Raw genomic sequence first — 57,233 nt, 5'->3', positions numbered from 1 at the left:
TATTGTTAATGTATTGAAATGAGGAATGTCTCTAGCAGATATAAAGTAGTGAGTAACAGCTCACTAGTGACGGGGAGTTGGACGTTTAAATACATAGCATTGTATACCATAGAATAGGTAATTTATTGCTAATGTATAGAGATGGGGAATGTTTTTAGTAGATATAAAGTAGTGAGTAACAACTCACTTGTTATGGTAATTAAAAACATATTTGGTAATTTAGATATATCTGGTAAAAGAATCAAAAAATATAGTTAGCAAGGTTGTAGTGAATTTTATATGATTACTTATTATATAAATAGGATAATATAATGGAATTTTACTGATAAATAGAATGTATTTGATAAGTTAAAGTTAAGAATAATATTTATTATTGAAGGTGGTGAAATATTAAATATTAACAAATTTATCATGCTTCTATCCTGAAATTAAACTAGTGCTATTATTAATTAATGATTTAAGAATAATTAATTAAATTATTTTTCATCTATAATGTGTTTTTTATAATATTTTTAGGTTTAGATAAATATTTTTATAATTAAAATGCAAGATTAGAAAATTAAGTTATAAATAAAAATATGATAAAACATATTTATTTGAAATCTAATAAAGGAAATTCTTCCAATATTTTTTTAAACCACGGTGTGAAAGCTTCAGGATTAAGAAGGATCTCTTGTTTTAATTGAGTAATATTTACCCACCTTATAGATGAGACTTCTTCTCTATTTGGTTGGATATTCTTGTTATAATGTCCAATAAAGATATGGTCATACTCATGTTCAATTAATCCTCCCTGAACATCAGCTTTATAAATTAAGGAACCTATATGCGTTAATGGAGTGGCAAAGCCTAGCTCCTCTTGAAGTCTACGTTCAGCGGCTTTCTGAGTATCTTCATTAGGTTTAGGATGGCTACAGCAAGAATTTGCCCATTGCCCAGCTGAATGATATTTATGAAGAGCTCTCTGTTGAATCAGTAGCTCGTTTTGCTCATTAAAAATAAATACTGAAAATGCTCGGTGCAGATGACCGAGTTGATGCGCCAATAATTTAGGCATAACACCAATAGGTTCATCATGTTCATTTACTAAAATTAATTCATCTTCCATTTATATTATTTTCCTTCATAAAAATGATTTCAGTAGTTTAGTATAATTAAAAATATAAGTTTGCATATTAGAGCTATTTACTAATAAACATAATTATTTTTTACTCGCAGCTATCATAAGGTTATATAGCTGCGAGTATAAAATTATTTTTGTTGTAAAACCCAAACTGCAGCTTCGACCCTTGATTTTAAATTGAGTTTTTTAAGTAAATGTTTAACATGTACTTTTACTGTGCTTTCTGCGATATCTAGTTTACGAGCTATCATTTTATTTGATAAACCCTGAGAGATCAGTTCTAAAATATCGGCTTCTCTTGGTGTCAATGAAGCAATATTATTGTCATCCTGTGTGGTGTTATCTCTTAGTGATTCAGCAAGTACAGATGCTAATGTTGGGCTAACAACTAACTTACCGCTTGCTGCTTCTTTAAGGGCTACGATAAGCTCTTCAGGTTCCATATCTTTTAGTAAATAACCATCTGCACCTCTTTTTAGTGCATTGACTAAATCATCACTATAGTTAGAAACGGTAAAAAGAATAATTCTACCTGACAACTCTCGCTTCCTAAGTTCATCAAGAGTTTCAAAACCATTCATGCCTGGCATGTTGAGATCCAGTAAGATAAGGTCAGGATCTTGCTCTTCAGCGATTTGGATACCTGTTTTACCATCTCCCGCTTCACCGATAACTTGTAATGAAGGTTCCAAACTAATCAATTGTTTGACTCCATTTCTTAGCATCGGATGATCATCAATAAGTAGAATGGTTGATTTTTCGTTCACTATATTTGTATTTTCCATAGATGATTTTTCCGGTATGTTAAGCGTCAGATAAAGGGAAGGTAACTTTTACCTCTGTTCCACCTTGAGGCCTAGGTGTAATACAACAGTTGCCATTAAGGCTTAATGCTCTTTCTCTCATAATAATAAGCCCATAATGATTAAGTTTATCAGTATTTGACGTGATCCCTGTACCATCGTCAGTAATTATAATAGTCACAATACCATCATACTGGTTTAATGAAACCTCAGCCCATTTTGCATTAGCATGTTTTAAAATATTGGTTAATGCCTCTCGGACTATTTGTATAATATGAATAGATTGATGCGGTGAAATACTTTTTGCGGGTAGGTCGTAATTTAAGTCTATTTTATACCCCATACGTTCGCTAAATTCATTAATGGTACTTTCTAATGAGGGGAGCAGACCTGGCTCCGTTAATTTAAGCCTAAATGTGGTTAATAGCTCTCTCAATTGACTATATGCGGTATTAATCTCGCTGCGCATTTCCGTTAACAACTGTTGTGGCTTTTCTGGTAATGGATCAGGTTGTAATTGCAGGTAACTAATTTGCATCTTCAAGCAAGATAGAGACTGGGCGATAGAGTCATGAAGTTCTCTGGCAATAGCAGAACGTTCATCCATGATAAGCAACTGTTGCTGTTGTTCTATTTGGTGTTCCATTGCTAACATGCCAGAAATTTGTTTTGCTAAAACAGAAACGAGATTGTTTTGTTCATCTGAAAGTATTTGATTATCTTCAATCTCACCAATAATAATGCCATAACGATGCATATTGTCTGATAAATCCCATTGCAAGCTAAGAGGTTTCTCGGTTGTGACTTGTTGTTTTAGTTGCTTTGTATTTGCTTCAGATAATCCGGTTGAATGGCAGCATATTTCATGAAAATATGCTTCATTGCTTTCTTCATACAACCGTAAACTCAGATTTTTGAGTATGGTAATGTTTTCTAGTTCAATAAGAACTTTTTGTAATCGCAAGTAGAGGGGATCCGAGGAATGAAGGATTTGGTTTGATTGATATAAATAAGATAACACCTTATTTTTTGTGATTAAGTCTGCAGTTTTTTCTGCGACTCTTTCTTCAAGCTGATGATAACTTAGCGCTAATTCATCTGACATCTGGTTCAGAGTTTCTCCTAGCGCATTTAATTCATCTTGCCTATTATTTTTAGGGTAGCGTTGGCTAAAATCTTTTCGTCCAATTGCATTGACCATTGATAATAATTTAACCCATGGGTAATAAATTTTTCTTCTCAGGTGCCAGATAGTTCCCATCAGTAATAAGAATACTAAACTGATAAAAATCAGTTGTGTCATGGCAACATAAGCAATCTTTCTTTCCGTTTTCTCATCAATGTTATGAACTAATTCATCTAGTTTACTTACAAATGATATAACTTCGTATCTTGCATCGTTAGGTGCATTTGCTTCCATTAATGAGGGTTTTAAGATATGTAACCAATAATTGTAGAGTTCATCAAATTGAGGCGTTAAATTTTCGATCTTTACAACTTGAGTCAGCTCTGGGCTGATGAGGTCAGATTCTAATGCATCGAGATAACGCTGATTCTGGGTATTTAAAGGGACTAGAGAAAGCAATCTGTAGCTCTGCATTCGTAGTGAACCAGATTTATTTATTGCATGAGCGTTACCCTGTACACTTAAAATCATTCGATTGGAAATCGTCATCCCAATAATTCCTAAGATCGCAATAAGTAGCATAAGGCCGATCACTTGGTTAATAATTGAAAATCGACGATACAGTGTGGGCATGTGTCACTTCCTTAAAGAGTAGCGCTAGCGAACTTAAAATGCATATTTCTCGTATTGTTCATAAAGGGTCGAATATTAAATATACTACTTTGGTAGTAATTTTCTGGATCTATAACGATATAGATAATAAAAAATAAAATTTTTCTTTAAGTTTTATGCTTTTATTTATTGATATATAAGATTAAATTTGGTTTGACTGGAAATAGGTTTACGTATTATAGCGTAAATTAAAGATGAGTTTCTTTTGATTTAGATCAGTTTAAATATCGAAGTAAATCAATATGTAAAATAATATACATCGAAAGTGTCTTTGATAATCATATCAATGATAGAAAGAAAGGCAGCCCTAATCGATAGAGCTACCTTTTTGTTTTAAGCTTTTTTAAATTTTTTGAATAGTGAGATTATCGCAACAAGGATTAGGCCTGTTACTAGCCCAAAAAATAAATTAATTATAGTTGGTAAGATAAACTGCATAGTACTGCCAATGATAGGCGTTAAGGTTGCTGTAAAGGATATTTCGGTGATCCATTCTGAAATATAGCTGATACCGTGGGTTAGAATACCACCACCGACCATAAACATCGCGGCAGTCCCTACAACAGATAATGTTTTCATCAGATAAGGAGTGGCATAAATTAATGAATTACCACATTTTTTTAATAAAGAAGAGGTTTTCTTCTGTAAATAAAAGCCTAAGTCATCTAATTTGACAATCCCTGCAACTAAGCCATATACACCGATAGTCATTACGATAGCAATGATAGAGAGTACGGCCACTTGGTTGATAAAAGTGGTAGTGGAAACAATACCTAGTGTGATGGCAATAATTTCGGCTGATAAAACAAAATCAGTACGAATAGCCCCTTTAATTTTTTTACTTTCAAATTCCTTAAGTTGTTCTTCTGATAACTGTAATTGATTTTGGGAAACAGTATCTTTTACGTTAGAATGCAAGAGCTTATGAGTGATTTTTTCTGCGCCTTCAAAACAAAGGTAGGCTCCACCAATCATAAGTAGTGGTGTGATAGCCCAAGGAAGAAAGGCACTGATTAATAATGCTAAAGGAACAAGTATTAATTTATTAATAAATGACCCTTTAGCAACGGACCAAACAACAGGAATCTCTCTATCTGCACGAACACCTGTGACTTGCTGGGCGTTTAGCGCGAGGTCATCACCTAAAACCCCAGAGGTTTTTTTGGCAGCCATTTTCGTCATGACGGAAACATCGTCTAGTACAGCGGCAATATCATCAAGTAATGTGAGTAAGCTACTTCCAGCCACAGGGTTATCCTCAATATTTTTTAAGGTGTCATTAATGTTTATTAGGTCAGTTAATGGATAATTAGTTCACTACAACATAAACCATATGTACAAATAAGATAATTCCACTGCAACTGATAAGTCTGAATTTTGAATTATTAAATTTTTATGACAGTGGAACCAATATGGTTTTTTCTTTTCTAACTTATTAATTTTAGTAAAGTAACATATTGCTATCTGCTATTTTACTTTATATTCGGTTTAATTATTTAGTTTATAAATAAATTTTAATAGATAGGTATAGGGTTAATACATGTCTTCTCAGCCAGTTTTGAGTATTGTCGTTGCTGTATATAATGGTGAAAAATTTTTACCTCAGTTTTTTGATAGCTTAATTGCGCAAAAGTTAGAAAATTGGGAGCTGATCGTTGTAAATGACGGCTCTAAAGATAAAAGTGAAGATATCATTAAGTCTTATGCAGATAAATTTGTACATTTGAAAGTGCTTTATCAAGAAAACCAAGGTGTCTCAGTTGCTCGTAATACGGGGATGGCTGAGGCTACGGGAAAATACATTACATTTCCTGATATTGATGATGAAATTAGCCCACAAATGTATGGGCGTTTATTAGAAATCGCATTATCAAATGACCTCGATGTTGCAACTTGTAATGGGACTTATGTTTATACTAATGGCGATGCTCCAAAGGCAATTTTCCCACCGAATAAAGTCCCGTCAACTGGGGTGATTTCAGGCCCTGAGTGGCTTGAAATTGGCTTAAGTTCACGCAAGTTTTTGCATGTAACTTGGCTGAATTTATATCGTTTAGACATGTTGCGCCAACACAAATTTTTCTTTGAGCCCAAATTACATCACCAAGACATTCCTTGGACAACAGAAGTGTTGCTCGTAGCAAAGCGCGTGCAATTTATTAATGAACAATACTATCGATATTTAATCCATAACCAATCTGTTTCACACTCATTGAGTGGTGATGAGCGCTCAGTCCGTAAGATAAAAACCTATTTGAAGATTATTGATATGCTGTTAAATATTTACCAGCGTTATCCTGAACAAGTTAAACAAGCCCCTGCTTGTTTATGGCAGGTAGGAAAGGAAGGCTTAGGGGTGATTCAAGCGCTATTAGCCATCAAATCACCAGATGTACAGAAGGAAATGGTACAACTATTTTTTGATAAAGGTTATTGGCAAATTGTGTGGGCGCATGCAACTACAGTAAAATTAAAATGGCGATTAATTAGACGTTACACAAAACTAAAAGAAATTATCAAATCATAATTTACTGAAAAGGTAGCTATTTTTATAGGCTACCTTTTTTGTTTCTATTTTGCTAATTGCTTTAGAGAAGCAATAAACATATCCCATAACTTTGGGTTATCTAACTTTGTAGCGACTTGCGTGTGGCAATCTGCTTTAGCGGGGTGGCGAAAGTCAGTCACCGTCATACCCGTTGTTAAAGCACCTTGCAGTTCGATATCAATCGGAGCTTTAATCGTTTCCATTATGGATGGGTCGATAACATAAGCAACAGCACATAGGTCGTGGACAGGGGCATGGTTAGTATAGCCATTACGTCTGCGGTAACCTGCAGTGTAGTAATTTAGGGATTCAACAACAAAATCACTTACAGGTGTATTTAACGCTGCAATTGTTTCCATTATTTGGTCGTCTGGCCTTGCTTGATGTGTAAGATCTAACCCAATCATAGTGATAGGCCAAGTTTCATTAAACACGATATGAGCAGCCTCAGGGTCTATAAGGATATTGAATTCAGCGACTGCAGTTCGATTGCCTGTATGGTAGCCTCCTCCCATTAAAACAACTTCTTTTACTAATTCTACAATTTCAGGTGCTTTTCTCACTGCCAAAGCAATATTTGTTAGCCCACCAATAGGAACGAGAGTAATTGTTTTAGGCGGATGTGATTTGAGTGTATCAATAATTAGGTCAACAGCATGGCGCTGATCAATAGGGAGCTTGGGATCGAGGAGATGAGTACCGTCAAGGCCTGTTGTACCATGAACTTCTGGCGCAGTCTGTATTGTTCTCACTAGTGGCCTAGAGCAACCTGCGGCGATAGGGATATCATTTGCACTAACGAATTCCATAATTGCGCGTGCGTTATGAGTAACTTTATCTAATGTTTGGTTTCCGACGACTGTAGTTACCGCAAGTAACTCTATATTTGAATTGCCTAATGCTAAGAAAATTGCCATTGCATCATCGTGGCCGGGGTCACAATCGATAATAATTTTATTGTTAGACATTATTTCTCCATTTATTAGGTTATTTACGTTTAATTGACATAATATATGGATATATTTATTTTTATGTGATGTAAGTTCTATTTTTATGAATACTAATGTAATGAAATTATTCATTAGGGTTACTAATGGAGAGTGATGTGATTAACATATTAATAACAATCGTGTTGAGTTTATAAAGATAATGTGTTCTTTATGTAGTTTTAAGCAATATAAATGAAACCGCCCAGATGGTTTTATTAACGACTTAATGATTGAGGAGGCAGAATGGAGAACTATCTAGAAAGATTACCTGATGTTATTGATTCTGTTGCAACTAATCAGTTTTATCCTAATTTATTATCATGGTTGTCTTCACTTATTGCATTCGATAATGCGATTGTTTACTCCTTTGAAAAAGGAGCTCCACCTCGATTTCTTTCCAAAGTAGAGCGCCGTAATAGCGATAGTATTAACAGAATCTATCAACGAGGTGCTTATTTAATGGACCCATTCTACCAAGAAATCCAAAAAGGCGGGGCTTCTAAAGTATTAACACTAAAAGAACTCGCACCTAAAGGATTTTATCATACGGACTATTATCTCAATTTTTATCGTAAAACAGGGTGGTGCGATGAGGCAGGGTTGCTGTTAGATATTTCAACTAATAGGCAGTTAGGTATTTTTTTTGGTAATGAAGATAGGCCTTTTTTCTCGGAAAAATATACGCAAGCGCCACTTAAAGACGCCTTCGATATCATTCGTAGCATGGTCAAACTTCATAAAGATGTTTCTCCTTCTTCGGTGTCGAATCACTACCAAAATACAGACATGCAAACACGATTTGGGTTAACACCGAGAGAGTGTGAAGTTGTCGAATTAATCTTAGCGGGTAAAGGTTCACCACAAATTGCACAGGCACTTTTCATCAGTTTAGGGACAGTGAAAAATCACCGTAAGAATATCTATCAAAAATTAAGTATTAATTCACAGGTTGAATTGTTTAACTTATTAATTAATAGGTTAAGCTAAGTATAATATGCTTTTATATTTATTTTAACCTAATGATTTAAAAGTGTTTTATGGCTGTTATCTTTTTTATTGCTGCGTTATTTTTTTGTTTTTGTCTAGATGACCTTAATAAACTTAAATTCAATTAATAATCATCATTATTAATATGGTAATATTTGTATAACTAATTGTTTATAATCTTATATTTTTTGATTTTGTAAATTTTATTATTATTTAAATATTCTACTTGCATCACAATTGTTAACTTTATGTTTCGAATGTCCCTAAAGGGATATGTAATTGTTAATGTAAGGTTAAGATAATCAGGTTATCGAAAGATACTAAACAGGGTATCCATAATGAATAACCAAGTAGAATCATTGACTTACTATGCTGCGACTAAGAAATATGACTTACGTTTTCCTACATTAAAGGAAGATCTTGATGTTGACGTCGTGATTATTGGTGGCGGCTTTTCTGGGATCCATACCGCACTTGAGTTGTGTGAGAAAGGGATTACCAATATCGCTATTTTGGAAGGACGGCATCTTGGCTACGGTGGCTCAGGGCGTAATGGCGGCCAAGTGATGGCGGGTATTGGTCATGACATCGATGCAATTAAAAAATATGTCGGGCCAGAGGGTTTAGAAACAATTTTTAAACTCAGTAATATGGGTGCAGGGATCATGCGTGATCGCATCGCTAAATATGATATTGATGCAGACTTTTGCCGTGGTTATGCATACTTAGGAAGCAATAAGCGCCAAGAAAAGACTTTGCGTAGTTGGCTAAAAGATTTCAAGTCTGTCGATCCTGAGGAAGAAATTGAGTTTTACAGTGGCTCAGAACTAAAACAGATTATTGGTTCTGATGCTTATACCTGTGGTATCAAACACATGGGCGGTGGGCATGTACATTCATTGAACTTATTGTTAGGTGAAGCGAAAGCGGTTAGTGAAATATATGGCGCTAAAATATTTGAGAATAGCCAAGTATTAAATGTTGAGTATGGTAATACCATCAAGGTTAGAACTGCGATGGGAACGGTCAAAGCACAAAAAATGCTGTGGGCTTGTGATTCATTTTTAAATGGCCTTGAGCCGACGATCTACCCTAAGACCATTAATACTTACGCATATCAATTAATGACGGAAGAGTTGCCTGATGAATTGATCGAGCAAATTAGCCCAATCCGTGGTGCTTATAGTGATATTCGTCCAGTTATTGATTACTACCGAGTGACGAATGAAAATCGCCTCTTATTCGGCAGTTCAACGCATTTTCTTGAATACATTCCATCTGACCTTAAAGCATGGAATCGTAACCTAATGCTAAAAGTCTTTCCCTATCTCAAAGATGTCAAAATTGAATTAGCTTGGGGTGGACCAATGGCATGTAGTGCAAATTTATTTCCACAAATTGGTTCATTACCACAACATAAAAATGTGTTTTATGCGCAGGGCTATTCAGGTTTTGGTGTTACGCCTAGCCAGATTGTGTGCAAAGTCCTGGCTGAAGGGATGGTAGAAGGTTCTCATCGTTATGACTTAATGAGTTCTATCCCGCACGCCAATATTATTGGTAAAGATAGCATGCGTAATGTGACTGTTTCACTGGCAAAAATAATGCATCAAACATCCGGTTATTGGCAAGGTCGCCGTTAATTCGTTATCCGCCTAACTAGTTTATTTAAATCGATTAAAGGTAAAAAAATTATGATTAGTCCATTACTGTTAAACAAACCACTGCCAGAACTATTAAATATTGGTAGCGTGACAAATTTAGGTTCTGTGGTTGTTGAAGGCGACCCTCAAGCGAGTGTTGCGATGATCCACGGTGAACCAACGGATAATCTAACCTGTGGTATTTTTGCTTGCACTAAAGGTAAGTTCAAAATGGTGTATCCATTTGATGAAATGGCGACAGTCCATGAAGGTTCGGTGAAGTTAACGGATGTGAAAACCGGTGTGACGGTTGAATACCATAAAGGCGATACATGGTTTGCTGCGAAAGGTACCGAAGTTTTATGGGAAATTGATGCACCACGCTTCGTAAAACATTACCTAGCTTGTGTAAATGCCTAATTAGTTTCTATTGAGTGGAGTGATAACAATGAGTGAGTTAACCCTATTACCAGAAGTCAGCGAGTTCTTGAAGCGTCAACACGGCCATTTTATCAACGGGTTACCGGTTTCTGGCAAGGGCGATACTTTTTTTGATGTTGTTAACCCTGCCACTGAACAGGTTATTGCTAAAGTAAAAGAAGGGACTTTAGCCGAAGTTGATGCCGCAATGGATGCGGCTCATACTGCATTTAAAGGGGTTTGGGCAAATACCACACCAATGGAAAGAGGGAATTGCTTAAACCGCCTTGCTGACCTACTTGAAAAACACCTTGAAGAATTAGCCCAGCTAGAGACGTTATGTTCAGGTAAAACCATTCAATTATCTCGTTTTCTTGAAGTGGGCTCATCTGCCCAGTTCTTGCGTTATTTTGCCGGTTGGGCGACAAAAATCAGTGGAGAGACATTGAATGTCTCATTGCCTTCTTTTAATGGTGAGAAATATTCTGCATTTACTCAGCGTGAACCCGTTGGCGTTGTCGCCGGTATCATTCCTTGGAATTTTTCGATCATGATTTCCATTTGGAAATTAGCTGCCGCTTTAACATGCGGTTGCACGATTGTGTTGAAACCAAGTGAATTTACCCCGCTAACTATGCTAAGGGTGGTGGAATTAGCAAAAGAGGCAGGGGTACCTGACGGTGTAATTAATATCGTGAATGGTGGTGGTCGTGAAGTTGGGCCTGCACTGATTCATCATCCACTTTGTTCTAAAGTGACATTTACGGGTTCAGTACCAACAGGTCTGGCGGTAGGGCGCTCAGCGATGGAAGGTAAATTAACCCGAGTCACACTTGAACTTGGTGGGAAAAACGGCGCTGCATTCTTAGCTGACCTACCGGTTGAAAAAATTGTTAATGGGATTATTGAAGCGGGATATCTAAATCAAGGACAAATTTGTGCGGCTGCTGAGCGGTTCTATATTCCCTCTAAATTGATGGATGAAGTATTAGCGGAACTAAAAACACGTTTGTCTGCGATGAAAGTGGGTTCTCCATTAGATGAAACAACCGAAATGGGGCCGCTGGCAAATAAAGCGCACTATGAAAAAATCTTAGGTCTGTTTGAAAAAGCTCGCCAAGATGGCAGTGAAATTATTTATGGTGGTCAGCCCATTGCAGGTGCTGGGTATTTTGTGCCTCCAACCATTATTCGTGCTAATAGCCCAAATGATGTATTGATGAAAGAGGAAACATTTGGGCCAATAGGGACTTTCTTAAGCTACGATGATGAAGAAGAACTTATTGAGATGATGAATAGCACTCCATTTGGTTTAGCTGCGAGTTTATGGACAAATGATCTCAGTAAAGCGATGCGTATGATTTCACGCATTGAAGCGGGAACCGTATGGGTGAATATGCATACCTTCCTTGACCCAGCAGTCCCATTTGGTGGTGTTAAGTCATCGGGTATTGGCCGTGAATTTGGTAGTACCTTTATTGAGTATTACACAGAGTTAAAATCTGTCATGGTGCGTTATTAGTGTTCGATTTATATTTAATTAATCAACATTTCCCGGCCATCGTGCCGGTTTTTTTTGTATTTCAATACAGGAAAAGTAAAAGCGTGAGTTATGAAGAAGGTTGATAATGATTAATTGTCGAAAAAGCGATGAAAATAGATGCCGTAGGTGGTCGTTAAACAAATTAGAGCTTTTCTTGGCGAATGATAAACCCTGATGATACAAGCTCGGTTCGGTTCGTCACATTCGCTTTAGTGAAGATATTGCGTAAGTGAGTCTTCACTGTTGATAGTGAAACTCCCAATAATAATGCAATTCGCTTATTACTTGCGCCTTCCCGTACTAAATGGATGATTTCTTGTTCTTTAGGGGTATAAGACACTAGCGAGTCGGGTAACACATCGAATGTCATTAGTTCAGCGACAGGCAAGATAGCATTTAATCGCATGATTTCTTGCTGGCTAAATGGGCTGTCTCGCAGCACCGAAATCCCCGCAATAATTTTATTTTTACGGCGAATAAATATTTCTGCCATATCAGCCATGTTATTTGGCTGCATAAAATCATGGAAAAAAGCCTGATTTTGCTGGCGTATTTCAGAATCCATTCTCACTAAGCGTAAGTCATCACTGCGAAAATGGTCAGGGTGCAAAGGGTCTAATTGGTGAAAATAAGTGAGATATTCTTCGTGCATTTTTGCTGAGATCCCATGAAGAACGTAGTTATCTGGCTGGCAATGATCATTCACGAGGTAATACACCAATGCGGAAACCGGAATAATATGAGCAATGGTATTTAGGCAGCAATCAATTAATGTTTGTTGATGAGGCTCGAATAATGGTGAAGTCATCATATTCCCTTGCGTATTAATCGAATTATTATCATGCCTCTTAATGCGGTTAACATAAAATAAACATATTAATAACGTGAAGTTGATAACAGTATTTAAAACTGATGAAAACCCCATAAATATTGATTTGGTGCTTTTTGGTATCTTTAGGGAGTTGTTTATTAATATATTAATGAGTAATTTATTTGCTACATATTGATATTACTTTGATTATTTTTTTTGCCCTTTAGAATATGGGTACTTTTCGCGAGTTGCATTTTATTTCCCCTCTCTCTAGGTATCGTTCTTTAGGACGATAGCAGCCTGTTTAGGCTTATTTCTATAGTGGATATGTAGTTACTTTGTTTTTACAAAAAATTCACATTCATGACTGGGTAGAGAGTGAGAGGGATGTAAAATGAATTTATCCTCAAAATTGTCGACACATTTAGAAAAAGGGAAAGTTGGCTTTCCGACCACATTGGCGAGTTCTGCCGGCTTGATTATGGCTAGCCCCGTTATTTTAACCGTTACGAGTGGATTCGGTATTGGTGGTGATACATTCGCCCTAGCGGTGTTATTCAGCTTCATTATGATGCAAGCTCAGCTAACCACATTTTCGGAGGCTGCGGCTATTCTACCAACTTCAGGGTCGGTATATGACTATATATCGTGTGGAATGGGGCGTTTTTGGGCGATAACTGGCGCACTTTCGGCTTATTTGATTGTGCATGTGTTTGCAGGAACTGCCGAAACGATCCTTTCAGGAATTATGGCGCTCGTTAACTTTGAGCATCTCAATACTGTCCTAGAGACCAGAAATTCATCTTGGATGGTTGGCGTGGGATTAGTTGTCACGTTTGGGATTTTAAATGCATTTGGTATTGAAGCCTTTGGTAAGGTCGAGGTTGTACTAACATTCGCCATGTGGTCTACGTTAGTGATTTTTAGTGTGAGCGGTTTGATGTTGCCGTTTCATGTCGATATGGACGGCTGGTTTGGTCAGCCACTCAATACGGATCCAACGCTCATCCTTAGTTTTGTGGGGATGGCAATGTTCATGTTTGTTGGTTGTGAACTCGTTACTCCAATGGCGCCTGAAATTAAAAATTCTGCCAAAGTGATCCCTCGCGCGATGACCACGGGTTTATTCTGCGTCGCACTCTGTATGGTGTTATTCGGTGCAGCTCTAGCGAACCAAGTGGAAAATGTGGTCGTTGACCCGCAAACAGGCACACGCTTACTTGAAACACCGATGGCAATCCCTGCATTCGCTGAAATTGTCATGGGCGAGTTTGGGAAGTATTGGATAGGTGTCGCATTATTATTGGCTGGTGGAGCAACCATTAATACGTTAATGGCAGCGGTTCCGCGTATTCTTTATGGAATGGCGCTTGATGGGGCATTACCACGCATTTTTGCTTATTTACACCCGCGTTTCAAAACCCCGGTATTCGGTATTTTAGTCGCCGTGATGATCCCATGTTTGCATGCTTTTGCTATTCAAGGTGACCTTGACCGTATTATTCCATTGGTACTGGCGGCGGTGTGTTCTTGGGGGACGGCTTACTTGTTAGTAACGATTTCAGTGGTGTTATTGCGCATTCGTCGACCTGACTTACATCGTGCCTATCGTTCGCCTTTTTTCCCTATACCGCAAATTATTTCGAGTGTCGGAATTATTTTAGCTATTGTGTATATCACTCCTCCTGGCATGAATAAGTCGGATGTCTATATTCCCTTTGCCATTATGTTAGGTTTAACAGCAGGATATGCATTAATTTGGACTGTTTTCGTACAGAAAGTTAACCCATTTAAACCTGTAGATGTTGAATCCGTTTTATCGAATTCCTTTGCTGATGAAGAAATGGAAGGAGGCCAACTTGAGCCATTACGTAACCTCGCCTAAACCATCTTTGTGGGAAAGAATCGGTAAGCTCACTCAGCAACGTTTGCCTGCCGGATATCAAACAGGATTGACACTTAACCGTGTTGAAAAGGACATGGCACCTTATCCATGTGAATGGGGAGCACCCGGAGTGCTCCTTGTACAGCCTGAGCCTGAGTTAACCATTGAAGTGACTGAGCGACCAAGAAAATTGTTTCTCGCTTTTATCGTATATAGCCGCTTTGCGGTATCTGGCAAGTGCGCTGATAATATCAATGCAACAATTGAAGTAAAAACCCGTGGGAGTATAAAGAAAAAACATATCCATTTTGTATCGAAACAAATGGATGGTCATAAAGTTATCGAGTGGTTGAATGAATACCCCGTTATTCGGCAAACATTAGAAGAGCTGGAATTTAATCATTGCAAGATAGAGTTTAGCGGTGGCCGTTGGCGTTGTGAAATTGAGCCTTATACGGCATCAGAAATGGTGAGCCGCATCCCAGCGACTCGTCGTTATTTGAGATTAATACAAAAACAACGTTATTATTTATTGAGTGCGCTGCAGTTAATTAACCAACTGGTGGAAAAACGTGCTGTGAGCCATTGAGTTTAAAAGAGTTTTTTGATAGTAATAATTATTATCAATTGACTCGCTGGAATTTGATGTGAAATCTTTGCCTCTTTTAGGTTGTATGTTGTTGTCATCTGCTGCAATGGCAACGCATTCTGACTGCATACGTTTATCTGAGCTTTCCTTTGCTGAAGGGGTGCATGATAGCGAAGGTCATAGTTGCTTATCTTTTGAAGTATCACAGCAAGATTTTATAAAACAACGTGGTGAAGGTCTTTCCAAGGTCCTGTTATTGGATTCCAATAAGCAGCCAGTGCGTGCATTGCAAGAGTATGGTTCAGTACAAGAGCCCCATAGCGCGGATTATGTAGTATCAGAAAATGGGGTTTATTATTTAGCGTTGAATGGTGAGCCGGGTAAACCTTGGCAATTAAAGTTTGATATCAGCCAGTACCAGCCTTTAGCCATTAAAAAAGATGATGAACCTATTAGCCCGATGCTACAAAGTTTGCTTGATGAACATTACCAAAATGGTGATACAAGCGCATTTTGGCAAGCTGTCACCGCCCAAGGAACACCACTGGTTGAGGCGTTTTCAAATCGACAAAAACGCGTGACATTTCTTTGGCGTGGCGCGAAAGCAAATGCCTATATTCTAGGGGCGCCGTCAGGTAATCACGAAAGAATGGCCCACTTGGCGGGAACGGATATTTGGTATCGTTCTTTTATCATTCCTAATGATACGTTATCACAATATAAAATTGCACCGGATATACCTTCTGTGCCTGAGGGCGGCTTTGCTCAACGTAAAGCGATTTTAGTCACAGCGCAGTCTGATCCTTATAATTCTCATGTTATTCCTTCGCAACGCGTAGATAAATATAACCGTTTTTCGTTGTTATCATTGGTACCGAACATACGCCAATGTCACTTCCCTGATGTAGAAAACAGGCAGATTAAAGGCCGTTTAGAGACATTTACGTTGACGAGCCAGGTATTAAAAAACGAAAGAAAAATAACGGTTTATCAGCCTAATATACCAATGGAAGCTCCGGCGCTATTGGTGTTATTAGATGGGCAAATTTACCTGAAAGACTATCAGATGGAGAAATTTTTTGATAAGTGGATAAATCAGGGGAATTTTCCTGCTATGAATATTGTATTTGTGGATAGCATCAATTCAGCGCGTCGTGGTGATGAGCTTCCTCCTAATGATGCCTTTCCTAAGTTGCTGGCGGATGAACTTATGCCCCAACTCGCGGAAATGGGAATTCAAGCACCTGCAAGCCATACGATTATTGCGGGTTCCAGTTATGGAGGGCTTGGGGCGGCATGGAATGCGTTACAGCATCCTGAAGTTTTCGGTAATGTCATTAGCATGTCAGGATCTTATTGGTGGGCTCCGAAGGATAAAGACCCTGAATGGTTGATTCGTGAAATCGAAATGATGCCAACACAACCGATCCGTTTTTTCCTTGAGGCTGGCCTTTTTGAACAACGTGGTAGTTGGGGGGGAATTATTCAAAACCACTATCGGTTATTCGATGTTCTAAAACATAAAGGTTATCAAGTTGATGCCATTGAACTCCCTAGCGGGCACGACTACGTTTCTTGGTGTGAAACGCTTTATGAGGGAACAAACCAACTTGCGTCACAATGGTAAATAGCCCTAATGCTCATTTACAAAAAGCAGCTTATATTTAGCTGCTTTTTTACATTTATGACTAACGTCTTCATTTCGCCATAAAAGCGTCATTCAACTGTCATCTGGCTCCTTTAGCATGCCTTTCATTATTTGAAATATACATCTTCTCTTTTCATTATTGATTGGCAAGGAAACAGTTATGACTGGTAATTTTATGAAATCCCTTTTAGCTGTCACGGTAAGTGCTTTAATTTTAGGGAGTACAGTCCCTGCCTACGCGGCTGATAAAAATGATGCGGTGTCAGAAAACCGTGCGGCTCAAGGTGATATTACCAAATTTGGTGGTGCGCGTCGTTTAGCGACAGAGCAAACTGATATCATGAAAGCCGCACTTCACAATGGCCAAGCCAAAAATGTGATTTTATTTATTGGTGATGGTATGGGTGACTCTGAGATTACTGTTGCTCGTAACTATGCAGAAGGCGCTTCAGGGTTCTTTAAAGGTATTGATGCCCTGCCAATCACTGGCCAATATACCCATTATGCGTTAGATAAAAAAACACAAAAACCCGACTATGTAACTGACTCTGCGGCGTCTGCCACCGCGTGGTCTTCCGGTGTGAAAACCTACAATGGTGCATTAGGGATTGATGTATTTGGTAATGACCATGAAACATTAATTGAGATAGCTAAACGTAATGGTAAAGCGACGGGTAACGTCACAACTTCCGAGATTCAAGATGCAACGCCTGCTGCGCAATTTTCGCATGTGAGTGCGCGTAAATGTTATGGCCCTGAGGAAACAACAGAAAAATGTGCGGCTAACGCGCTAGAAAATGGCGGTCGTGGTTCAATTTCAGAACAACTGTTGGTAACTCGTCCTGATGTCACGCTTGGTGGTGGCGCTAAGAGCTTCAAACAAGAAGCAAAGGCGGGTGACTACAAAGGTAAAACGTTGGAGCAACAGGCGATTGAGCGTGGGTATAATATTGTGCGTGATGCTAAGTCATTAGACAGCATCAAAGTTGCAAATCAAGATAAACCCGTTCTGGGCTTATTCCATGATGGTAACATGACCGTTGCATGGGAAGGCCCGAAAGCGGTTCACTACGGTAATATCAACAATGCGCCATTGGAATGTAAACCGAATGCGAAGTTAGACCCTAATGCACCAACATTGGCTCAAATGACGAAAAAAGCGATTGAGCTGTTAGAAGTCAATCCAAATGGTTTCTTTTTGCAGGTTGAAAGTGCCTCTATCGATAAGCAAGACCATAAAGCAAACCCATGTGGCCAAATTGGTGAAACTGTTGCTCTCGACCAAGCTGTACAAGTCGGCTTAGATTTCGCTAAAAAACATGGTGATACATTAGTTATCGTGACTGCTGACCATTCACATTCAAGCCAAATTATTCCAGAAGGAACAAAATCAACGGGCTTAACGCAAGCGTTGATTACTAAAGACGGCTCTGTGATGGTGGTAAATTACGGTAACTCTGAAGAAGATGATTCTCAAGAGCACACCGGTGCTCAGTTACGTGTGGCGGCTTATGGCCCACATGCGGCAAATGTAATGGGTCTAACTGACCAAACTGATTTGTTCTTTACCATGCGCGATGCAATGGGATTGAAGCAATAAACCAACCCTGTAGTGAAAATTCTCCGCAATAGGATGTTGCGGGGGATTTTTTTATTTTCTAGTATATTTTCTTCTTATTTTTCAACCGTTCCTCAATAAACTTACTAAATATTTGCACTTCTTTTTTTATCCGTTATCTTGAGAAATTGAATCATCTGATAACAATAAATGTGCTTCTTCATAGGCACAAATAATGAGAATGGCATAATGAGAGAAGTTCGCGAACTACAACGAGATGAAATCCCATCTGTTTGGTCTATCGACCGCACTGAATTAATTGAAAACCTTTATCTGTATCAAAATGGCGAATTGGTGCTATCCAAACAACGGTTTGATATGAAAGGTTGGCCAGAAGGTGAACCTGAAGCCTATACCCCTCATTTGTTGGAAAGTTATGACCAAGGGGCGATATTTCTTGGGGTTTTTGAGCAGGGCAAGCTAATTGCTGCCGCAAGTTTAGATAATGTGTGGCGCGGTGAGCAAAAAAATTTACTGCAATTATCTTTCCTGCATGTGAGCCACTCGTACCGTGGCCAAGGTTTAGCAGGGATGTTATTCCAACAATGCGCTGAAATGGCGATGCAAAAAGGGGCAAAGGGCTTATATATTTCTGCGACGCCTTCAGAAAATACAGTGCATTTTTATCAACACCTAGGCTGCACCTTAATTGCACAACCTGATCCTGAATTATTTGCATTAGAGCCCGAAGATATTCATTTTATTTATCTATTTTCGTAAGTTTTTATTTTGTAAAATAAGTGTTAATTTATAGGGAGTGGAATAAAAAAAGCATTGAAATTTACTAAAAACTAGATATGATTGATAATCATTATCATTTAAAAGTGTTGAGGTCACTATGCCAACTAGCATATCAAAAACCACAGGTTTAAAGCGTATAGGCGCTGGCCTTTGGGGAGTCTTTGCTGTGATATTGTTGAGCATTGCTTATGTACTCAATAATATGGGCTTAGATAATCTAAAAATCATTATGATTATCATGATGGTAGCAACTGCAGGGATGTTATTTAATCGCGGTTCTCGTCGTTTATTGATTATCCCAGCTGTGATTTCACTTGCATGCTTTATGATGGCCTTTGTACTACAAAGGTAGCTCTATAATCTAATTAATAATTAAATAGAACAGAAGAAAGTGGTATCGAAAGATATTGATAATTGAATGGTATTCAATATAACGGTTTATTCAAATGATTTACTATTGTCTTATAGTAAATAGTCAGATAAGGCAGCGTTAGCATTACAGAGAAGGTCAAAAGGGCAAGACGTTATAAAAAAATGACTGACCAGTGGTGCGAAAGGGGGGACTTGAACCCCCACGTCCGAAGGACACTAACACCTGAAGCTAGCGCGTCTACCAATTCCGCCACCCTCGCAATACTGTCACATCAATACTACATTATTGTGATTTATCCAAAGTTAGTGGTGCGAAAGGGGGGACTTGAACCCCCACGTCCATAGGACACTAACACCTGAAGCTAGCGCGTCTACCAATTCCGCCACCCTCGCAATACCTAACTAAACTTTGATTCATCAATGCTTTTAACCAGCAATAATGTGGTGCGGATTTTAGGCTAATTTCGACGAACGTCAATAATTTTTTTATGTAGTATTTTTGATTGATGAAAAAATGGCCGGTGAGGGTTCACCCGCCATTAAGTCGTATGAAAAATTGTGCTTTAGTTTAATTCATTCGCGAATAAATTAACGCTTAACAGCTTGGTAAACTTTGAATTTTCCCGTTTTGGCAAGTACTTCATGGCTACCAAATGCTTTATCGAGTAAATCAGGGTACGGTAAGAAAGCATTCGCGACGATTCGCAAACGGCCACCTTTTTTCAGGTATTTAGGGGCTTGGTAAATCATATTTTCAACCGCACGATAACTGGTGTTTAGGCCATCATGGAATGGAGGGTTAGAAATAATCCAATCAAATTTATCGTTAATATCTGAGTAAGCATCACTCGCGATGACTTCGCCAGCCAGTTTGTTTGCCTCAAGAGTGGATGCAGCGGAATCTAGCGCAGACGCACTCACATCACTTAAGGTGAGTTTTAGCTCTGGGTTTTGCGAGCCGAGAACGGCGGCGATCACCCCATTACCACAAGCTAGATCAAGCAGATCGCCGCTCATTGGATCAGTTAGCGTTGATAACAGTAGATCACTACCGATATCAAGCTCATTATGGCTAAATACCCCTGGCAGTGCGTTAATTCTAACATTATCAATCTGATAATGACGCCACCAGCGAGCAATATCAAAGGTTGTCGGTTGTTCTAATTCACCATAGTACAAGCCACAGCGGCGTGCTGAGTCAATTTTTTGTAAGCTAGCGATCCCTTCCATAATGGATTCGGCGCTTTTAACACCACTACGGTTTTCGCCAACGATAAAAATTTGGCTACCCGCAGCGAGGTGAGTACAGAGGTCATCGAGTTGGAAACAGGCTTCTTGCTTGTTTTTTTGCCAAAAATAAATGAGAGTATCGCAAGGCTGGATAAATTCCGCGGGTGTTGTGACAGCGAATAACGCCATATCGCCCATTAACGGTTGTAAGCGTTGCCAGTGATGATACTGGTTGGTGATGACACGAACACTAGCTGCTTCTAAGGTTGCAGCGAGTTCATCCTGAATGTCACCAGCCAAAATGACATGACGATCTGTAAAATGTTCGAGATGGCGTTGAATAACTTCGCTGGCAGGTGTCAGTAATGACATATTCTGTCAATCTCCTAAAATAATAAAAAAACCGATGACCATCTTACCAAAGATAAGAGAAATAGCATTGCTCTGTTGGCGCTATTAATCCCCTTTGATAAGATGTGGTTGTAAAATTGCGACTGGAAAATCAAATGACACGACGTGACAGGCTTTTAGAACAAATGGGGATCACTCAATGGATGGTGAGAAATCCTGCCGTGTTACGTGGTGAACGTGGTGTAAGGATCCCAGCGTCGACTAAGCTTATTATTATTACTGATGAGAACCTTGATTTAAATAGCCAATTGCTAAAAGATATTTTTCTTTCCATGAATATTGCACAGGACGATGTGGTTTGTGTCAATTCAGAGCAATTAGGTTTAATCCCAACACCAATAATAACACCATGTTGGGTATTAGGTGATGAAATCCAGCCTGAAGGTTCAAAAGTCATGTTTACTTCACCTGTTTTGTCTGAGCTAAGTACAAGCTATAGCGCTAAACGGGCACTATGGAAACAAATTTATCAATATGATGAAAATTTCAACACTAAAGCAATCTGATCTCGCAACTGCTTACTTAATTGAAAAGTTAAGCCATGATTTTCCATGGACTGAGCGAGTTTTTTATGGTAACCAAGGGGAAAAATACCATAACATAAAAATATCCGTTAATAATCAGATTGTTGGTTATGCAATAACACAGTGTGTTCTTGATGAAGCGACCTTGTTTAATATTGCCATACATCCTGATTACCAAGGGAAAGGGTATGGCCGCTTGTTGTTAGAACAGCTTATCGAAGAACTTGTAAAGAAAGGCATTCTTACGTTATGGCTAGAAGTGAGGGAATCAAATGCATCTGCTTTGCATCTATACGATAAGCTAGGTTTTCACCAAGTTACGGTACGTAAAGATTACTACCCTGCTAAAAAAGGTCGAGAAGATGCTTTAGTACTTGCTTTGACTCTATTTTCTGATGAATAAATTTAAGTAACGAATAATTTATTATTAATATAATTAAAACCCCAATATGTGTCATAACATATCGGGGTTTTGTGCTGTTATAGACGACTATTTTTCAATTTCAGGAAGAATAGGTTTATTAATTAGTTGGATATTATCTTTTAACTCTTTTTTTGCCGCAGCTTGTGCGTTAACTTCTTCATTGAGGCCTTTGTATGTGGAATAACACATAATTAGCATCATGATGGATAACGGTACAGCCATGGCGACCAGTGCAGATTGCAAACCGGATAATCCGCCGGTCATAATTAGTACTATCGCGATTGCTGCAATAATGACCCCCCAAATGGTTTTAGTGACATGAGACGGATTTGGGTTGCCATTTTCACTGACCATTCCCAGTACAAATACCGCCGAGTTAGCTGATGTGATAAAGAAAATCAGTACCAAGGCAATAGCTAAGACACTAATAAATGTCGATGCAGGGAAATAATCTAAGAACTTAAACAGTGCAGATGTGACATCGGTTTTTACAGCATCTGCTAGTGCGGTTTGCCCTAAGTTTTGAATTAAATGGATGGCAGAACCGCCCATAACTGCAAACCATGCAAAAGCACTTAATACAGGAATAAATACTGCGCCAATCATAAATTCTTTGATTGTTCTTCCTTTCGAAATACGAGCCACAAAGCTGCCCACTAACGGTGCCCATGCTATCCACCAACCAAAGTAAAACAGTGTCCAGTTAGCAATCCAAGTACCGTCATTATAGGGTTCAGTACGAAATGACATACTGACAAAATTTTGGACGTAATCACCAATACCTTGGAATAAAACTTTTAAGATAGTTTGGGTTGGGCCAGATAGAAAGATAAATGCCATTAATCCGAGAGCAAGTATGATATTTAAGTTTGATAGATGTTTTATTGCCCCTTGTAATCCGGAAATCGTCGAAGCAATATAAACAACAGTAATAATAGCAATCAAACCAATTTGTACATAAATACTAATGGGCAATCCCCATAAGTAATTCATACCACTGTTAACTTGTAGTGTACCAAAGCCTAATGATGTGGCGATACCAATGACGACGGATAACATCACCAATATATTGATCCATTTCCCGACAGAGCCGTAGATCCGATCCCCAATCAATGGATAGAAAACAGAGCTGAGTGAAGATGGTAGTTTTTTTCTAAATTGGAAATAGCCTAAAGCTACACCGACAAGCGCATAACAGGCCCATGCAGAAACACCCCAATGCAGATAGACATATTGCATGGCTGCTTTAGCAGACTGTTCTGTTGAACCTTGGCCAATCGGCGGGCTGATATAATAGGAAACAGGCTCTGCTACCCCCCAGAACATCAAACTTATACCAATTGAGGCACTGAATAACATCGCAATCCAAGTGACTGTACGGTATTCCGGTTTGTCATTATCATCGCCAAGGCGTATGTGACCAAATTTGGAAAAACCAAGAAACATACAGAAGCTGAAAAAGATAAAAACGGAACCTAGAATAAACCAACCTAGATTGTTATAGATAAAACTTAAGGCGGAATTTGAAAAAGCTTCCAGCTTATCAGGAATAAATGCACCAAAACTGATTAACGCTAGGCTAAAAGCTAGCGACACGTAAAATACGGATTTTTTATGATTCATCATACCTCTTCTCCAGTTGCTCACTTATTTTTCTTTTATGAGAGTTGGCTTGCAGGGAATACTCGTTGTGTTTTAAGGATACTTTTTTATTAGATGCTACTTTTGGTTTACAAAGAATAGCCATGCAAAGATTGTGCAGTCAACAAGAAATTAACCAATTATTAACAGGTGAGTTAAGGGTGATTGATTTAACTGATTGTTATTATTAATTTAATCGTTTTTGGTTAAAAAATTATCAATATTTCATTTGATCATTAATGCGATCTGCATTAACATTCCTAAAAAAGATGTTAACTATAAGTTTACATAAGTGAGGGCAATTATGAGCAATGCAGCTAAAGTCATTTCGATTAATGATCACCTTGATATTGATAACGCATGGACAATCCCTGCGCGTTATTACACGTCTAATGATGTTTTTGAGTATGAAAAAGAAAAAATATTTGCTAATTCATGGGTTTGTGTCGCTCATGTTAGTGAAGTAAAAGAAAAAAATTCCTATATCACTCGTGAGCTCATTGGCGAAAGCCTTGTGATTGTTCGTGGTCGTGATGATGTATTACGTGGTTTTTATAATGTATGTCCACACCGTGGACACCAGTTGATCAGCGGTGAAAGTGGCAAAGTCAAAAATGTGATTACTTGCCCTTACCACGCGTGGGCATTCAAGCTAGATGGCCAATTAGCACATGCGACTAATTGTGAAAATGTGAATAATTTTGAAGCCGATGCAATGTCATTAAGTAGCTTCCATGTTATTGAACATGCAGGGTTTATCTATGTAAATATGACTGTAGGTGATCCTCAGCCTATTGAAGAGCAACTTCCTGGCTTAGCCGAAAAAATGCAAGAAGCTTGTGGAGTCATTAGCGATTTAAAATTGGCAGCGCGTTTTGTTAGCCACACTCCTGCTAATTGGAAAACTATCGTTGATAACTATATTGAATGTTATCACTGCCCAACCAATCATGTGAGTTTCGCCAGTTCCGTGGATGTCAACGTATACGAACACCAATTATTGGATAATTGGACTGTTCAAATTGGCAAGGCAAAACCCTCTGAATCCTCCTATCAGTTTGATGAATCTGTTTTAGACCCACGTTTCTTTGGTTTTTGGATTTGGCCAAGTACCATGTTCAATATGCCTCCAGGCGGGGATTTCATGACGGTAATTTATGAGTTTCCAGTGAACGCAGGGGAAACCTTGCAGCACTATGATATTTATTTCCTCAATGAAGAACTGACCGAATATCAGAAAAACTTAGTGGAATGGTATCGCACCGTATTCCGCCCAGAAGATCTGCGCTTGGTAGAAAGTGTACAAAAAGGATTACGCTCACGGGGTTATCGTGGCCAAGGCCGCATTATGGCAGATAGGCAACGTAGCGGGATCAGCGAGCACGGCGTTGCCCATTTCCATAAAATCGTCGCTGGTGCGCACACTGAGTAATCACGTTATTTATTATAAAAATAAAAGGAGAAGTCACAAATGCATCATTTAACTCACCCTGCACTATTTCGTCAGTCATGTTACATCAATGGGCAATGGGTTGATTCAGATAAAAAAATCCCTGTGACTAATCCTTTTGACCAATCTGTGCTGGGAACGATCCCCAGCCTGTCTGCAACACAAGTGGATGAGGCGATTGAATATGCTTATTCTGCAATGGAAGGTTGGAGTAAGCTGACTGCTAAAGCGCGTTCTATCATTCTACGCCGCTGGTTTGAGCTGATTGAAGCCCATGTTGATGATCTTGGGCGTTTAATGACGCTCGAGCAAGGTAAGCCACTGAATGAGGCAAAAGGTGAAATTCGCTATGCCGCTTCCTTTATTGAATGGTTTGCGGAAGAGGGGAAACGTGTTTATGGGGAAACCATCCCGCAAACAGTGGGAAGTAACCGCATTTCAACGATTAAACAACCGATCGGTGTGTGTAGTGCGATTACTCCGTGGAATTTCCCCGCAGCGATGATCACCCGTAAAGCAGCTCCAGCACTGGCCGCAGGTTGTAGTATCATCATTAAGCCTGCAACAGAAACGCCTTTTACGGCGCTTGCCTTAGCACAGTTAGCAGATGAAGCGGGCATTCCTGCTGGAATATTTAACGTCATTACTGGGGACTCTCGTGTTCTAGGCGAACGTCTAACTAAACATGAGCTTATCAGTAAATTTTCGTTCACCGGTTCAACGCAAGTTGGCCGAGTTCTATCTGAGCAGTGCGCATCGACGATTAAGAAAACATCACTCGAACTGGGAGGAAATGCGCCTTTTATTGTTTTTGATGATGCTGATATCGATAAAGCGGTAAAAAGTGCGGTTCAAGCCAAATTTCGCAATGGTGGGCAAACCTGTGTTTGTGTGAACCGTTTTTATATTCAAGATACGATTTTCGATGAATTTCAGGTCAAGTTCGTTGCAGAAGTCGCCAAATTGCAAGTCGGTAATGGCCTTAAAGCGGGAATTGATATTGGGCCTATGATAACGACACGTGCTATTGATGGTATGAATGAGTTGTTGCAGGATGCATTAGCGAGAGGTGCACGCCAATTAACCTTAGGTAATGAAGTAGCGGAGTATGGCAATTTCTTTAATCCAAAAGTCCTTGTTGATGTTGATGACTCAATGAAGATTGTTCATGAGGAAATTTTTGGTCCCATTGCAACATTGATTCGTTTTAGCGATGAAAATGAAGTGATTACTCGCGCCAATAATACGATTTATGGCTTAGCGGCTTATTTCTTTTCTCGTGATGTGAGTCGTGTATATCGTGTAGCTGAAAAACTACAAAGTGGCATGGTCGGTATCAATACAGGCTTAATTTCTAATGAAGTTGCTCCCTTTGGTGGAGTGAAACAATCAGGTTTAGGAAAAGAAGGCTCTCGATATGGTATTGAGGATTATTTAAGTACTAAGTATCTGTGTTTAGATATTGAATGATGAGAGGGGCACTGTGATGAACCAACAAAAAATTGCAGTCAATGTCAGTCGAATTGAGCAAATTAGCCCAAATATTAAAATGTTCGAGTTTGTTGCACAAGAGGGCGCGCTAATGCCTTTTAGCGCAGGCAGTCACATTACCGTTCATATGGGCGAGCAGGCTGGTTTGCAACGTGCATATTCGTTAATCAGCGACCCGCAGCAGTGTGGCAGTTATTGTATTTCTGTCTTGCGTGATGAAAACTCGAAAGGCGGTTCTGCATTTATGCATGAGCAGCTATCGCCAGGGGATAGCTTGTATTTGTCCCCAGCACAGAATTTTTTCTCGTTAGCACCGGATAACCAATGTAAGCATATTTTGATCGCCGGTGGGATTGGGATCACGCCTTTTCTCTCTTATCTCTATGAATTAGAAGAAAATGGAATGGATTTTGAACTTCATTACTGTTTTCGTGATAGTACAACGGCGGCATTTCTTGAACATTTACAACAGCGTATTGGCTCGCGTTTATTTCTTTATGACGGTAGCCAAGGGCAGCGAATGTCTGTCGAACAGTTAGTTAAAGCACAAGGAAGTAATAGCCACCTGTATGTATGTGGCCCTCAATCATTAATTAATGAGGTGATTGAAAAGGGTCATCAGCACTTGGGTGAATCACAGGTTCATTTTGAAAATTTTGGCGAAGTTGCCAGCGAAGGGGACTCATTTGAAGTCTATTTCCAACGCTCAGGCTTTAGTTTGGAAGTCGGTAAAGATGAGTCTATTTTGCAGGTAATCGAAGCAGATAAGCGCATTAATGTGGAATGTTTATGCCGTAATGGGGTTTGTGGAACCTGCGAAACGGCAATACTTGAGGGAGAGGCTGATCATCGTGACCACTACCTCGATGATGATGAAAAAGCTGAGCAGAAAACGATGATGTTGTGCGTTTCTCGAGCTAAATCTAAACGATTAGTCCTTGATTTATAATCAAAGTTGCCCCGCTTAGGCCATAAGTGGGGCAAAATACCTGTTTTAAATATCTTTTAATTCAAACATTAAAAAAGACTGTTTTTCATCATTAAAGTGTTGATAAGCCGTAATTTGCTTGTCTTGAAATACGATTTGACCACGCCCTGTACGAAATACTTCATCTAACCATGGCTTATGGTTGATCACTAATTGATATAATAAACGTTGTAGTTCAAGGTAATCTATTTCAGTCGATTGATTGTGTAAGTTGCTGGCTAATATTTCGCCTGCTTTATCTGTAAATACGACTAAATGATTGAAATGAGATAATAATACATCAAAATAGCATTTGATTTTACGTAGGCGTAGTTCGGTATTTTTACGTTCGGTGTTGTCTAAACTGATCCCAACCAGCTTTGTCACTTTGCCATTAGGGCCTCTGACTCCTGTTGCTCGGGATGTGATCCAACGGTAATCGCCTTCCCAGTTAATTTTAAAATCCATTTCATGGGCACCGCCTTCACGAATAATTTTGGAATAGCCATTAACCAATTTTTCTTTGGAGTCATGGCTCATTAAAGCCCAGAAATCTTCATTACTGGTGATTTTGATACCATAAACGGCTTCAACGTTGTCCGAGTAGTTCAATTCCCCAGTTAATAAGTCCCACTCCCAGGTCACGATATCTGCGGATTCTTGAAGATGGACTTCGTTGATGTTGCGCATGACGCCTGAATTGCTAACAGTGACTTGGTTATTGGTATACTCACCGTATTTCAACCATATCTTGTCGACATCCAATAACGTGGCGAGCTTTTCAAGATTATCTTCATCAATCATGCCGCCTTTCGTCCATTTGTTAACCGCTGTTCGGGAAACACCAAGGGCTTCAGCGGCTTTTAATTGACTCATTTTTTTCTGTTTTAGCAATTTCAACAAACGTTCTTTGAATGTCTCTGTTTCTGTCATCAATTCATGTTTACCTTATAACTTATGGAGTTAACTAAAAACCATGTGATAAGTGAGTAGCAAGGTATTGCTCTAGATTTTCGATAAAGACTCTAAGATTAGCACTCGTTCGGAGACTTCTCGAATATACAGCATAAACATCTGCAGTTTGATGCCATTGCGGTAACACTCGTACTAATTGGCCTGACTGTAACTCAGGCTGCACACTCCATTGGGAGCGCAATAGGATCCCTTCACCACTTAAGCACCATTGCTTGGCGACTTCACCATTATTGACGGTTAATTTGCTATTGGGAGTGACCGTCATACTTTCTTGCTGGTATTCAAGCTTCCATACCGCGGGGGCTTGGTTACGTTCTTTAATCGCAATACAAAAGTGCTTTTGTTCCAGTTCTTGTGGGTATTTTGGGTAGCCGTGTGTTGCTAAGTAGGTTGGAGAAGCGCACAGAATACGCTGGTTCCGAGCAATTCGCCTAGCAATAAATTGCTCAGCTATCGTACCGCCAATACAGATATCAACGTCAATGTTTTCACTAATAATATCGACAGACTTATCGGTCAAAGTGAGATCAATGCCTAATAAAGGATGACTCCCCCGGAGTGTGAGTATAAACGGGTTAATATAAGTACTGCCAAACCCTGTGCTACAACTGATACGTAGATTGCCGCGGATCTCTTCGCGACAGGCGTTCAGTTGTTGTTGCATCTGTTCCAGTTCAGCTAGCATCACTTCACTGCTACGTAAAATAATTTGCCCTTCGTGAGTCAGCTTAATTGAGCGAGCCGTTCTAAAAAATAAAGTTTGTCCTAAATTTTCTTCTAGCAACTTAATGCGTTTAGAAACATAAGCTGGGGATACCAACAGCTGTGATGCGGCTTGAGAGAAACTCATCAAACGGGCAACTGTGACAAAAACGCGGATATCCTCTAATGAAGGAAGCTTGTTCATAGTTTGTAAACCTAAGGATTACACTTCATATCTATACTTTATCACAGCAACCCCTAAACTGGAGAACAAACAGACATAATTCATTTATCAGAGGTTTTCACAATGTCACAATTTAACATAGCGGTTATTCCTGGTGATGGTATTGGTACCGAAGTGATCCCTGAAGGATTAAAAGTATTAGCAGCGGCAGCCAATAAACACAATGTAAAACTTAACTTTACCCATTTTGATTGGTCGTGTGAAACCTATCACCGTACAGGGCGTATGATGCCTGAAGATGGTTTAGAACAATTAAAGAAATTTGATGCGATTTTTCTCGGTGCGGTAGGGTTCCCTGGTGTTCCTGATCATATTTCGTTATGGGGGCTGTTATTACCTATCCGTCGTGCTTTCAACCAATATGTTAATTTGCGTCCTGTTCGTTTATTTGATGGCATTAAATGCCCATTAGCAGATAAAAAACCGGGAGATATTGATTTTTATGTCGTGCGTGAAAATGTTGAGGGGGAATACTCTGCGATTGGCGGTATTCAGTACGAAGGTACGGATGAAGAAATGGTACTGCAACAAAGCGTTTTTACCCGTAAAGGTACCGACCGTATCTTAAAATATGCTTTTGATTTGGCGCAGTCACGTGAGAAAAAACATTTAAGTTCAGCGACGAAATCCAATGGGCTATTTCATTCAATGCCTTATTGGGATAGCCGTGTAGCCGAAATGGCGAAGCAATACCCAGATATCAAAGTTGACCAATTTCATATTGATATCTTTGCTGCAAACTTAGTGAGAATGCCAGAGTTCTACGATGTGATTGTAGGGTCAAATCTATTTGGCGATATTTTGTCTGATTTAGGGCCTGCTTGTACGGGAACTATTGCGATTGCACCCTCGGCCAATATTAACCCAGAAAAACAATTCCCATCGATGTTTGAGCCGGTTCATGGGTCAGCACCTGATATCGCAGGGCAAAATATTGCCAACCCGATTGGTACAATTTGGGCAGCCGCCATGATGATGCAGCATTTGGGATGTCCTGAAATGCATGATTCGATTATGTCCGCAGTAGAAACAGCGATTAAACAGCGCCAACATTTGACTCGTGATATGGGCGGCGATGCCAGTACGCAGGCGTTAGGGGATGAAATAGCCCGTTTGGTTAGTGCTTAGTTGATGTATAAAGACGGTGTTTATTGAGTCAATTTAGTGAGCCATCGAGGGACTGTTTTGCCTGTTCCTCGATGCTTTGATTGTTAATACCCCCAAGATCTGCGAAAATATCCGCCAATTTTGATTAACAAGACGGATTTGCGACGCCAAGAGCCACATTGAGCCTCTTCGAATGCTTATACAAATCTGTATATAAACGAAAAGAACGGTTAAATGACAGATCAGAACTTTCTCCATGAAGTTAGCACACGCAGAACGTTTGCTATCATATCTCACCCTGATGCCGCCCAGCCTTTCAACGCTTAAAACCAACTTTCATTGCACACCACAATCACATCTCTACGTACTGAATTTAAAGGCTTTTTGTCTTTTTCTCGTTTCTTTGCTTTTCAATGATGTTCAAGCGTAACCTCGGAAAGTGTGTACAAACTTGAGAACAAATTCCGTTTTAGAGGCCTTTGGCGAAAATTCCATGACACAAACCTGTCTGTAGGCCTTGTGGTTACTGGGTTTGACGTAAAAAGTACTACCGTTAAAAAGAATCTCTTTTTTGGTAAATGTTTTCTTCTGTACCAAATTACAAAATTTAATGAGGGAGTTTATTGTTGGTGTAATTTTTGCTTTAGTGTTTGTTTTTGAAGATGCTTGAAGCGAACCAATACGGTTATTTCTAATTGAGATATCAGACTTACCTTCAAATTTAGTTGCTGTTTACACCATCATTTTGCACTTGTTTTTCGACTTGTGTGTACAAAATTTCCTGTAACTGTGTACAAACTTCCTCTTTGTTGCACTTATCTTCTGGCGATTTGACGCGAGTTCTTCTGTAGCCCTTGCTGTATAAGGGCTGAGCGACAAAAGTACTTAGGGAGTTTGATGCGTCAGTTCGCGATTATCAGCGAGAGTATCGCTCTTTTGTCGATGACAAAAATCTCCTTCTACTTATATGTAATTATGTATCATGTCATGGCTTTTGATATGCAATGGCTAATCTAATTTGTGTAATGTGAGTTACTATGATATGTTTTTGTATATAATTATTCTTAAGTGATGCATTAAGGCGTATCGAAATGAGCTATGTAACAGAGCAGATACTAGAAAGTCTTCGAGAAGCTCGGGTACGAAAGGGGTTTAGCCAGAGAGAGTTAAGTGCTCGTTCGGGTGTGCCTCAAAGCCATATTTCGAAAATCGAGTCTGGCAGTGTTGATTTAAGAATATCCAGTTTGATTGCACTTGCCCGTGTACTAGACCTAGAGCTATTGGTTGCGCCTAAAAAGTCTGTACCTGCCATCAAGTCGATCATTCGAAGTGGCCAAGGTATTAACGGCATCAGCGATGAGGGTGAGCCAATGTCGCCCGCGTATCAGTTAGAGGAAGACGACGATGACTAACCATGTCTCTACGCTCAACGTGTTGCTCTATGGTGAACCGATCGCAACGATCACCAACGTGGGTAATGACAGAACACTTTTTGCCTTTATGGATTCGTACATTAATGACGAATCGCGGCCTGTGTTAGGGCTTGGCTTTAAAGATTCGCTCGGTGGCCTGCTGACTAGCTTCAAACCTACCCAAACTAAGTTAACCCCGTTTTTCTCCAACCTTTTACCAGAAGAAACCATGCGTAATTACCTGGCTGAGCGTGCTGGTGTGAACCCAGCACGGGAATTTTTTCTATTGTGGGTACTGGGGCAGGATCTGGCTGGAGCGATCACGGTTGAGCCTGCGGATGGTGAAGCCTTACCACCTAATGTGTATCAAGACATAGAAGATGAAACGAAGACAGATGGGCCAATGCGTTTTTCATTAGCGGGAGTGCAATTGAAGTTTTCAGCTGTGCAGCAGGCACATGGCGGTTTGACGATCCCAGCAACCGGTCAAGGTGGCTCTTGGATTGTAAAATTACCGTCGTCTCGATTTGAAGCTGTGCCAGAAAATGAATATTCAATGATGGAACTGGCTCGAATGTTGGGAATGGACGTGCCAGAAACGCAGCTACTCCCTATTAATCGGATTACTAATATCCCAAATGGCATTGGCAAATTTGGAGATAGCGCTTTTGTGATCAAGCGTTTTGACCGTGCAGATGGTCAAGCTGTTCACATTGAGGACTTTGCGCAAGTGTTTGGTGTTTATCCTCAAGATAAGTACAAAAAAGCCAGTATGCGAAATATTGCTCAGGTTATCGGTATTGAAGGGCAAGACGAAGACATTGCTGAATTTACTCGCCGATTGGTGTTCAACACGCTAATTGGCAATGCCGATATGCATTTGAAGAATTGGTCTGTGATTTACAAAGATAAGCGTACTGCGTCTATTGCACCTGCTTATGACTTTGTTTCAACCATTCCTTATATCCCCGATGATAGTGCATCGCTGAAGGTGAGCCGTAGCAAGAAATTCAGCGATTTCACGCTGGATGAGCTATCACACTTAGCGGCTAAAGCCATGTTGCCAGAAAAATTGGTGTTAGATACTGCAAAGCAAACCGTAGCAGGCTTCCATGAGGTATGGGCGAAAGAAAAAGCGCATTTACCCCTCACTAAGTCAGTGATTGAAGCCATCGAAATGCACTTACGAAGTATACCGCTACGCTAAATTCCTAGTAGCTAGAGCGTGCATATCGATAAAGATGGTTTAACTTAATGCGATTTTACGGCGCTTTTCGCCGTAAACTGGAAATTTGGTAAACTGCACAATGATACCGGTGTCATGATAAGGCTGATCTTCTGAACAAATCATGCATCTTTCTGACCATCAACAAGTGATGAATCAGGCGATGATAGCTTTACATTGATTTTCAGGAGAATGCAGATGACAGCAGTAGCGCACCAGGTAACCCCTTTTCTAACATCTTACGAAGTGATGGCTCGTTACCACATTAGCTATACGACGCTCTGGCGAAGAATAAAAGATGGCAGCTTGCCGCAACCTCGTATCAACCGAAATACACGAAACAAGCTGTGGCACATTCAAGATTTGGAGGAGTATGAGAAGAAAGAGGACTGAGCCTCTTTCTTTTATTTTATTGTCCGAAACGCCAGTTGAATGGAAAGCCTGTCGGCTCAATGATGGTTTCTAGTTGTTGATACCAAACGTCGTAAGCATGACGCATTTCATCCAGGTACTGATATTGGTTGTAGATAGCATCCAACCCTTTTTTGCTGTGGCCAATCATCAACTCGGCAACTTCTTGCGTGGTGATGGCTGACATTCGCGTTCGCATCGTTCTGCGAAGATCATGCATAGACCAGTGTTCCATCTCAATACCAAGCGATCTGCGAGCCCAGATTTTCACATTGTTAGGAATAGTGGTATCAAAGCCATTTGTGGCAAGCCCTTCTTGTCCGTTCGCGGGAAACAAGTAAGTTGATTTGCTCATCTCCATCGCCAGTTCAATCAGCTCGATAGCTGGTTTGATTAATGGCCGCATGATCGGCGCTCCAATTTTCTCACCTTGTTTGCGGATCTCTATGGGCACTGTCCACATTGCTGATTGCAAGTCAAAGTGATGCTTTTCAGCTTGAATGAGTTCTCCCTTACGGCCTCCCAATAACAGAAGCAATTTTATGTAGATGCGATTCTTCTCAGTGATTTTTGACTCATGCAAATAGCGCCAAAGTATCCTGATCTCGTTGTCATTTAGCACCCGAGTTCGTTTGCCTTTCTTACCGCCAACCTTCTTTGCTGTGATCCCCGCAGCAGCGTTAATTTCCAAAATTTGTTCATCAATCAGCCAGTCATAGAACTTATGCAGTACAGACACTAGGCGTTCTGTGTTTGAAGGGGACGACTCCGAAACCTCACGAAGACAGTTTCTTAAGGACAATTCATTGATGTCAGTTAATGGGTACTTGCCAAGTCGGGGCAGCAAATATATTTCAATGCTGCGTTTTTGGAAGTGCCACGTTTTCTCCTTTAGCCCTTGCTTACCGGCAGAGTCTATCCAGTCTCGAAAAATCGATTCGAAGCTTTGGTTGGCAGAATACTTGGCCCGTTCCTGCTGAAGGTAGAGCTTGGGATTTCTGCCCTGATCAAGTACTGCCCTTAACCTATCCAGCTCATTCCTGGCTTCAGCAAGCTTCATAAGTGGGTAAGTACCAATGTCTACCCGCTGTTGCTTGCCATCGAACCGATAACGAAACTGAAAAACAATTTTGCCCTTGGGTGATACCCGAGCACTTAGCCCATCTCGGTCGGCTTTTACTACGGTTTCTTTTACTTCTTTATTTAACCTGGCATCGAGCCAGCTAACTGATAACGCCATGTTATAAGCCCAGCCCTAGTTTTGATTTTAATGATTGTTTACGTGATTCTGCTTTGGGTTCTGGCGCTGTACTCACAGAAGTAATTTCAACTTCTGGAGCATGGCCATCCACCGGTACAGATGCCGTGGATAGATTGGGTTGGCTCATGTGAATTAACCCAAAGGTGGCCAGCATCCGCAGACGCTCAGCGCGTTCCCGTGGTGGCGTCTTTTCCAATTCTTTGAGCAGTTCTGGGTGGCTCCCTGGGGGAATGTTGACGACGACTCTCATAATCAGGCCCCATAAAACCAGAAGCCTCGGACGTTCGCCAAAACAGACTGTTCCGGCACGATGATCTTGCTTCGTGAAAAAATCTCCTTGGCCGCTTCCTTATAAGCCATGGCTCCACCTCCGGCGATCAATACCAAGTCCGCATTGATGCTTTCGTCACGCATGGATTGGCGCATGGCTGTAAGAGCAACAGGCGCTACCTTTTTCATGGCAGCATTCAGATAAGGTGAAATATCGACTTTTTCTCCAAATAGCAGCACCTGCAAGTCGCCGGTTCTCATGGCTTTTTCAAGTCGATCCATTCCGACTTTGGCACCATGATCTTCTGAAATCAGCTTATCAATCGTTTCCAGTAGCACGGACATTGCCTGAAGACTGGTTCCTGATGAGCTGTAGCGAATTTCCCCGGCCTCAAGGGCAACCCAGTCAACAGAGAAGAAGCCCGGATCTATGACGACTACGCGACCTTCTTCAATCAAGCCCAAATCACCACCTGTCTGAACCAGATCCATATAGGCACCGGCAGGCTGCGGCAGCACTTTGACGTCATGAACAGTGATGCTGCGCTTAGGCGTCACTTGATGGACACCTTTTAAACGCTGCACAAGGTCAGACTTACGTTGTGGTTCATGAAACTGGGAAACCGGTAATCCAGTGACAACCAAATCGATGGATTCTGTTTCAGCCATTAACAAGGCGGCATGAAAAAGTGCCTTATAGGTTTTTGTGGTGGGATACTCCGGGTGAAGCTCTCGTTCCCAGCCTTGAAGGCGTCCAGCAGGCACACCAGCGGCCCAACGCTCATTATCGACAGAGACATACAAACAAGTGTCATCATCGCCCCCACCGATACGCTCTGGCATACGATCCGCAGGACCGGCACCCGCAGGCAGAATAATGGTTTTCGGTTCACTGCCTGATTGGCCAATTGCCAGCTTCAGGTTCGAGTAACCGATATCTACGCCTAGTACAAACATACTTATCTCCTGTGCACTCAAAGTGCTCTAACGGTTTTCAATCAACCGCACTGGTCACGCTTGGGTATGTCCAAGTGCTCTGGCGGTTCACTCAAATGTCATTATCAGGATTCGGTGCACTGGCGGTGGGCAGAAAGGTGACAAATCCTTTCATCTATCTGCCTATTGCATTTTCGCAAAAGTATGAGAATAGGCTCTGTTTGGCGGCGGATGCCTGAGCTAAAAAAATCGAGACGCCAAACGTCGTTTGCATTTTGGCCTGAACTCGCCAAACGGTTTGTATCTTCATGGTGATACGTCTTTTTAGGCGTTTTTAAGTGAAATCGGCCTGTATCCCTTGTCAGGTATGGGATTGCACGAGTTGATTTATATCGAGACGCCAAACAGTGATTGTTACGGCAGTTTTACGTTTGGCGTTTCGATCCAAAAGCCAAACGGATAGTGGTTTTGGCTTTTGGGGTTAATTGGATGGGGAAATTGGTTTGGTAGAAATCGTCAATGAACAATGGAAAGCAGAGGTATCAGATTTACTTCAGCAAGAAACGGACAGGCTAAAAGCACTGGCACGAGCTGAAGTTGATGACTTTTGGGTTACCCATTACAAGGTTCGTGAGAATGAGCCCTTTAAAGACTGGGGGCTGCTTGGTGTCCGTATCAGAGACTTTAAGTATGGCTTTGGCATAGAGTGGTATATCAACAGCTTTCACGGTCAACGAGGCAAGCGTGTAGTCTTTAGTAAAGGTCTGCGTATTTCAAAGACGAAGCTGAAATACTCATTTTTGGACTGCCAAGGTTTGGCCAAAGAATGGGAGTTAGCGCTGGCCATGGAGAAAGAGGAATTTTTCAGTGATGTTCGACACCAGGTTGATAAGCTCAACATGCTGCGTCGCAGAGTGAATGCCTATTGAATCACAGGGTCTACTTCACTCGCGGTAATTGGTCCCAGCGTGTTGTATAGGCGGGAGATAAATGCTCTCGCTTCATCGACCAATCTTTCTTCGTACCTTGTCCAGCAAAGAAAACCTTTCCGGCACCGCTTTGGTTAATGGTGTCCAATACAGACATTAACTGTTGGCTATTAGAGCGGGTCGATACGTCATCGAATAGTCCTGGTTGAAACATGCCGGGATCGTAAAAGTCAGACAGCATGACGCCCGCTTTGGCATAACGAAAACCATCCTTCCAAATCCGCTTGAGTAAGTGATTGGCCAGCTCGATAAAGTCCCGCGTATCGCAACTGGGTATCAACAACTCACCCGATGCAGAGTTGCTGTACTGCGGCTCGTTGTCCTTAAAGGGGCTGGTACGTATAAACACGGTCAGCACTTTGGCTTGCTGCTGTTCTTTGCGTAGCTTCTCAGTGGCGCGGGTTGCGTATTCACATACGGCCTCACGTAACAATTCAAATTGCGTTACTTTTGCGCCAAATGAACGGCTACAGACGATTTGCTTCTTAGTTGGCGGGATCTCTTCAAGTTCAATGCACGACTCACCATTGAGCTCTCTGACGGTTCTTTCTAAAACCACCGAGAACTGGTCTCTGATGGCTCTAGGAGAGGCATTGGCGAGGTCTAGGGCTGTGGTGATACCCAAAGCATTTAAACGCTTAGAAAGCCGTCTACCAACGCCCCAAACATCATCAACCGGGACTAATGCGAGCAATCGACGTTGCCGATCTGGATTAGTTAGATCTACAACTCCTTGAGTGGCGGGGTATTTCTTGGCGGCATGGTTGGCCAGTTTGGCGAGTGTTTTAGTCGGTGCAATGCCTACACAGACGGTGATCCCAATCCAGTGGCCTATGCGCTCTCGCACTTGTTGTCCGAACTCGAAAAGGGATAGGACAGACTCAATACCGGTTAAATCCAAAAACGCTTCGTCAATGGAGTAAACCTCTACTCGTGGTGCCATCTCCTCCAAAGTGCGCATCACTCGACTGCTCAAATCTGCATACAGCGCATAGTTAGAGGAGAATGCCAAAATGCCATGGCGCTGCATTTCAGCTTTGATTTGAAAGACGGGTACGCCCATTTTAATACCGAGTGACTTGGCTTCACGTGACCTTGCGACAACGCAGCCGTCATTGTTGGACAGCACCACAACCGGCGTATCTTTTAAATCAGGACGAAACAGCTTCTCACAACTGGCGTAAAAGTTGTTGCAGTCCACCAAGGCAAATACAGGCATGGGATAGTCACGACTTACGGTGCATGTTTCGCACCACACTGATGACCACGCCAAATATCTCTAACTCTGTCCCTTCAGGAATATGGATGGGCTCATACGCTTGGTTTCTTGGGATCAGCTTGACGCACGGCCTGAGTTGAAGCTCCTTTACCGTGAGTTCACCATGGATACCCGCGATGACAATGTCACCGTGTTCGGCTTGGACAGAGCGATCAACCACCAAAATATCATCTGGGTGAATCCCGGCATCAATCATTGAATCACCTTCAACACGCACAAAGAAGGTTGCAGCCGGTCGCTTGATGCACAGCTCGTTAAGGTCGAGCGTTTGCTCAACATAATCCTGCGCTGGGGAGGGAAAACCAGCAGAAACACGTTCCATGAACAATGGAATACGAAGGCGCTTGGCTTTGATGAAGGCAAGTGCGCCGCTACGGCCTATCAGCGAGACACTCATGACGAACCTCGAAAAATCATAATTAATACTGTTTGTTTATACAGTATCTAATGCTATGCTGATTTCTACAAGTAAAATTGTAGGTAAAACTGTAGTTGTTCGAGTAAGACGCTGTGTTGTAGGTGATTTCTTTTTTGTGTTGAAAAACTAGATGTGGGGATAGCTCGCCCTCGTCAAAGCCTGCAAGGCTTGGACAATACTGCTTCTGCCTACTGCTCTTGTTTCTGTTACTGATCCTGTTACTGCTACTGGTTAACGCATGGGTCAAGTAACCGTCAGGCAAGGCTTGTTGAACCCTTTGCAAAGGGTTTAAAAACAGTTAGTAAAATTCTGCTTCGTATTGAATTTACTGGCTTAAAGCGAAGTCAGGAGCACCATTAAAATGCTCAGTCGAACTCAGTTCAAGCCTTTTGCAACCGTTTGAAAAGGGGTTGGCTAAGCCATACGTAAAGGGTATCGGTAAGGGTTACCAAAACGGTTTAGCTAAGACTTTCTGAAAGGCTTAGCCAAAGCCTTCATACATGGGTTCACCCAGTAGAAAGATTAAAAAACGCTGAGGTATCCAAGGTGCATTTTGTACAACCAGTGGCACAGTGAAATAACCCAAAGCGAACAACAGAATTGAAGAGGAACCATCAATGACAAGAGCCCCTGCACCATTTCCGCTAGAGCGCCTCGCGGATATCCCAGAAAGACCAGAAGATTTTAGATTGCTGGAGCGCATTCCATTAACGCGTGAACCGCAGTCCTGGCCACTTGAACTATCTCCTGTGGTCGGTGATGAACAGCCAATGGTGCTGCTCGATACAGAGACAACTGGACTGTCTGCCGATGACGAGTCCATTATTGAGCTTGGTATGGTTAAGGTGCTTTACAGCCCCTCTGCTCAGCGGATTGTGTCGATTGTTGATGTGATCAGTTTGTATGAAGATCCCGGCAATCCAATCCCCGAGCTGATTACAGAGTTAACCGGTATTACCGATGACATGGTGCGAGGCCAGCGCATTGATGATTCACTGGTAGCGAGTTGGTTATCCGATGATCCGCTGGTGGTTGCACACAATGCACAGTTTGATCGTTCTTTCTTTGAAAAGCGGTTTGCTGCATTAGGCCATCTATCTTGGGCATGTTCAGCCAGTGGCATAGATTGGAAGGCACTGGGCTTTGAAAGTCGGAAACTTGAGTACCTGCTGCTTCGCTTAGGTTGGTTCTATGAAGGACACCGAGCTGCAACCGATTGTTTGGCGATGGCCTGGTTGTTCCATTTGTTGCCCGAGTCCGTTGCAAACTTGTTGTCTGAAGCAGACAGGCGAACTGTGTTAGTTCGTGCGTTTGGTGCGCCGTTTGACGTAAAGGACTATTTAAAAGAACGTGGTTACCGCTGGCATGACGGTGTTAAAGGTGCCAACAAACATTGGTGGCGCGAAATCAGCGAAGACGAGTTGCCGCAGGAACAAACTTATCTGGATGATTTGTATCATCGTGGCTCAGAACATGCCCACTATGACTACAAAGATGCCCGCAATCGATTTAAAGCTTTGTAGCTCTCTACAAGGCAAGCCTTGCATATTTGAAAACCTCTGGAAAATGGAAAGTGAACTCATGGTTTAATCAACAAGAGGAATCTTTCCATGTACCAAGACACCTACATTGAATACTGGGGCGAAATCTTCGTCTCTGCCCGCATCATTGAATTTGGCATCACGTTCGAGCGCTTTCTTAAAGATCCCTGGAAGCATTTGATGTCCTGTGGCCAAGAGTCTGCCCCAGACGCGATTGCTGAAGGGATGCTGCCATTGCTACCAGCTCAGGCAGAAGTTGCCAGGCGCATTCGGGAGAGTGAGCAACGAGCCCTGATGTCCACAGACTCAGAAAAAGAAAAGTCTCAAAGCAGTAACATCGTGGTGCCATTGGTTCGGGTAGCGCATTGATAGCGGCTATCAGCAATGGCATGAAACAATGTCTTCACTCCCATACCTGAGCGGCAATTGCAATCCAGATCAAAAAGTTGCCGCTTAGTCTTCCCTACAAAATAATTTGTGATAGGATGATACCTAATAAATTTAATTAGGTTGAAGCCTATTCAGTGTTTTATGGCCATCTGTCCAGCTTCAACCAATAGAGATTGATTAGTCATTGCGGATAAAGAGCAGCTTTGTGCCATGCCGTTCAATGTGATTAAGCGATGTCTGACCGTATTTTATAAACAGAGTTTTAAGAATCTGGTTGAATTGGATAAACAAGACGCATGACAAATGATGGTCTGAAACAAACGGTAGTGGCGAAGCCAGATAGGCTTTCGCAGATAGCGCAGTTGCCACAAGCAACCAGGGATCGCATTGCCCATATCGATTTCACCTTATTGTTTAAGGGAGAAGCGGTGCGGGCGGATTTAGTCGATCGCTTCAGCATAGCCGCTGCACAAGCAACGAAAGACTTCACCATGTACCGAGAGCTTGCACCAAGCAACATTGAGTATGACCAAAAGCTCAAGTTGCACAAGCGCGGTGAAGCATTTGAACCCTTGTTCGACTACGACGTTGTTAGAACACTGGCAACCATTAGCCAAGGGTACGGCGATGGCTTTACTGGAAAGGTAAAACCACCTCTGGCTTGTGAAGCGCCTTATCACTTAAACAAGCCAAGCCTATCTATAGTGGCGAAAGTCACCGAAGCCATACACAAAGGCAAAGCCTTGCGTATCACCTATGTGTCGTTATCGAGCGGTGAAACAACGCGTGAAATTGTACCGCATACGCTGGTGGACAATGGCCTGCGTTGGCACGTTCGTGGTTTTGATCGCAAGCATAATGAGTTCCGTGACTTTGTGCTGACCCGAATTAAAGCTGCGGTTGTGCTTGAAGGTTCCACTTTGTTAGAGACTGAACTTGAAACCCAAGATCGGCAATGGAATCGCTTTGTAGAGCTAGAGTTAGTGCCGCATCCACGTATTGAGCACAGTGAAGCGATAGAGCTGGACTATGGCATGACGGGTGGCGTTCTAAAGGTTGAGATTAGAGCGGCAACCGCTGGGTATTTGCTACGTCAATGGCATGTGGATTGTTCCAAAGCACACAGCCTTCAAGGCACTGAATACCAGCTTTGGTTAAAGAATACTCCGACACTCTACGGGGTCGGAAATTTGAATTTAGCTCCAGGGTTTAACGAATGATGTTCGACGACAGTGAATCATTCAGTAACCAATAAACGAATTATGACGAATTAAAAGCAGGAATTAGCAAATGACAAGTTTACAACAACGTGCCGAACTTCAACGCCAAATATGGGCGATTGCCAACGATGTGCGAGGCTCAGTGGATGGCTGGGATTTTAAGCAGTATGTATTGGGTACGCTGTTCTACCGCTTTATCAGTGAGAACTTTGAAGTCTACATTACTGGTGGTGACGAAAGCGTTAACTATACAGCAATGGACGACAGCGATGAAAATATCATAGCGGCAAAAGATGATGCTATTCGTACAAAAGGCTATTTTATTCTTCCTAGCCAGCTGTTCAGCAATGTGGCGGCTAATGCACACAAAAACGAAAACTTAAATACCGATTTAGCTACTATTTTTGCTGCCATTGAAAACTCAGCCAATGGCTATGATTCAGAAAAAGACATCAAAGGCTTGTTTGCGGATTTTGATACCACCAGTAATCGTCTGGGTAATACAGTAGAGGCAAAAAACAAGCGCCTAGCCGCTGTGTTAAAAGGTGTAGCAGGTTTAACCTTCGGTAATTTTGAAGGCGGTTTTGAAAATAATCAGATTGATTTATTCGGTGACGCCTACGAGTTCCTTATTTCAAACTATGCCGCAAATGCGGGCAAATCCGGTGGCGAATTTTTCACGCCTCAGCACGTCTCAAAATTGATCGCGCAGCTCGCCATGCACGGCCAGACCAGTGTCAATAAAATCTATGACCCTGCGGCGGGTTCGGGCTCGTTGCTGTTACAAGCTAAAAAGCACTTTGATGCGCATATCATTGAAGATGGTTTTTTTGGTCAAGAGCTCAACCACACCACCTATAACTTGGCGCGTATGAACATGTTTTTGCACAACATTAACTACGACAAGTTTAATATTCAGTTGGGCGATACCTTAATCGAACCGCATTTTCTCGATGACAAACCCTTTGATGCGATAGTCTCTAACCCGCCTTATTCGATTAACTGGATTGGTAGCGACGACCCAACCCTAATCAACGACGACCGCTTTGCGCCCGCTGGTGTGCTCGCGCCTAAATCAAAAGCCGACTTTGCCTTTGTGCTCCATGCCCTAAGTTACCTATCAAGCAAAGGCCGCGCTGCCATTGTTTGTTTCCCCGGTATTTTTTACCGTGGTGGCGCTGAGCAAAAAATTCGCCAATACCTAGTAGATAACAACTACGTTGAAACCGTGATTTCATTGGCTCCAAACCTGTTTTTTGGCACCACCATTGCGGTAAATATTTTAGTGCTGTCTAAACACAAAACCGACACTACCACTCAGTTTATTGATGCTAGCGGCCTGTTTAAAAAAGAAACCAATAACAACACCCTAAGCAATGAGCACATTGAGCAGATCATCAAGGTGTTTGCCAACAAAGAAAACGTGGATCACTTTGCCAAATCCGTTGATTTGGATGTTATCGCAGGCAACAGCTACAACCTTTCGGTGAGCAGTTATGTTGAAGCGAAAGACAACCGCGAGTTAGTGGACATTACAGAGCTTAATGCCGAACTTAAAACTACCGTTGCTAAAATTGATGCGCTGCGCAGTGATATTGACGCCATTGTCGCGGAAATTGAAGGTGAGGAGGTTGAGGCATGAGCAAATTGACTTACATGGAGAAGCTACTTGAAGGCGTAGAAGTAGAGTGGAAGCCTATTGCTGATATTGCTGATATTTACGGTGGTCTTACCGGTAAGAGCAAGGCTGATTTTGAGAGTGGGAATGCTAAATACATTTCGTATAAAAATATTTTCAATAACATTGATGTTGACCCTGGCCAGCTGGAACTCGTAAAGGTGAGCGAGAATGAGCGTCAACATAAGGTTCGATATGGTGATATTTTATTTACAGGATCATCCGAAATTGCAGTAGAAGCTGGGATGTCTTCTGCGGTTACAATCGATTTCAAAGAACCTGTCTACCTAAACAGCTTCTCGTTTGGTGTAAGGTTCAATGATGATGTCAAGCTGATGCCTGAGTTCTCAAAGTACTTATTCCGTAGCAGGTTCATGCGGGCAGATATTGCCAAATCGGCAAGTGGAGTGACCCGCTTCAATGTATCCAAAGCCAGATTTAAAAAAATCCTAGTCCCTATCCCATGCCCAGATAACCCAGAAAAATCGCTGGCAATACAAGCTGAAATCGTCCGCATTCTGGACGCATTCACCGCCATGACCGCCGAGCTGACCGCCGAGCTGACCGCCGAGCTTAACATGCGGAAAAAACAATACAACTACTACCGCGACCAGTTGCTAAGTTTTGAAGAAGGTGAAGTTGAGTGGAAGACGTTAGGTGACCTTGCAGAAAATCTGGACTCAAAGCGTAAGCCTATAACCAGTGGTCTGAGAGAAGCTGGCGAAATTCCATACTACGGTGCATCTGGTATCGTCGATTATGTCAAGGATTACATATTTGACGGTGATTACTTATTAGTCTCTGAGGATGGCGCAAATTTATTAGCCCGTAATACGCCTATAGCATTTAGTATTAGTGGTAAAACATGGGTAAACAATCATGCTCACGTGCTTAAATTTGAAACTTACGCGGAGAGGAAGTACGTTGAATACTATCTGAACAGTATCGACCTAACTCCTTACATTTCTGGAGCAGCCCAACCAAAGTTGAATAAGAAGAACTTGGAAAGTATAAATATTCCAAATCCAGCGCCTAAAGAAAAAGAACGCATTGTGGCTATCTTAGATAAATTTGATTCTTTGACCTGTTCAATTAAAGAAGGTCTGCCCCGCGAAATAGAACTCCGCCAAAAGCAATACGAGTATTATCGTGACCTGTTGTTGAGCTTCCCTGCCAGTCCGGCAGGCGGGCCGAAATCTCATTCAGATGAGGCAGCTTAATGAGTAAAATGCTAACGGAAATAGCAGCGCCAGTTATTCGAGATTGTCGAATAACTGCCAAAGATGGCAAGCATAAGGAGGCAGCCTAATGGTCTACCAACCGCCGTTTACCATTACCACCGATATTTTGAATTTAGTGGCACAAATCAGCCAGCAGGTGGGTGAATTAAACGCCAGCCAGCTCAATGCCTCGCCGCAACTGCGCAAGCAAAACCGCATTAAAACCATTACCGGTACGCTGGCGATTGAAGGCAATAGCTTAACTGAAGAACAAATCACCGCGATTGTTGAAGGTAAACCTGTGCTGGGTAGCGTGCGCGAGCTGGCCGAGGTAAAAGGCGCGATTGCCGCTTATGATGCACTGCCTACCTTTACACCTAGCGCCATTGACGATTTACTCACGGCTCACGGTTTAATGCTGTCAGATATTCTTGTGAATGCCGGTGAGTTTCGCAGTAAAGGCGTGGGTATCCATAAAGGTGGTGTGGTGCACCATGTTGCGCCGCCTGCCCATCAAGTATCTGGTTTAATGGCAGATTTACTCCAATGGCTTAAGCAAACAAAAGATCACCCATTGATCGCCAGTTGTGTATTCCATTACGAATTTGAGTTTATTCACCCCTTTGCCGATGGTAACGGTCGTATGGGGCGGTTATGGCAAACGCTGATTTTATCCAAGTGGCATCCGTTGTTTTTATCTTTGCCGCTAGAAAGTGTGATTAAAGACCATCAGCAAGCCTATTATCACGCCCTTGAGCAGGCCGATAACCAAGCAGACAGTACGCCGTTTATTCATTTTATGTTGTCGGTTATTCAGCAAACGCTGGCGCAAAACGCCTCTGTAAACGCCCTTCTAAATGAAGGTGAAAACGCCCCTGTAAATGCCCTTATCAATGTAACGGGCCTTAAAACGCCTGAGGCCATTTTAGCCTTGCTTACTAGCACGCCCGAGCTAACCCGACAACAGCTCGCTGATACCTTGAATAAAGACGTTAGAACCATTGGCCGTGCCATTAGCAAACTACAAAAAGAAGGCAGGTTAACTCGGGTAGGTTCAGATAAAACCGGCCATTGGCAAGTCACTGAATAATGCGATGCGGTGGCTATTTCCATTTTGGAAAACACCACGGCTAACAAAAAAGGATGTAAACGAATGACAACGTATAAAACGGTGGCAGAATCCAATAACTTTATTGTGTTAGATAAATACACTAAAGAGTGGCAGGTTAACGAAAGCTTTCAAAGCGAAGGTGATTTAGAACGTGAGCTGATTCAGGACCTAAGCAACCAGGGCTATGAGTATTTATCGGCACTAACCACGCCCGATGCCATGCTGGCGAATGTGCGCAAGCAGCTACAAGCCCTTAATAAGGTCGAATTTACCGATGCCGAGTGGGCTCGCTTTTGCGAGCAATACCTGAACACACCAAGCGACAATATTCTTGATAAAACTCGCAAAGTGCACAGTGACTATATTTTCGATTTTGTCTTTGATGATGGCCATATAGAAAACATCTACCTGTTTGATAAGAAGACCATTGCTCGTAACAAAGTGCAGGTCATTAAGCAGTTTGAGCAAACGGGAAGCCATGCCAACCGTTACGATGTGACGATTTTGATCAATGGTTTGCCTTTGGTGCAAATCGAACTGAAAAAGCGTGGTGTGGCGATCCGTGAGGCGTTTAATCAAATACATCGCTACAGCAAAGAAAGCTTTAATAGCGATCACTCCTTGTACAAGTTCTTGCAGCTTTTTGTGATCTCTAATGGCACCGACACGCGCTATTTTGCCAATACCACCAAGCGCGACAAAAACAGCTTCGATTTTACGATGAACTGGGCGAAGTCAGACAATACGCTGATCAAGGATTTAAAAGACTTTACCGCCACTTTTTTCCAGAAAGAGACCTTGCTTGAAGTGATCTTGCGTTACTCGGTGTTTGACGTCAGCAATACCTTACTTGTAATGCGCCCTTACCAAATTGCGGCTACTGAGCGCATTTTATGGAAGATAAAGAGCGCGTTTAACGCTAAGAACTGGAGCAGCACCGAGAGCGGTGGGTACATTTGGCACACTACGGGTTCAGGCAAAACACTCACCAGCTTTAAAGCGGCACGTTTGGCCACCGATTTAGACTGTATCGATAAAGTCTTCTTTGTGGTGGACCGAAAAGACCTCGACTATCAGACGATGAAAGAGTATCAGCGGTTCTCGCCTGATAGTGTGAACGGTTCAGACAGTACCGCAGGGCTTAAGAGTAACCTGGATAAAGACGATAACAAGATTGTCGTCACCACAATCCAAAAGCTCAACAACTTAATCAAAAGCGAAAGCGATTTAGCTATATACAACAAGCAAGTCGTTTTTATTTTTGATGAGTGTCATCGAAGCCAGTTCGGTGAGGCGCAGAAAAACCTGAAGAAGAAATTCAAAAAGTACTACCAGTTTGGCTTCACAGGTACGCCCATTTTCCCAGAAAATGCACTGGGCGCAGAAACCACGGGTAGCGTGTTTGGCCAGCAGTTGCACACGTATGTGATCACCGATGCCATTCGTGATGAAAAAGTACTCAAGTTCAAAGTGGACTATAACGATGTTCGTCCGCAATTTAAGAGCATTGAGGCTGAGCAGGATGAAAAGAAGCTCAGTGCCGCTGAGAATAAGAAAGCGTTCTTACATCCAATGCGCATTCGTGAAATCTCGCAGTATATTCTGAGCCATTTTAACCAGAAAACGCATCGAGCCTATTCTGGTGCCAAAGGGTTTAACGCCATGTTTGCGGTCAGTAGTGTTGATGCAGCGAAAGCGTACTATGAAACCTTCAAAACATTGCAGTCCGAGGCTGAGAATGGACCCACAAGTAAGCCTCTGCGCATTGCGACTATCTTCTCATTTGCAGCCAATGAAGAGCAGGACGCTATCGGTGATATTTTAGATGAGAGCTTTGAAGTTAGCGCGATGAACAGCAGCGCGAAAGAGTTTTTGAGCGCCGCGATTACGGATTACAACGCCATGTTTAAATCTAACTATGGCGTGGACAGTAATGGCTTTCAGAATTACTACCGTGACCTTGCCCAGCGCGTGAAGAATCAAGAAATAGATCTGCTCATAGTGGTTGGTATGTTTTTAACGGGCTTTGATGCGCCTACGCTCAACACCTTGTTTGTTGATAAGAATTTGCGCTATCACGGCTTGATGCAGGCGTTTTCTCGCACTAACCGCATTTATGATGCGACGAAGACCTTTGGCAATATTGTTACCTTCCGTGATTTGGAGCAGGCAACCATTGATGCCATTACTTTGTTTGGTGACAAAAACACCAAGAATGTGGTGCTGGAGAAAAGCTATAAAGAATACATGGAAGGCTTTAACGATATTGCTACTGGCCAAGCGCGTCGAGGTTTTGTTGATATCGTCAAAGAGCTGCAAGAACGCTTTCCAAATCCAGAAAATATTGAAAAAGAACAAGATAAAAAAGAGTTTGCCAAGCTGTTTGGTGAATACCTCAAAGCAGAAAATATTTTACAAAACTACGATGAGTTTGCTGGATTAAAAGCACTGCAAAGCCTAGATACCAGTGATGAACAAGCTGTTGAAGAGTTCAAGTCAAAATACTATCTGGACGATGCTGACATCGAGGCAATGCAAACCATCGATATGCCAAGCGAGCGCGCTATTCAAGATTATCGCTCTACCTACAACGATACCCGCGACTGGTTGCGACGCGATAAAGAAGGTCAGGACAAAGATAAGTCAACGGTAGACTGGGACGATGTGGTCTTTGAAATTGATTTGCTTAAATCGCAAGAAATCAACCTCGATTACATTCTTGAACTGATTTTTGATCACAATAAGAAGAACAAGAGCAAAGAAGGCTTGATTGAAGAAGTTCGTCGTATGATCCGCGGTAGCCTTGGCAATAGAGCGAAAGAGAGCTTGGTGGTTGATTTTATTAACCAGACAAACCTAGATGAGATCAATGACAAAGCCAGCATTATCGACGCTTTCTTCAAATTCGCCCAGGCGGAGCAGAAGCGCGAAGCCGATGCCATTATTGCCTCTGAAAAGCTCAATATCGATGCTGCCAAACGCTATATTGCGTCATCACTCAAACGTGAGTACGCCTCTGAAAATGGCACAGCACTTAATGAGGCACTGCCCAAACTTAGCCCATTGAACCCACAGTACCGAACCCAGAAGCAAACGGTTTTTCAGAAAATTGCCGCTTTTGTTGAAAAATTCAAAGGTGTGGGGGGGCAGATATAAGTGTTATTACGTACTGTTCAGGAACGAAGTCAAATAGCGCAAGCGTCTGAAATTTATTGATTTCTAGGCTGGTTGTCTTTTACGTGGAAGGTGAATTAAAAAATGGAAAATGAAAACATAGTAAGGTTTTTGTCATCAGACATAAAAAGGAACTCCGCGTCTTCGAAGAGAGAGCCAATCGAAATTGATCTTTCTAATGATGACTTAGATGACGAGCTGGCCACATTTTTTCGTTTTATCAATAAAGTTTTAGATACTGATAATTTAGTCATACTGGCTGGCTCAGGCACGTCTTTAACATTTAATAAGCCTTCTCAGCAGAATAAAGCGCCTATCGCTCCAAGTATGTGGCACCTTTGGGACTATTGTAGAAAAGCAGATGAGAATCTTTTTCAATTGGTTTTGAAGGCAACAAATTATGATGTCCTTCAAAAACATCGTGAAGCAAACGGAGATGCAAAGCCAGACATTGAACTATTATTGTCTCTTTGCGATTCCTCTTTAGCCGTTGGGAACCTTTCAAATCAAAGAACTAATCAAGTAAGTAAATTCCTTGAGCAAGCCAAAAACATAATTTTAGCTAAAACTACCTTTACTGAATCGATCCCTGAATCAGACTGGGTTAGTCATGATAAATTTATGCGTGCAGTAGGTAGAAGGAGTGCTCAGCAACAACGACTTAAACTATTCACGACTAATTATGACTTGGCTTTTGAGCACGCTGCATCAAATACTGGTTTTGTTGTTATTGATGGTTTTGAGTTTTCTAACCCCTCTTTTTTTAATCCTATGTGGTTCAAGTATGACATAGTGAACCGTGGGCACTCTAAGAGCAGTGAAGGCGCATACATATCCAATGTGGTTCAGCTATATAAGATGCATGGCTCTGTGGACTGGAGAAAATTTAACGGCAGAGTTAGAAAGCTTGGTGCTGATAGCAAAATTGGTGAACCTGTTTTTATCTATCCAAGCAGTAGCAAATATCAGACATCTTATGATTCTCCTTACTTAGATATGATGACTTCTTTTTTGGAAGTAGTTAAACAACCAAAAACGGCTGTACTGTGCCTAGGTTTTGGTTTTAATGATAAGCATATAAATAATGCGCTGACTATGGCGCTTAGGACTAACCCTGAGTTTATGCTGATGGTTGCAACGAAAGACCCATTCAGTTTAACGGGTTCATTCAATGATGGGATTAGGAATCTGCTAATGGCAGCTATTGACCATGGGGATGGCAGAATCGCAATAATGGATTCAACGTTTAAACAGTTTTCTAGTCTGCTACCTGAACGAAGATCAACAACTCCCGAGGACGAACTCTTCAAAGCATTTGAAAAAATCACTGCGAGTATTAAATAAGGGAGACTATTCATGGAGCGGAAAAAGTGGTTTTCCCCTTACGATCCTACAAGACGGATTGGTAGCGTCATTAGCGTATCTGCAACCGAGCTTATCATTAACTTATCTAAAGCGGGATCTGGTGAGCCCAGTTGGTCATTCGGAAATCGAATAGCCGCTGGTGAAGTAAATGAATTTGTATTCATCGACATAGGTGAAACAGCGATACTTGGGCGCTTAGTGAAAGTGTGGATTGAGGGTGGAGAGAGATTAAGTGTTGACGGTTTGGCGGATAAACCATCCGAAAATCACCCAATTGGACTGGTTCAATTATTAGTGAGTTTGAACCCAGCTAATGGTCGTAACTACAAAGGAATTAAACAGCATCCGAGATTAGGTAGCCAAATATATTCAGCTCACCCGTATCTGGTAGCAATAATCGCTGAAGGTAAACAAGATGAGGAGCCTGGCCAAATCCATTTGCCGTTAGCTTCACTTCCGCATGATGAATCCGTAACTGTTCACGTTACCCCTGAGAAATTGTTTTCACGCCATTGCGCTATTTTAGGAGCAACAGGTGGCGGGAAAAGTTACTCGATGACAAACATCATCGAGCAAGTGATTAAGGCCGGAGGAAAAGCAATTATTATTGACCCCACGGGGGAATATGAGTCACTTGGCTGTGATAGTTACTATGTTGGGAATCATGCAAATGCAACTCCATTGAATCAGTTAACTTTTCCACATTGGCAGTTTACAGACTCGGATATTCGAGCATTTTTAAGGCCTTCAGCGCAAAGCCAAGCGCCTAAACTGGAGGCTGCTATCGAGAGTCAAAGGCTTGTTTCACACTATTATCAGAATAACTCTTTTGGGTTGGGTATTACTTCAGAGTATTTGCTGAATAAGTCAGGGCAGCTAAAAGCGACTTATAAATCTGCTCTCGTACAAATGAATAGCCATAATGAGGCTTCACCATGGTCATTTGCACTTACAGCAGAACAAATTGAGTATGAGTGTGTATATCCAACAGCAAATTATGGGAAAGACCCCACTAAGTGGGGAGATAGGTCTGAGGCTGACGTTGGTCATTGTCTCAATCTAATTTCTCGGATGAAAGCATACGCTAGTAATACACATTTAAAATGGATGATTGATGCTGCTGGTGAGCTAAAAACGTTGCCTGACTTGATTGATGAATTCTGCTCATCAAACCAAAATAACAACGTAATTAGACTAGATTTGTCGGCAGTTCCATTTGAAGCAAACTCAAGAGAAATACTTGTTAATGCTATTGGTAGAAAGTTGTTATCTGTAGCCAGGCAAGGTGCAATAAACCATGGTGCACCTCTATTAGTATTTATTGATGAAGCTCATCAATTTCTCAATAAGCGCATCGGAGAAGAAACGAACAGATTTGAGTTGGATGCCTTTGGGAATATTGCTAAAGAAGGTAGAAAGTATGGTTTGAATACCATCATTGCTACTCAGCGCCCACGTGACATTCCTGAAGATGTTTTAAGTCAGATAGGTACACTTATTGTGCATAGGTTGACCAATCAGCTGGACCAAGAAATTGTAAAAAAGGCTGTTGGCGCTATTGATCAACGTTCAGCATCTTTTCTCCCTGTCTTGGGTCAAGGAGAAGCTTTGTTGTTAGGAGTCGATTTCCCATTTCCTATGACTGTAAAAATGAAACGTCCTGCAAATGTGCCAACTTCGAAAAGCGCTGGCTTTTCTAAAAGTTGGAAACCGTTGCAAAATTAGTTTCAATTAAGACAAAACTGCTTCGCCACTTCCTAGTCAAATAGGTGCGGTTCTTTTACATCTAATTCACCGCCGGTGAGTTTATGAACCTTCACACTATCGTGTCGGAGGTTCACTATGTTCAAAAAACTATTTTTTCAAGCCAAAGCACTACCAGAGCTGTCATCGCAACTGGATGCGGACATTCCACGCTACCCGCCATTCCTGAAAGGGTTGCCAGCTGCGTCCCCCGAGGATTTGCAGTCCACACAAGACGAGCTAATAGCCAAACTGCGTCAGGTACTTGGCTTTAACCTGCGTGACTTTCAAAGGCTGATTCAACCCTGCATTGATCATCTGGCTGCTTATGTCCACTTGCTGCCAGCTTCTGAGCATCATCATCACAGTGGTGCTGGTGGTTTATTACGTCATTCTTTGGAAGTTGCTTTCTGGGCGGCACAAGCAGCTGAAGGGATCATCTTCGTTGCCAGTGGCACACCGGTTGAGAAAAAAGAGCTGGAACCAAGGTGGCGTGTTGCGGCGGCATTAGGCGGTTTGTTCCATGATATTGGTAAGCCTGTTTCAGACTTGTCCATCACAGACGAAGATGGACGCTATCAGTGGAACCCTTTTTTAGAAACCTTATCCCAGTGGACCACTAATAACAGCATTGAACGCTATTTCATTCGCTGGCGCGACGGACGGAGCAAGCGGCACGAGCAATTTTCAATTCTGGTGTTAAACCGGGTGATGACACCTGAGTTGCTCGCCTGGTTAACCCAACCGGGCCCTGAAATTTTGCAAGCCATGCTGGAAGCGATTGGCAATACCGATCCAGAGCATGTCCTGTCTAAATTGGTTATTGAAGCTGACCAAACCAGTGTACAGAGAGATCTTAAAGCTCAACGAATTTCCGTTGACGACAATGCCCTTGGTGTCCCAGTTGAACGCTATCTTCTTGATGCCATGAGGCGATTACTTGCCAGTTCGCAATGGCTGGTCAATCAGCGAGATGCCAGAGTTTGGATACGAAAATCGAATCAATCAACCCATCTTTACCTGGTTTGGAAAAGCGCTGCTAAGGACATCATTGAGCTGTTGGCCAAAGACAAGATACCTGGCATTCCAAGAGATCCCGATACCCTTGCGGACATCCTCATTGAGCGAGGATTGGCCACTAAATCCGCCTCAAATGAGCGATATGAAAGCCTTGCCCCTGAAGTTCTGATCAAAGACGACAAGCCAATCTGGTTACCCATGCTGCATATATCTGAGGCCGATTTATTGTTCAGCTCGAATGTGCCAAGTAGCGTGGCACTGTTTAGCAAATCTGAATGGGAAGCAAGAAAGCAAACACAAGCAGAGCCACAGAGTCGCTCCAGTGAGCAGCCAGGCTTGCCTGAAGCGTCATCATCAATTGAACTCAGCAATTCGGCTGAGTCGCCATCGACAAAATCATCCGAACAAGATGATGAACTTCGTCATGCCAGTGATGTTAATCACCTTCAGGCAACTGAAAATGTTCCGGGTGATGGATGCGAAAAGCCTAGCGATTCAAACGATGCCGCTATCTCAAATAACGTAAACCAGCACGATGCAGACGCATTTAATCTCCCTGAATCTTTGGCGTGGCTCCCAGAGGCCAGCAGTGCGTTGGTTATGGTTGGTGAACAGATCTTGATCCGCTATCCCGATGCCGTAAGGCCTTGGTGCGCTCCCCGAAAACTGCTTGCTGAACTCAGTCGATTAGATTGGCTTGAACTAGATCCTGCAAACCCGACACGTAAGGCCAGAACTGTGACCTCGAATAATGGAGTTCAGGAGCAAGGGTTACTGCTGAAAGTATCGATTTCTAAAGGGCTAACTGCACTGATAGACCTTTCCAAACAAGACGCAGAATCAGTGACAGCAATTCAGAACGAAGAGGCTTCACAGCGTCCGAGTCGAACTGAGACAACCAATGCCCAAGCAAAGGAGCCCGCCACAAGAGCGGAGCGTAAGCAAAAGCCGATTGCGCTCAATACGAACTCAAGTACAGACCCCAAAAACGCGCAGCGGCAACAGATGGTTAATTTTGTGAAAGATTTGCCCATCTTACTGACCGATGGCGATTACCCAGACGTGGATCATAGTGCCGATGGTATTCGCGTCACGATACAAACCTTACGCCAAGTCGCCAAGGAGCATGGCATTCCAGCCGGGCAATTGCTTCGGGGGATCTCGGCCAGTGACCAATGCCAGTTTGATGAGGGGGAAACGGTTCTGTTTACCGCTCACGCTAAACGTTAATCCTTTTGAAATTGCAAGGATTGCTAACGGTTATTTGCGGAGCATGAATGAAAGAAAACGCATATGAGATGCCCTGGCGCACGAACTATGAGGCCATGGCAGCAGCAGGTTGGCTGGTTGGTGCAACTGGGGCAATTGCCGCAGAAATGCTGACTGAGTTACCACCTGAGCCATTTTGGTGGATGACAGGGATTTCCTCGGGCATGGCGTTGTATCGCCTGCCTGAGGCTTACCGTCTTTATAAGTTGCAGAAGGGGCTAAAAGGCAAACCATTGGCATTTATGGAGCTGTCGCATTTACAAAAGGTGATGGCAAAACATCCTGATGAATTGTGGTTAGGGTATGGCTTTGAGTGGGACCAACGTCATGCTCAACGTGCTTATGAAATCTTAAAGCGGGATAAGCAAACCTTGCTTAACCAAGGTCACGGCAAACAAATGGGTTCGACCTGGATTCATGGTGTCGAGCCCAAAGAAGAAGATGTGTACCAGCCAGTTGGTCACACCGAGGGGCATACCTTAATTGTCGGTACGACCGGTGCCGGAAAAACCCGATGCTTTGATGCGATGATCACTCAGGCCATTTTGCGTAATGAAGCCGTGATTATTATTGACCCTAAGGGAGACAAGGAACTTAAGGATAATGCGCAGCGAGCCTGTATTGCCGCCGGTAGTCCTGAGCGCTTTGTGTATTTTCATCCGGGTTTTCCTGAGCATTCGGTACGACTTAATCCCCTGAGGAACTTTAACCGGGGCACTGAAATTGCCAGCCGAATTGCGGCACTAATCCCATCTGAAACCGGTGCTGATCCATTTAAAGCCTTTGGCCAAATGGCATTGAACAACATAGTGCAAGGTCTGTTGCTTACGTCACAACGTCCTGATCTGAAAACACTGAGGCGATTCTTGGAAGGTGGCCCAGAAGGCTTGGTAGTAAAAGCCGTCACAGCCTGGGGTGAGCAGGTTTATCCGAACTTTAGTGTGGAGATCAAGCGCTTTACCGAAAAGGCCAATACCTTGGCTAAACAAGCCATGGCGATGCTGCTTTTCTACTACGAACGCATTCAGCCCGTTGCCGCCAATACCGATTTAGAGGGGCTATTGAGTATGTTTGAGCATGACAGAACCCACTATTCCAAGATGGTGGCCTCACTGATGCCGGTACTCAATATGCTCACATCAAGTGAACTTGGCCCACTGTTATCACCTATTGCAAACGATGTGGATGACAGCCGGTTAATTACGGATTCTGGCCGTATTATCAACAATGCCCAAGTGGCCTATATCGGATTGGATTCATTAACCGACGCCATGGTTGGCAGCGCCATTGGTTCGTTGCTTTTATCCGATCTCACCGCAGTGGCCGGTGACCGCTATAACTATGGTGTTGAAAATCGTCCCGTAAATATCTTCATCGATGAGGCGGCTGAAGTCGTCAACGATCCCTTCATTCAACTGCTCAACAAAGGCCGTGGCGCAAAAATGCGTTGTGTGATTGCTACTCAGACCTTTGCTGACTTTGCAGCCCGTACAGGCAGCGAAGCTAAGGCACGCCAGGTGTTAGGTAACATCAACAACCTGATAGCTCTTCGGGTGATGGATACCGAAACGCAGCAGTACATTACCGACAATCTGCCTAAGACTCGGTTGCAGTACATCATGCAAACGCAAGGTATGTCGTCCAACTCGGACAGCCCCGCGTTGTTTACCGGCAATCATGGCGAGCGCTTGATGGAGGAAGAAGGCGATATGTTTCCACCGCAGTTATTAGGCCAGCTTCCCAACCTGGAGTACATCGCCAAGCTTTCAGGTGGTCGCGTGATCAAAGGCCGCATTCCTATTTTAACCAGCTCTACACAGGCAGCATAAGGAGTCTGTATGCATCATTCTGTCTGTCTGAAAATGACAACACTTACCAGTAAAGAAATGCTCGCTCAGTGGCAGCAACATAACCCCCAGTTCAAGGAAACTTTAAGACTGCTTGAAACCGACTGGCCTCATGCTTTGGCGTCAGTGCACTGTTTGGCGGACTATTTAACAGATGCGCTCACGTTAGATGGCCATTCCATCTTTGATTTGTGCCTTTGTAATGGTTTGGGCAGTTATGAAGAAGTCAGTTGTGATGATGACAGTATCCGACTGTGGCATTTCATTGAGGCACTGACCTGGACTGCCGCCAGTGCTTTAACGGGGATTCGCCTGCGTGATCCTGACCATTTTGAGTGGGCCGCTGTGGATGGTGTGTATTTCTACTCCTGGATTCGTAATCGTCCAAATCGGATGGTGTATTTGGCTGAAGGACGCATCGATGTGCGTTATGTCAGTGGCCATACGACGACAAAGCGGCTTCAACAAGTGATTAAAGCCCGGATTATGACGCCAACCGTTGCAGCCATGCTGGCGCGAGTAGAAGAGGATGTTTGGCATGAGCAAGCATAAGTCGGTTTGGCTGCTGTGTCTGGCACTGATGCTAGAGATTATTGCCATTGGCGTGTTAGTGCCTGGTGATTGGACTGGCCGGGTCATTAGTAAAGAGAAGCAGATGATCCAAAATCAATTGGGCGCACAAACAAGCTATTGGATTGGTCAAACTAGCCATCGCTGGTATCAGTCATGGGTTGTGGATACGCAGATGGAGCAATCTGTGCGTGATTTTT

The 57,233-nt window shown here is 42.1% G+C and carries 49 protein-coding genes and 2 tRNA genes (1 of these 51 cut by a window edge); 34 read left to right on the top strand and 17 right to left on the bottom strand.

All coding sequences use genetic code 11. The features are described from left to right. Nucleotides 1-592: 592 nt before the first annotated feature. From idi to SJ312_RS11560, 4 genes are all read right to left on the bottom strand, one after another. Nucleotides 593-1,108 carry an isopentenyl-diphosphate Delta-isomerase gene (idi, locus tag SJ312_RS11575; RefSeq protein WP_110592457.1) on the bottom strand — a complete coding sequence of 172 codons (516 nt, stop codon included), beginning with the start codon at nucleotides 1,106-1,108 and terminating at the stop codon, nucleotides 593-595. 143 nt (nucleotides 1,109-1,251) lie between these two features. Next, nucleotides 1,252-1,908 (bottom strand): two-component system response regulator NarL, encoded by a 657-nt coding sequence (gene narL, locus SJ312_RS11570; protein ID WP_004905790.1) that lies wholly within the window; start codon nucleotides 1,906-1,908, stop codon nucleotides 1,252-1,254. Nucleotides 1,909-1,927: 19 nt separating this feature from the next. Next, complete coding sequence (gene narX / locus SJ312_RS11565) at nucleotides 1,928-3,685, bottom strand: nitrate/nitrite two-component system sensor histidine kinase NarX (protein WP_319867768.1); 1,758 nt, start codon at nucleotides 3,683-3,685, stop codon at nucleotides 1,928-1,930. A gap of 372 nt (nucleotides 3,686-4,057) precedes the next feature. After that, the gene (locus SJ312_RS11560) at nucleotides 4,058-4,972 is read right to left on the bottom strand and encodes a DUF808 domain-containing protein (RefSeq protein WP_110592455.1); all 915 of its coding nucleotides are present in this window, start codon (nucleotides 4,970-4,972) and stop codon (nucleotides 4,058-4,060) included. 292 nt (nucleotides 4,973-5,264) lie between these two features. On the opposite strand from SJ312_RS11560, the gene SJ312_RS11555 reads away from it, so the two are divergent. Then, nucleotides 5,265-6,251 (top strand): glycosyltransferase, encoded by a 987-nt coding sequence (locus tag SJ312_RS11555; protein WP_096865187.1) that lies wholly within the window; start codon nucleotides 5,265-5,267, stop codon nucleotides 6,249-6,251. 44 nt (nucleotides 6,252-6,295) lie between these two features. On the opposite strand, the gene SJ312_RS11550 is transcribed toward SJ312_RS11555, so the two are convergent. Beyond that, nucleotides 6,296-7,240, bottom strand: coding sequence for a nucleoside hydrolase (locus SJ312_RS11550; RefSeq protein WP_319867766.1), 945 nt, complete (start codon nucleotides 7,238-7,240; stop codon nucleotides 6,296-6,298). A 264-nt stretch (nucleotides 7,241-7,504) separates the two neighbouring features. On the opposite strand from SJ312_RS11550, the gene SJ312_RS11545 reads away from it, so the two are divergent. The 4 genes from SJ312_RS11545 (at nucleotide 7,505) to SJ312_RS11530 (ending at nucleotide 11,833) form a co-directional block, all read left to right on the top strand. Further along, on the top strand, nucleotides 7,505-8,248 hold the full coding sequence (locus SJ312_RS11545) for a helix-turn-helix transcriptional regulator (protein ID WP_110592454.1): 744 nt from the start codon (nucleotides 7,505-7,507) through the stop codon (nucleotides 8,246-8,248). A 338-nt stretch (nucleotides 8,249-8,586) separates the two neighbouring features. Continuing rightward, a complete protein-coding gene (locus SJ312_RS11540) occupies nucleotides 8,587-9,891 on the top strand; it encodes an FAD-binding oxidoreductase (protein ID WP_319867764.1) in 1,305 nt (434 codons plus the stop codon). A gap of 51 nt (nucleotides 9,892-9,942) precedes the next feature. Continuing rightward, nucleotides 9,943-10,311 (top strand): cupin domain-containing protein, encoded by a 369-nt coding sequence (locus SJ312_RS11535; protein WP_094962713.1) that lies wholly within the window; start codon nucleotides 9,943-9,945, stop codon nucleotides 10,309-10,311. Between the two features lie 28 nt (nucleotides 10,312-10,339). Continuing rightward, nucleotides 10,340-11,833, top strand: coding sequence for an aldehyde dehydrogenase family protein (locus SJ312_RS11530; RefSeq protein WP_110592453.1), 1,494 nt, complete (start codon nucleotides 10,340-10,342; stop codon nucleotides 11,831-11,833). A 163-nt stretch (nucleotides 11,834-11,996) separates the two neighbouring features. Here SJ312_RS11530 and SJ312_RS11525 read toward each other — a convergent pair whose 3' ends face one another. Next, the gene (locus SJ312_RS11525) at nucleotides 11,997-12,662 is read right to left on the bottom strand and encodes a helix-turn-helix transcriptional regulator (RefSeq protein WP_094962715.1); all 666 of its coding nucleotides are present in this window, start codon (nucleotides 12,660-12,662) and stop codon (nucleotides 11,997-11,999) included. A gap of 397 nt (nucleotides 12,663-13,059) precedes the next feature. Here SJ312_RS11525 and SJ312_RS11520 point away from each other — a divergent pair, with 397 nt between their 5' ends. From SJ312_RS11520 to SJ312_RS11495, 6 genes are all read left to right on the top strand, one after another. Further along, nucleotides 13,060-14,550 (top strand): APC family permease, encoded by a 1,491-nt coding sequence (locus SJ312_RS11520; RefSeq protein ID WP_110592452.1) that lies wholly within the window; start codon nucleotides 13,060-13,062, stop codon nucleotides 14,548-14,550. Continuing rightward, nucleotides 14,525-15,139 carry a DUF3156 family protein gene (locus SJ312_RS11515; protein ID WP_243154733.1) on the top strand — a complete coding sequence of 205 codons (615 nt, stop codon included), beginning with the start codon at nucleotides 14,525-14,527 and terminating at the stop codon, nucleotides 15,137-15,139. The genes SJ312_RS11520 and SJ312_RS11515 overlap by 26 nt, the downstream gene beginning before the upstream one ends. 58 nt (nucleotides 15,140-15,197) lie before the next feature. Further along, nucleotides 15,198-16,766 carry an alpha/beta hydrolase-fold protein gene (locus SJ312_RS11510; protein ID WP_243154734.1) on the top strand — a complete coding sequence of 523 codons (1,569 nt, stop codon included), beginning with the start codon at nucleotides 15,198-15,200 and terminating at the stop codon, nucleotides 16,764-16,766. A 181-nt stretch (nucleotides 16,767-16,947) separates the two neighbouring features. Next, the gene (phoA, locus tag SJ312_RS11505; protein WP_165879953.1) at nucleotides 16,948-18,387 is read left to right on the top strand and encodes an alkaline phosphatase; all 1,440 of its coding nucleotides are present in this window, start codon (nucleotides 16,948-16,950) and stop codon (nucleotides 18,385-18,387) included. Between the two features lie 207 nt (nucleotides 18,388-18,594). Beyond that, nucleotides 18,595-19,125, top strand: coding sequence for a GNAT family N-acetyltransferase (locus SJ312_RS11500; RefSeq protein WP_110592449.1), 531 nt, complete (start codon nucleotides 18,595-18,597; stop codon nucleotides 19,123-19,125). Nucleotides 19,126-19,243: 118 nt separating this feature from the next. Beyond that, on the top strand, nucleotides 19,244-19,498 hold the full coding sequence (locus SJ312_RS11495) for a DUF1435 family protein (RefSeq protein ID WP_004905763.1): 255 nt from the start codon (nucleotides 19,244-19,246) through the stop codon (nucleotides 19,496-19,498). Nucleotides 19,499-19,692: 194 nt separating this feature from the next. Here SJ312_RS11495 and SJ312_RS11490 read toward each other — a convergent pair. From SJ312_RS11490 to rsmC, 3 genes are all read right to left on the bottom strand, one after another. Beyond that, nucleotides 19,693-19,778, bottom strand: a tRNA-Leu gene (locus SJ312_RS11490). 47 nt (nucleotides 19,779-19,825) lie between these two features. Beyond that, nucleotides 19,826-19,911: transfer RNA gene (locus SJ312_RS11485), tRNA-Leu, on the bottom strand. 195 nt (nucleotides 19,912-20,106) lie between these two features. Further along, nucleotides 20,107-21,120 carry a 16S rRNA (guanine(1207)-N(2))-methyltransferase RsmC gene (gene rsmC / locus SJ312_RS11480; protein WP_319867761.1) on the bottom strand — a complete coding sequence of 338 codons (1,014 nt, stop codon included), beginning with the start codon at nucleotides 21,118-21,120 and terminating at the stop codon, nucleotides 20,107-20,109. Nucleotides 21,121-21,254: 134 nt separating this feature from the next. Between rsmC and SJ312_RS11475 the strand changes: the two genes are divergently transcribed. Further along, entirely contained in the window at nucleotides 21,255-21,665 is a 411-nt protein-coding gene (locus tag SJ312_RS11475) for a DNA polymerase III subunit psi (RefSeq protein WP_036958569.1), read from the top strand. Beyond that, nucleotides 21,634-22,086: a ribosomal protein S18-alanine N-acetyltransferase gene (gene rimI, locus SJ312_RS11470; protein WP_102140296.1), complete on the top strand. Its 453-nt coding sequence runs from the start codon at nucleotides 21,634-21,636 to the stop codon at nucleotides 22,084-22,086. The genes SJ312_RS11475 and rimI overlap by 32 nt, the downstream gene beginning before the upstream one ends. An 87-nt stretch (nucleotides 22,087-22,173) precedes the next feature. Here rimI and SJ312_RS11465 read toward each other — a convergent pair whose 3' ends face one another. Beyond that, entirely contained in the window at nucleotides 22,174-23,733 is a 1,560-nt protein-coding gene (locus SJ312_RS11465; RefSeq protein WP_197739766.1) for a BCCT family transporter, read from the bottom strand. Nucleotides 23,734-24,052: 319 nt separating this feature from the next. Here SJ312_RS11465 and SJ312_RS11460 point away from each other — a divergent pair, with 319 nt between their 5' ends. The 3 genes from SJ312_RS11460 to SJ312_RS11450 are packed head-to-tail and all read left to right on the top strand — an operon-like array spanning nucleotide 24,053 to nucleotide 27,638. Beyond that, nucleotides 24,053-25,180 carry an aromatic ring-hydroxylating oxygenase subunit alpha gene (locus SJ312_RS11460; protein WP_094962720.1) on the top strand — a complete coding sequence of 376 codons (1,128 nt, stop codon included), beginning with the start codon at nucleotides 24,053-24,055 and terminating at the stop codon, nucleotides 25,178-25,180. A 39-nt stretch (nucleotides 25,181-25,219) separates the two neighbouring features. Next, nucleotides 25,220-26,668: an NAD-dependent succinate-semialdehyde dehydrogenase gene (locus SJ312_RS11455; RefSeq protein WP_165879955.1), complete on the top strand. Its 1,449-nt coding sequence runs from the start codon at nucleotides 25,220-25,222 to the stop codon at nucleotides 26,666-26,668. A gap of 16 nt (nucleotides 26,669-26,684) precedes the next feature. Next, entirely contained in the window at nucleotides 26,685-27,638 is a 954-nt protein-coding gene (locus SJ312_RS11450) for a PDR/VanB family oxidoreductase (protein WP_036958568.1), read from the top strand. 45 nt (nucleotides 27,639-27,683) lie between these two features. On the opposite strand, the gene SJ312_RS11445 is transcribed toward SJ312_RS11450, so the two are convergent. Both SJ312_RS11445 and SJ312_RS11440 read right to left on the bottom strand, forming a co-directional pair. Continuing rightward, nucleotides 27,684-28,589: a helix-turn-helix domain-containing protein gene (locus tag SJ312_RS11445; protein ID WP_110592446.1), complete on the bottom strand. Its 906-nt coding sequence runs from the start codon at nucleotides 28,587-28,589 to the stop codon at nucleotides 27,684-27,686. Nucleotides 28,590-28,623: 34 nt separating this feature from the next. Continuing rightward, on the bottom strand, nucleotides 28,624-29,538 hold the full coding sequence (locus tag SJ312_RS11440) for a LysR family transcriptional regulator (protein WP_004905744.1): 915 nt from the start codon (nucleotides 29,536-29,538) through the stop codon (nucleotides 28,624-28,626). 102 nt (nucleotides 29,539-29,640) lie between these two features. Here SJ312_RS11440 and SJ312_RS11435 point away from each other — a divergent pair, with 102 nt between their 5' ends. The 4 genes from SJ312_RS11435 to SJ312_RS11420 all read left to right on the top strand — a co-directional run bounded on the left by SJ312_RS11435 (nucleotide 29,641) and on the right by SJ312_RS11420 (nucleotide 33,714). Continuing rightward, entirely contained in the window at nucleotides 29,641-30,705 is a 1,065-nt protein-coding gene (locus tag SJ312_RS11435; RefSeq protein WP_094962724.1) for a tartrate dehydrogenase, read from the top strand. 1,070 nt (nucleotides 30,706-31,775) lie between these two features. Continuing rightward, complete coding sequence (locus SJ312_RS11430; protein ID WP_000122829.1) at nucleotides 31,776-32,096, top strand: helix-turn-helix domain-containing protein; 321 nt, start codon at nucleotides 31,776-31,778, stop codon at nucleotides 32,094-32,096. Next, entirely contained in the window at nucleotides 32,089-33,303 is a 1,215-nt protein-coding gene (locus tag SJ312_RS11425; RefSeq protein ID WP_032482187.1) for a type II toxin-antitoxin system HipA family toxin, read from the top strand. The genes SJ312_RS11430 and SJ312_RS11425 overlap by 8 nt, the downstream gene beginning before the upstream one ends. A 216-nt stretch (nucleotides 33,304-33,519) precedes the next feature. Further along, nucleotides 33,520-33,714 (top strand): helix-turn-helix transcriptional regulator, encoded by a 195-nt coding sequence (locus tag SJ312_RS11420; protein ID WP_032482188.1) that lies wholly within the window; start codon nucleotides 33,520-33,522, stop codon nucleotides 33,712-33,714. Nucleotides 33,715-33,730: 16 nt separating this feature from the next. Here the strand turns inward: SJ312_RS11420 and SJ312_RS11415 are convergent, their stop codons facing one another. The 3 genes from SJ312_RS11415 to SJ312_RS11405 are packed head-to-tail and all read right to left on the bottom strand — an operon-like array spanning nucleotide 33,731 to nucleotide 36,220. After that, nucleotides 33,731-34,972, bottom strand: coding sequence for a tyrosine-type recombinase/integrase (locus tag SJ312_RS11415; protein ID WP_032482189.1), 1,242 nt, complete (start codon nucleotides 34,970-34,972; stop codon nucleotides 33,731-33,733). 1 nt (nucleotide 34,973) lies between these two features. Further along, a complete protein-coding gene (locus tag SJ312_RS11410; protein ID WP_022614393.1) occupies nucleotides 34,974-35,243 on the bottom strand; it encodes a hypothetical protein in 270 nt (89 codons plus the stop codon). A gap of 2 nt (nucleotides 35,244-35,245) precedes the next feature. Continuing rightward, nucleotides 35,246-36,220, bottom strand: a complete 975-nt coding sequence (locus SJ312_RS11405) for a ParM/StbA family protein (RefSeq protein ID WP_025586926.1) — start codon at nucleotides 36,218-36,220, stop codon at nucleotides 35,246-35,248. A gap of 464 nt (nucleotides 36,221-36,684) precedes the next feature. Between SJ312_RS11405 and mobI the strand changes: the two genes are divergently transcribed. Next, the gene (gene mobI / locus SJ312_RS11400; RefSeq protein WP_032482190.1) at nucleotides 36,685-37,128 is read left to right on the top strand and encodes a conjugative transfer protein MobI(A/C); all 444 of its coding nucleotides are present in this window, start codon (nucleotides 36,685-36,687) and stop codon (nucleotides 37,126-37,128) included. A gap of 10 nt (nucleotides 37,129-37,138) precedes the next feature. On the opposite strand, the gene umuC is transcribed toward mobI, so the two are convergent. Further along, nucleotides 37,139-38,407, bottom strand: coding sequence for a translesion error-prone DNA polymerase V subunit UmuC (umuC, locus tag SJ312_RS11395; protein ID WP_319867747.1), 1,269 nt, complete (start codon nucleotides 38,405-38,407; stop codon nucleotides 37,139-37,141). Between the two features lie 7 nt (nucleotides 38,408-38,414). Continuing rightward, nucleotides 38,415-38,864, bottom strand: a complete 450-nt coding sequence (gene umuD, locus SJ312_RS11390; RefSeq protein WP_319867745.1) for a translesion error-prone DNA polymerase V autoproteolytic subunit — start codon at nucleotides 38,862-38,864, stop codon at nucleotides 38,415-38,417. A 638-nt stretch (nucleotides 38,865-39,502) separates the two neighbouring features. Between umuD and SJ312_RS11385 the strand changes: the two genes are divergently transcribed. The 13 genes from SJ312_RS11385 to SJ312_RS11325 form a co-directional block, all read left to right on the top strand. Beyond that, nucleotides 39,503-40,408 carry a 3'-5' exonuclease gene (locus tag SJ312_RS11385; RefSeq protein WP_319867743.1) on the top strand — a complete coding sequence of 302 codons (906 nt, stop codon included), beginning with the start codon at nucleotides 39,503-39,505 and terminating at the stop codon, nucleotides 40,406-40,408. Between the two features lie 87 nt (nucleotides 40,409-40,495). Then, nucleotides 40,496-40,795, top strand: a complete 300-nt coding sequence (locus SJ312_RS11380) for a hypothetical protein (RefSeq protein WP_319867741.1) — start codon at nucleotides 40,496-40,498, stop codon at nucleotides 40,793-40,795. 317 nt (nucleotides 40,796-41,112) lie between these two features. Continuing rightward, nucleotides 41,113-42,036, top strand: a complete 924-nt coding sequence (locus SJ312_RS11375; protein ID WP_319867739.1) for a WYL domain-containing protein — start codon at nucleotides 41,113-41,115, stop codon at nucleotides 42,034-42,036. Between the two features lie 70 nt (nucleotides 42,037-42,106). Continuing rightward, a complete protein-coding gene (locus tag SJ312_RS11370) occupies nucleotides 42,107-43,678 on the top strand; it encodes a type I restriction-modification system subunit M (protein ID WP_319867736.1) in 1,572 nt (523 codons plus the stop codon). After that, nucleotides 43,675-44,934, top strand: a complete 1,260-nt coding sequence (locus tag SJ312_RS11365) for a restriction endonuclease subunit S (RefSeq protein ID WP_319867734.1) — start codon at nucleotides 43,675-43,677, stop codon at nucleotides 44,932-44,934. The genes SJ312_RS11370 and SJ312_RS11365 overlap by 4 nt, the downstream gene beginning before the upstream one ends. Before the next feature lie 88 nt (nucleotides 44,935-45,022). Then, nucleotides 45,023-46,024 carry a Fic family protein gene (locus SJ312_RS11360; protein WP_319867732.1) on the top strand — a complete coding sequence of 334 codons (1,002 nt, stop codon included), beginning with the start codon at nucleotides 45,023-45,025 and terminating at the stop codon, nucleotides 46,022-46,024. Nucleotides 46,025-46,087: 63 nt separating this feature from the next. Beyond that, nucleotides 46,088-49,201: a type I restriction endonuclease subunit R gene (locus tag SJ312_RS11355; RefSeq protein WP_319867731.1), complete on the top strand. Its 3,114-nt coding sequence runs from the start codon at nucleotides 46,088-46,090 to the stop codon at nucleotides 49,199-49,201. Between the two features lie 102 nt (nucleotides 49,202-49,303). Next, nucleotides 49,304-50,563, top strand: a complete 1,260-nt coding sequence (locus SJ312_RS11350; protein WP_319867729.1) for an SIR2 family protein — start codon at nucleotides 49,304-49,306, stop codon at nucleotides 50,561-50,563. Between the two features lie 12 nt (nucleotides 50,564-50,575). Beyond that, entirely contained in the window at nucleotides 50,576-52,309 is a 1,734-nt protein-coding gene (locus SJ312_RS11345; RefSeq protein WP_319867727.1) for an ATP-binding protein, read from the top strand. A gap of 117 nt (nucleotides 52,310-52,426) precedes the next feature. Beyond that, nucleotides 52,427-54,577 carry a MobH family relaxase gene (mobH, locus tag SJ312_RS11340; protein ID WP_319867725.1) on the top strand — a complete coding sequence of 717 codons (2,151 nt, stop codon included), beginning with the start codon at nucleotides 52,427-52,429 and terminating at the stop codon, nucleotides 54,575-54,577. A 47-nt stretch (nucleotides 54,578-54,624) separates the two neighbouring features. Further along, entirely contained in the window at nucleotides 54,625-56,445 is a 1,821-nt protein-coding gene (gene traD / locus SJ312_RS11335) for a conjugative transfer system coupling protein TraD (RefSeq protein ID WP_233926413.1), read from the top strand. A gap of 9 nt (nucleotides 56,446-56,454) precedes the next feature. Continuing rightward, nucleotides 56,455-57,015 (top strand): conjugative transfer protein, encoded by a 561-nt coding sequence (locus tag SJ312_RS11330; RefSeq protein WP_319867722.1) that lies wholly within the window; start codon nucleotides 56,455-56,457, stop codon nucleotides 57,013-57,015. Next, nucleotides 57,002-57,233, top strand: the start of a protein-coding gene (locus SJ312_RS11325) for a DUF4400 domain-containing protein (protein WP_032481061.1). 404 nt of this gene lie beyond the right edge of the window; the window shows 232 of its 636 coding nt (coding positions 1-232); it begins with the start codon at nucleotides 57,002-57,004; its stop codon lies off the right edge, out of view. Before SJ312_RS11330 ends, SJ312_RS11325 begins: the two co-directional genes overlap by 14 nt.

The organism is Providencia sp. CIM-Carb-044 (assembly GCF_033901115.1).
Classification (GTDB): Bacteria; Pseudomonadota; Gammaproteobacteria; order Enterobacterales; family Enterobacteriaceae; genus Providencia; species Providencia hangzhouensis.
Note: the sequence above shows the minus strand (reverse complement) of the source record. Positions and strands in the feature narration are given on the sequence as shown.

What these genes read in the sequence shown, in the direction of transcription:
- SJ312_RS11415 (WP_032482189.1), bottom strand. Translation starts at nt 34,972, where the DNA reads ATGGCGTTATCAGTTAGCTGGCTCGATGCCAGGTTAAATAAAGAAGTA.
- SJ312_RS11440 (WP_004905744.1), bottom strand. Translation starts at nt 29,538, where the DNA reads ATGAACAAGCTTCCTTCATTAGAGGATATCCGCGTTTTTGTCACAGTT.
- rimI (WP_102140296.1), top strand. Translation starts at nt 21,634, where the DNA reads ATGATGAAAATTTCAACACTAAAGCAATCTGATCTCGCAACTGCTTAC.
- umuD (WP_319867745.1), bottom strand. Translation starts at nt 38,864, where the DNA reads ATGAGTGTCTCGCTGATAGGCCGTAGCGGCGCACTTGCCTTCATCAAA.
- SJ312_RS11345 (WP_319867727.1), top strand. Translation starts at nt 50,576, where the DNA reads ATGGAGCGGAAAAAGTGGTTTTCCCCTTACGATCCTACAAGACGGATT.
- phoA (WP_165879953.1), top strand. Translation starts at nt 16,948, where the DNA reads ATGACTGGTAATTTTATGAAATCCCTTTTAGCTGTCACGGTAAGTGCT.
- SJ312_RS11435 (WP_094962724.1), top strand. Translation starts at nt 29,641, where the DNA reads ATGTCACAATTTAACATAGCGGTTATTCCTGGTGATGGTATTGGTACC.
- SJ312_RS11540 (WP_319867764.1), top strand. Translation starts at nt 8,587, where the DNA reads ATGAATAACCAAGTAGAATCATTGACTTACTATGCTGCGACTAAGAAA.
- traD (WP_233926413.1), top strand. Translation starts at nt 54,625, where the DNA reads ATGAAAGAAAACGCATATGAGATGCCCTGGCGCACGAACTATGAGGCC.
- SJ312_RS11330 (WP_319867722.1), top strand. Translation starts at nt 56,455, where the DNA reads ATGCATCATTCTGTCTGTCTGAAAATGACAACACTTACCAGTAAAGAA.
- SJ312_RS11365 (WP_319867734.1), top strand. Translation starts at nt 43,675, where the DNA reads ATGAGCAAATTGACTTACATGGAGAAGCTACTTGAAGGCGTAGAAGTA.
- SJ312_RS11520 (WP_110592452.1), top strand. Translation starts at nt 13,060, where the DNA reads ATGAATTTATCCTCAAAATTGTCGACACATTTAGAAAAAGGGAAAGTT.
- SJ312_RS11450 (WP_036958568.1), top strand. Translation starts at nt 26,685, where the DNA reads ATGAACCAACAAAAAATTGCAGTCAATGTCAGTCGAATTGAGCAAATT.
- narX (WP_319867768.1), bottom strand. Translation starts at nt 3,685, where the DNA reads ATGCCCACACTGTATCGTCGATTTTCAATTATTAACCAAGTGATCGGC.
- umuC (WP_319867747.1), bottom strand. Translation starts at nt 38,407, where the DNA reads ATGCCTGTATTTGCCTTGGTGGACTGCAACAACTTTTACGCCAGTTGT.
- rsmC (WP_319867761.1), bottom strand. Translation starts at nt 21,120, where the DNA reads ATGTCATTACTGACACCTGCCAGCGAAGTTATTCAACGCCATCTCGAA.
- SJ312_RS11555 (WP_096865187.1), top strand. Translation starts at nt 5,265, where the DNA reads ATGTCTTCTCAGCCAGTTTTGAGTATTGTCGTTGCTGTATATAATGGT.
- SJ312_RS11425 (WP_032482187.1), top strand. Translation starts at nt 32,089, where the DNA reads ATGACTAACCATGTCTCTACGCTCAACGTGTTGCTCTATGGTGAACCG.
- SJ312_RS11500 (WP_110592449.1), top strand. Translation starts at nt 18,595, where the DNA reads ATGAGAGAAGTTCGCGAACTACAACGAGATGAAATCCCATCTGTTTGG.
- SJ312_RS11420 (WP_032482188.1), top strand. Translation starts at nt 33,520, where the DNA reads ATGACAGCAGTAGCGCACCAGGTAACCCCTTTTCTAACATCTTACGAA.
- mobH (WP_319867725.1), top strand. Translation starts at nt 52,427, where the DNA reads ATGTTCAAAAAACTATTTTTTCAAGCCAAAGCACTACCAGAGCTGTCA.
- SJ312_RS11465 (WP_197739766.1), bottom strand. Translation starts at nt 23,733, where the DNA reads ATGATGAATCATAAAAAATCCGTATTTTACGTGTCGCTAGCTTTTAGC.
- SJ312_RS11385 (WP_319867743.1), top strand. Translation starts at nt 39,503, where the DNA reads ATGACAAGAGCCCCTGCACCATTTCCGCTAGAGCGCCTCGCGGATATC.
- SJ312_RS11375 (WP_319867739.1), top strand. Translation starts at nt 41,113, where the DNA reads ATGACAAATGATGGTCTGAAACAAACGGTAGTGGCGAAGCCAGATAGG.
- SJ312_RS11455 (WP_165879955.1), top strand. Translation starts at nt 25,220, where the DNA reads ATGCATCATTTAACTCACCCTGCACTATTTCGTCAGTCATGTTACATC.
- SJ312_RS11525 (WP_094962715.1), bottom strand. Translation starts at nt 12,662, where the DNA reads ATGACTTCACCATTATTCGAGCCTCATCAACAAACATTAATTGATTGC.
- SJ312_RS11370 (WP_319867736.1), top strand. Translation starts at nt 42,107, where the DNA reads ATGACAAGTTTACAACAACGTGCCGAACTTCAACGCCAAATATGGGCG.
- narL (WP_004905790.1), bottom strand. Translation starts at nt 1,908, where the DNA reads ATGGAAAATACAAATATAGTGAACGAAAAATCAACCATTCTACTTATT.
- SJ312_RS11360 (WP_319867732.1), top strand. Translation starts at nt 45,023, where the DNA reads ATGGTCTACCAACCGCCGTTTACCATTACCACCGATATTTTGAATTTA.
- SJ312_RS11355 (WP_319867731.1), top strand. Translation starts at nt 46,088, where the DNA reads ATGACAACGTATAAAACGGTGGCAGAATCCAATAACTTTATTGTGTTA.
- SJ312_RS11430 (WP_000122829.1), top strand. Translation starts at nt 31,776, where the DNA reads ATGAGCTATGTAACAGAGCAGATACTAGAAAGTCTTCGAGAAGCTCGG.
- SJ312_RS11475 (WP_036958569.1), top strand. Translation starts at nt 21,255, where the DNA reads ATGACACGACGTGACAGGCTTTTAGAACAAATGGGGATCACTCAATGG.
- SJ312_RS11545 (WP_110592454.1), top strand. Translation starts at nt 7,505, where the DNA reads ATGGAGAACTATCTAGAAAGATTACCTGATGTTATTGATTCTGTTGCA.
- SJ312_RS11410 (WP_022614393.1), bottom strand. Translation starts at nt 35,243, where the DNA reads ATGAGAGTCGTCGTCAACATTCCCCCAGGGAGCCACCCAGAACTGCTC.
- SJ312_RS11405 (WP_025586926.1), bottom strand. Translation starts at nt 36,220, where the DNA reads ATGTTTGTACTAGGCGTAGATATCGGTTACTCGAACCTGAAGCTGGCA.
- SJ312_RS11380 (WP_319867741.1), top strand. Translation starts at nt 40,496, where the DNA reads ATGTACCAAGACACCTACATTGAATACTGGGGCGAAATCTTCGTCTCT.
- idi (WP_110592457.1), bottom strand. Translation starts at nt 1,108, where the DNA reads ATGGAAGATGAATTAATTTTAGTAAATGAACATGATGAACCTATTGGT.
- SJ312_RS11445 (WP_110592446.1), bottom strand. Translation starts at nt 28,589, where the DNA reads ATGACAGAAACAGAGACATTCAAAGAACGTTTGTTGAAATTGCTAAAA.
- SJ312_RS11530 (WP_110592453.1), top strand. Translation starts at nt 10,340, where the DNA reads ATGAGTGAGTTAACCCTATTACCAGAAGTCAGCGAGTTCTTGAAGCGT.
- SJ312_RS11350 (WP_319867729.1), top strand. Translation starts at nt 49,304, where the DNA reads ATGGAAAATGAAAACATAGTAAGGTTTTTGTCATCAGACATAAAAAGG.
- SJ312_RS11550 (WP_319867766.1), bottom strand. Translation starts at nt 7,240, where the DNA reads ATGTCTAACAATAAAATTATTATCGATTGTGACCCCGGCCACGATGAT.
- SJ312_RS11535 (WP_094962713.1), top strand. Translation starts at nt 9,943, where the DNA reads ATGATTAGTCCATTACTGTTAAACAAACCACTGCCAGAACTATTAAAT.
- SJ312_RS11460 (WP_094962720.1), top strand. Translation starts at nt 24,053, where the DNA reads ATGAGCAATGCAGCTAAAGTCATTTCGATTAATGATCACCTTGATATT.
- SJ312_RS11495 (WP_004905763.1), top strand. Translation starts at nt 19,244, where the DNA reads ATGCCAACTAGCATATCAAAAACCACAGGTTTAAAGCGTATAGGCGCT.